The following is a 57,671-nucleotide window of genomic DNA, read 5'->3' as shown; positions in this document are numbered from 1 at the left end:
AGGGAATATCCCTTTTCCAAAAGGTTTTGCACCAGATATTGACCGGATTTTCCCGTACCGCCGATAACGGCAATTTTATAGGTATTCATAATGATTTTTTTTAATATTAAATATCAATAATCAACAGCAAATTAACCGCTAATGACTGTTGATACTACAAATGACGTATTGCCTTTGCTTTTTAGATATGATATAATAAAAGTATTGGGTTCAGAAATTGAACCTAGGATTTTCAGGTTTCCTAATGATTCCTGAATCAGTAATATGTATTACGAGATTTTAATGAATTAAAGTTACCTTTTTTTCATCATTAAAAAATCAAAAAATTTATGATTTTGACAACACTTATTAAAAGAGAAAGTTTATAACTTTGATAACAATCTTATTATCAACACCTTTCAAGACAATCACTTTACACCAATATAATATATTAATATGGAACCATTTACTGTTAACATCCCCGAATCGGTGATAGTCGACCTGAAAAACGTATCCAAAACACCCGATGGCCCGAAGAACCTGAAGGCTCTGGCTGGAATTACGGCACCAACGAAACTTATCTGAAAGAACTTACCAACTACTGGGTAAATGATTACAACTGGAAAATGCATGAGCAGCAATTAAATCAACATCCACAGTATACAACACGTATTGACGGAATTCTGATTCATTTTCAATACATCAGAGGTAAAGGTTCTAATCCCAAACCTTTGATTCTTACCCATGGCTGGCCAGACAGTTATTACCGTTTTCATAAAATTATTCCTTTGCTTACCGAAGGCGAAGAGAGTTTTGATCTGATTATCCCTTCTATTCCAGGGTTTGGCTTTTCTGATAAAACGGCAGTCAGCAGTGAAAGAGTCGCCGATCTTTGGAAAAAACTGATGACTGAAGTGCTTGGATATGAAAAATTCTGTGCTGCCGGAGGTGATATAGGGATGGGAGTTGTAAAAGCATTAATTTCAAAATATCCTGATGTCATGGAAGCGGTTCATCTTACAGATGTTGGATATCCAACCGGACAGGAAGATCCGGCAACAATGAGTGAAGATGAAAAACAATTCGCACAGTTTGTTCAGCACTGGTGGTATAGCGAAGGAGCTTACGCAATGGTGCAGTCTACCAAACCCCAATCTCTTGCTTATGGACTGAACGACTCTCCTGTCGGGCTTGCAGGCTGGATCATAAGCTTTATAAATGCAGGAGCGCCACCAGAATTAGTCGAAACTGCGTTTGGAGGAAGAGATGAGATGCTTACCAATATTATGATTTACTGGGTAACTCAAACGATAGGATCTTCTGCGAGAATGTACAAAGAAGATGCTGCGGCTTTATGGAGCGGAACTCACGTTCATCAAAAAAGCAATGTTCCGGCCGGCGTGCTTGTATTTCCCCGTGAAGCTCAGTTTCCGAAAGAATGGGCAGAACGTTTCGTGAATGTAACCAGCTTTAAAAAGATGAATGAAGGAGGGCATTTTGCCGCATTGGAATTACCTCATATATTTGCAGATGAACTAAGATCATTCTTTTATTCTGTCAAATAAAAACCATCCATGAAATACTTCTTTACTGCCCTTTTTATTATTCCTCTTTTTATAACCAGCTGTGCTGTACAAAATAAAAATACTGAAAGTCATGATTATGAAGTAAAACTGGATACTTTAACCTTTTTTGATCAAAGCAGAAACCGTAAAATTCCTGTTGCCTTTTATCATCCAAAAACTGATAAAAAGATTCCCAACCAGCAGATTGTTATCTTCAATCATGGGTATGGTCTCAATAAAGGCGGCGATTATTTTGTATATTCTTATTTAACAGAAAAACTGGCTTCAAAAGGTTATTTTACGGTAAGCATTCAACATGAACTTACTACGGACAGCTTGTTGCCGACAGATGGTAATTTACAGATGGTAAGAAGACCTTTCTGGCAAAATGGTTCGGATAATATTCTGTTTGTCCTTAATGAACTTAAAAAGACAAAACCGGAACTGGATTATAAACATCTGACATTAATAGGACACTCCAATGGCGGTGATATGGCAGCGTTATTTGGCAATCAGCATCCTAATCTGGTATATAAACTGATCACAATGGACAACCGGAGAATGTTTCTGCCAAGAACTTCTGTTCCTAAGATTTATACTTTACGTTCTAACGATTATCCGGCTGATGAAGGTGTACTTCCTACTGAAGCAGAACAAAAAAAGTATTCTATAACGGTACAAACAACCTCTATCAATCATGGTCATATGGACAATAAAGGCAGTGATGAAGAGAAAAAAATCTTAAATGATTTTGTTTTACAATACCTTTCTGAACAGTAATTGTAAGAAATCATGTGTAAAGTCTAAAATATGTTAATCCTTCTAAACCATTACTAAAATTTGTTAACAGAACATAAATTTGCTGACAAGTTCTTTATTTTAGCCAAAATTAATAACTATGAAAAAATTGACCTACACCATGATAGCAGCCTTTCTGTTCTGCTCAGTGAAAGCTCAAATACAAAATCCAGATTTTGAAAACATGACAGATGGATTACCCAATCACTGGAATATTAAAAAAGCAGATTTATACGAAGGAAAGCTAGATTATTCACAGTATTTTGGAGGAAAAGCCTCGATGCAGCTTATTGGAAAGTCTGATGATACCAAAAACTTTCAATCTTTTTCCCAAAAAGTTCCTCTTGACATTCAGCAATTAGAGAAAATAGAAATCAGTGCATATGTAAAATCTGAAAACACCAATGGAATAATCAATCTATGGACTCAGGTAAAAGATGAAAATGGCCAGATGATTGACTTTGGAAATTCAGATTCACAGCAAAAGTCTATTGCTGTGAATAAAGACTGGACAAAGTATTCTTTAATTTTCACTGTTGATAAAAATGTAAAAAGCCTGCTTCTTGGAGGGGTGTTTACAGGGAACGGAACAGTGTGGTTTGATCATTTTGAACTCAATAAAATTGCATTTTCAAAAGAGGAGCCTTCAAAAGTTTCTGCAAAATACATTCAGGAGTTTAAAGATATTGTAAAAAAGAATTCTATTTTTTCAGATAAATTAGACTGGAAAAATATTGATACAAATCTGAATTATCTTTCAAAAGGAATGAAAACCATTGATGATGCAGATCCCGCTTTACATTATATCATCAAAAACCTGAGAGAGGCTGGTGATAACCATTCTTTTATTGATAGTAAAGAACGTACAGCAAAACAAAAAATTGCCAATACTAATGATGCAAAACCAGATTCCAGACTGATTGATCAGAACATCGGGTATGTTTCAGTTCCGGGGTTTGCTTCTTTAAATACAGAAGTTGGGGATGCATTTGCCCTGCAAATCCATGATATGATTAAAAAACTGGATTCTGAAAATACAATTAAAGGCTGGATTGTAGACCTGAGAACCAATACCGGAGGAAATATGCATCCTATGATCAGTGGACTTGGCAGTCTGATTGGTGAAGGAACACTGGGATATTTTGTTTACAATAGTAAAAAGACCCCATGGATCTATAAAAACAGAAAATTTGGTCCGCATAAAATTAAGGATTCTTATGAGCTTAAAAGCGGCCAGTCAAAAATAGCAGTACTGATCGGCCCGAATACTGCTAGCTCAGGAGAAGCCACCACCATCGCCTTTATTGGGAAGGGTAATGTAAAATTATTTGGACAGCCATCTGCAGGATATACTTCAGCCAACATTCCATATCAGTTAAGTGATGGAAAAAGCCTTGCTCTGGCTGTTTCTTATGAAATGGACCGCAACGGAAAAGTCTATAATGGAAAGATAGATCCGGACATTCCTGTAGAACCTAAAGAAGGACAGGATACGGATATTGAAACGGCAAAAGGCTGGATTTTAAACTAACGAACAAGTTATCCACAAAAAATTGTGGATAACTTGTGAATTTTAACATTAAATTCATATTTCGTATTAAAATTATGACTACATTTACTATGTAATAATAATCGAAGTGGAAACTTTATTTGCTTTTCTTACTACTATTGAAATTGCAATTAAATTTGAAATAAAAATTTAAGCACAGCATTGTCGGCTGTGCTTTTTATTGTTGTCTAATTAAAAAAATGAGATGTATTTATCTACTGGATCTGCCCCTAAAGGGCAGATTCTTTTACCCATATACCCTTTTCCAATAGAGCTTTTTTTAATTTTTCTTCCTCAAATGGCACAAACATATTTGTCCCAATCTCTATTCTTACAATACTCGTTGATCATTAAATAATTTGTATTTTTATAAGCCGGCCTCATAGTTCAATGGATAGAATAAAAGTTTCCTAAACTTTAGATCCAAGTTCGATCCTTGGTGAGGTCACCAGACAGGGATAGGCTCTACTCTCTTCCCTATCTATATTCGTTTCTTAATATAGTTCTTTATCGGAAAATTTAAAATCCTGTATTTTAGGCAGAGGTCTTATTAAAACTCTTTTTTTTCTTACTTTCAATGCTTTGTCTGAACCTGACATTTCATCAGTTTCGGTTCTGATCCCGGTAACCAGATCAAATTTAGTTTCTGTAAATATTGTTTTTTCATCAATATAGCCTTTAGTTGCGTTATTAGTGAGCTTATCAACATAAATTAATTCAAAATTGCCATTGTTATATTTGAAGTCGTATGTAATATTCCCGCCTTTAATTTCACTCCACATTTTTAAGACCCCTTTTTCAATAAAAAAATCAGGAATTTGATATCCATTAAATTTCCCGTGGTTTCCAACCGGATATTGGGGTTCGATGATTTGGGTTGAAGACACGGCCAATGTTAATTTCCCATTCGGTTGAGACAGGAAAATTTGTAATCTTAACGGTCTTGTTTCGTTCACTGTATCCATTTCCACAATTATTCTATCCATCTTACCATCGCTATTTAAATCTCCATGTTCTTCTCTGACCTGGTATGTATAATGCTCTTTACTATTACTATTTTGAGCCAATAAGTTCAATGGGGCCGAAAGTAAAATAAATATAAAATATCTGTAAATGCTTTTCATTATTTTAGTCTTTTTTATGATTATCACAGAAGTTAGAATATATTGCAGTAATCATTTATTCTCAATGGCATGACCAACAATATTTGACATTTTATTAATGAAATAAGTCGGTAACGACTGCTTCCAACTGTTTCTGTAACGATTCTGTCTCAGTCGTTTTGACCTTCCGGTTGATTCTTATATCATTTCTAAGTTTGAGATAATCATCCAATTCATTTTTTGTTGTGACAGGTTTGATCTGATGGAAATTTGAACTTATCCAATAATCTCCTTTACATTTGTCATCATATAATTCTAAAAAGATAAAATCGTCCTTTTTATCTCCATTAATATCTTTAATGACGAATGCAGGTATACTGAGATTACATCCCTTTACAGTCAACACAGACTGAAACTGTGAAATCATTTGATTGGTCTTAGGGCTGATAAAGAAATAGGTCAATGACGATGTTTCTTTATTATTTTTCTCTACCGTGCAAATTGCCAATACAACCTCTTCCTGATCTACTTTTGTAATGTAAGCTTTTTTTAGAGTGATAGGAATCAACTCACCATTTATTTTTTTTGGTATTATTTTCTCCGCATATCCGAAAGGATCATTTCTCCAGTCCAATAGTTTACTTTGAACATCCATTTTACTTTTCTGTGCGTTGATACCTATAAATATCAACAGGAATATGAAAAATAACAGCCTTTTAATTTCTTTCATCTTTAAAATTTATTAAATGACTACTGAATTTTTTAATGATAGAACCATTTGCATTAAAAAGATTTTTTCCAAAATTTATATCCTGCTGAATAGATACCCAGCTCTTCCATCTTCTTAATATAAGACATTTCAAACATCGTCAATCTGATTTCTGTTACTTCTACCGATTTCGATATTTTATTCCCCTGTGAGTCGAAAGAGATCTCCTCTTCTTGATGATCATCTTTAAAAAGATAATAGTAAAAAGATTCATCTTTCCAGTACGAAGCATTTGGATCATCATCGTCAACAGCAATTTTCTTGCATTTTTTACTGATGTAGTCTTTAACTTTACTATAGTCAGCAGGTGTTTTTGAGGTCTTTTCTACTTTAAGATACATTAGTTTGCCTTTCCGGTCTTCTATCATATCCATTTTTGGGAAAGTTACTGTATTCAAAACAGCTATCTTGTCTTTTTCCGGATCGTAGGCGACCGTTTTGTATCCATAGCCAAATATTTCAGTTGGTTTCTTATTTCTCACCATCCAGTCATTGGTTGATTCTAAAGAAAGCTCTGTGGGGAATCTCCCATCGGTTTTAAAATAACCTAAAGTATCTTTTACAAAAAAAGCATTATCTAAAAGATTAAGAGCTTCTTTTTTATCCATACTTTTAGGATCTTTCGAGATGATCTCGTTGGTCTTTTTGATCTTATTGCTGTAAAATTCCGAGACATCAAAATCATTGGATATTTTTGCCAAATCAACAATTTTGTTATCTTGTGAATGACAAAAAGACAGAAGCAATAATACGAAAAGCATGTAAATTTTATTTTGCATAGATCATTTGTTTTTTCTGGATTTTTAATGCTTATAGTTTCAATAATGATATTGTAGTTGGTAAAGTGGTCATTAGGTAATAAAATTTTCTTTTATCTGATAAGGAAGTAAATGACTCTTTGGTATTCAAAAGTGTAAAGAAACATTAATCTTCCTCTGTTTCTGCAGATCTCTGAATTCGCTTCATAATCAATGTCCTTAACCGATCCTCATGCTGATCTCCCCATTGCCCCAATGCTGCTATTACAGGAATTAAACTTTCACCAAATTCTGTCAGGTTATATTCTACTTTTGGAGGTACAACAGGATAGATTTTCTTTGTAACCAATTCGTGGTCTTCCAACTCTTTTAACTGGATATTTAAAACCCTCCGGGATGCATCCGGAATCTTGCGCTGCAATTCGCTCGGTCTTTTATATCCCTGATCAATAAACCAAAGCAAACGTATCTTCCATTTGCCGTACAGCACTTCACCAATTAGATCAAGCCCGCAATTTAAGTTCGGAATTATTTTTCTCTCATACATAATGTAAAAGTAAGCGTATGTTCCGATTGGTACAATAGGGGAATAATTTATCCCTATATGAATCGTAATTCCGTACTTGTTCGAACTGTTTTTATACCTCAATTTTGTCCTATAAATAATTTTTAAAATGGAACAATTTAATTACAACAATGAGTTATCCGGTAAAATAGCATTGGTGACAGGAGGTACAAAAGGCACCGGAAAAGCAATTGCAGAAAGGTTACTACAAGCTGGTGCAACGGTTATTATTACCGCAAGAAATGCACCTGAACAAGAAAACAGCAATCTGCATTTCATTTCAGCAGATTTGAGTACAGCAGAAGGTACTCAAAAAGTGGTCAGCGAAGTGCTTACGAACTACGGAAGGCTGGATATTCTGGTAAACAATCTTGGTGGATCATCTACACCTGCAGGAGGATTTGCCGCGCTTAGTGATGAAGATTGGGAATCAACGCTGCAAGCTAATCTTTTGACTCCGGTTCGGCTGGACAGAGGATTTTTACCCCAGATGATTGATCGAAAAAGTGGTGTTATCATTCACATCGCTTCAATACAGGGTAAATTACCTCTTTATGATTCTACTTTACCTTATGCAGCTGCAAAAGCGGGATTGAGAAACTACAGTAAAAGTTTATCAAACGAAGTTACCCCTAAAGGTGTTCGGGTGCTGACGGTTTCACCCGGCTGGATCAATACAACAGCATCGGAAGCCTGGCTGGGTGAAATTGCAAGAAACTTGAACAGTACTGTAGAAGAAGCACAACAAAGTGTGATGAATGCATTGGGAGGAATCCCTTTCGGAAGACCTGCTGAACCTGCCGAAGTAGCTGAATTTGTTGGCTTTCTTGTTTCACCAAGAGCCAGCTATTTAACAGGAACTGAATATGTAATCGATGGCGGAACAATACCAACAATTTAATAATCGTCAAAAATAAAAAATATGAATTTACCAAAAGTAATCACCGAGTTAATAACAACACAGAACAATTTTGATAGTGCTGCTTATGCGCAATGTTTTACAGAAACAGCCGTAGTCTTTGATGAAGGAAAAACACACAACGGAAAAGCAGAAATTGAACAATGGATTGACAAATCCAATAAAGAATATAAAGCCACTATGGAACCGGTGGACTATGATGAAAAAGAAAATATTCTGTCGGCCAAAATTTCAGGATCATTTCCGGGCAGTCCGATTATTTTAAAATTTAATTTCGATATTGTTGACGGAAAAATTCAGCAATTAAAGGTAACAGAATAAGATATCTGTTTCAAAACCAAATAAGGCAGTTTATCTGAAAACTCTCCCAAACAGAGGAGTTGAGAAAAATTATTAAAAAGCCCGTTTCACGATTTGTGAAACGGGCTTTTTTATTCCAAACTGAAATTATGATAAACGGTATCAGCCTTTCATATTCAGTCTTTCTTCTTGCAAATCCAATAGTCTCAGATGTTTTCTAATGATATTTTCATCCAGCAGCAGTTCTTCACGATTTTTGTTAATAAGCCAGCTTCTTTGAGTGTCGAGAATATCAATATAAATACGTCTGTATTCATCATAGTTTAGAATAATTTCAGAACTACTCAACAGATTTTCATATTTCTGTAACTGATCTTTCAACGCCGGAAAACTATCTATTTTATCAGCATAGTCGCTACTTATTTTATCAATCGCTACTTTTGCCAGACTGTTCTGAATGTCATAATCTATCTCTTTCGTACTTCTTACGAAATCCCGGTCTACCGGAGGAAATTTGTTAAGCAAAAAAGGAAGGGTAAGCCCTTGTAAAAGCAGTGTTACCAGAATCACAATGAATGTAATGAACAGGATCATATTTCTTTGTGGGAACGGAGATCCATCCTCTAAAGTCAAGGGTATGGAAAGTGCCGCTGCCAAAGAAACTACCCCTCTCATTCCGGTCCACCCAATAATTAATGGCGTCTGCCACCCAGGTGACTGAGGATCGGCAACAGTGATAAAATTTCTCATAATTAAGGTCGTCACCAGCGCTCCGTATCCTGCTAAAATCCTGACGATAATCAGCACTGCCGTGACTGCAATTCCGTAACCAATGGCTGTATAAATATCTGTGCCGCCTAAACCTGAAACAATTTCCGGCAAATCTAAACCAATAAGCATAAACACTATTCCATTTAAAAGAAAACAAAAACTTTCCCAAACGGTTACCGTGCGTATTCTTGATGCGCTGCTTAAGAAATCATGACTGCGATAGGAAAGAAATAGTCCGCCTGTTACTACTGCCAGAACTCCGGAAGCATGAACCTGTTCTGCTATCAGATACATGGAGAACGGAGCAATAAAGGTCAGCAGAATATCTATATTTGAATCAGTCGGCAACATTTTGTGCAATTTCAGAAAGATGTATGCAATCGCCAGTCCGATTCCCAAACCTCCGAAACACATCCATACAAAACTTCCGGCCGCTTCATGCCAGACAAACTGTCCGGTTGCCGCAGCAATCATCGCAAACCTGAAAATAATCAGAGAAGAGGCATCATTCAGCAAACTTTCACCCTCCAATATGGAGGCCAGCCTTTTCGGAACTTTTACAAACTTTAAGATGGCTCCGGCACTCACGGCATCCGGCGGTGAAACGATACCTCCCAGCAAAAAGCCAAGAGCCAGAGAAAACCCGGGAATAAAATAATTGGCGAAAACGGCAACTGAAAGCGCAGTAAAGAAAACAACTACGAAAGCAAAGCTGAAAATAATCCTGCGCCATCGCCAGAGCTCTTTCCATGAAGTTGACCAAGCCGCTTCATACAATAAAGGAGGTAAAAAAATGATAAATAGTAATTCGGGTTCTACTTTAATGGCTGGAACACCTGGAATAAAACTTATCAGAAGTCCTGCCAACACCAGTAAAACAGGATATGCAACTTTAATTTTATTCGCCAGCATGATGAGCATGGTAATTAAGAAAACCAAGAAAAGATAAAATTCAAAGTCTTTAAGCATATGAAAATTTTAGATACTTAAATATATATTAAATTCTTAAAAATTTTACTCTTTTACGAAATTTCATTTACAGCAAATTCTTATTTCCCATTCATCTCATCCATCAGAATATTAACGAATTAAAATGCAAAAAAAATGGGACAAATTTAAAAAAGATAGATTTATCCCAATAAGTACTGAGAGGTGCAGTTTTAAAATTCTAAAAAAAGATACCATGAAGGACTATAAAAATGTGCTTATGAATTTTATCCCGACTATTTAAATAATTTATATCTTTATAAGCGAGATCGTCTTATTTATAAATCTCCACAACAAAATTATAACCTGCAAAGCCATCAACAAAACATCATGAAAAACAAGTCAATAAGCGAATACACAAATGAAGAACTCATAAGCAATGAAAAGAAAATTAAGATTATTACTATCATGCTGGGCATTGCAATCCTCTTATTATTCCTGAGCAATATAGTCTTAACATTCAAACGTGGATTTAGTGCAATGAGTGTAATTCCTATAGCTTTGGTTCCAATCCTAATTCTGAATATCAATAATTGGAATCAGTTAAAAAAAGAGAAGGCAAATAGAAATTTATAAAGATAAAAGTGAGATTCTTTGCTGTATAAAAAAATACTACATTATAATCTGCTGGTTTTATTTAAAGGATAAAAGTGAAGAGTAATGTAATCAGCTCCTCACTTTTATATTTTATTTTAATTTAAAATTGGGAGCAATCTTAACACCTAGCCAGGTCCATGTCTGCAAATTTTTAGGATCAGGAACATTTTTAACAAACTTCATGCTTTCGCCTGCGAACATAAATGAATGTCCAAGATTTGCAGTAATCACTTTTCCGAATGTATGGGTAAAAACCATATCTAATTCGCTTCCTAAATAAGATGAATATTTGTCTCCTACATTATTAAAACCTAATTTCCCGTTTGAAGTAAATACATGGAAATTGGTTTGCAACTGAGAATTGGAAGTGATTTTAACATTTGATTTTAAATAGTAATCATTCAATCCAAAGCTGTTGAAATGACTGTTTCCCAAATAGAAATAATCCATAAAACCATTATACAAATGATTGGTACCGTACAAAGGGCTGAAAGACCTGTTCTTGCCGGCTTCAGTATCATAATTTCCTCCTGAAAGCCATTCCGTTCCGGCAATGACATTGAACTTTGGATGAATTATAAAATCCGAATTGACAGAAAACTGGTATGCAGATTTACTTTGGGCCTGAGTATTTTTTCCGGTTTGATAATATGCAGAACCGAAAAAGCCGATGTTTTCGAAATATTTTCTGGCATTTACTCCCAACGTTAGCATATCATAATGGGTACCGGAAGGATTCTGAAGCACATTATTCATCGCAATAGCAGAAAATTGAAATTTATCTTTTCCTGTGTATTGGTAATGGATGATTTGAAGAGATTTTGTGATTTCGCCACTTTCAGCAATGCTGTAGATTTCTTTTTCAGGGAGATCATTGGTGTCATTATCGTCATTATTATACGTTACAACAGCTTCAATCTTTGAATTCGGATTAATTTTGTAAGCCGCTTTCAAAGCATCGAAACTTCTTCCCTGCATCGCCCAATCAAGCGCACCCACTAAACGTTCGTTATCATAAGAAAGAATCTGTCTACCAATTTTCATTGCGAACTTGTCTGAAAACTGATATTTTGCCCAGGCCTCATTAAGGGTGAAATTTTGATTTTTCCCGGCGGTAGTTGTTGTTTCGCCCCATGTTCTTACATCTTGTGCACTGATATAAACTTCCAGTTTTTTGTAATAATAATCGATTCCGAAACGGGCGCGTGAGAGAACCGTAGTTTCAGCTGATTTTCCTCTGGGAATTAAAGTTTTTACACCATTATCCAGTTCTCCTCTAGTTCTCAAATCAAAATTCAATTTTAAACTATCCATTTGTGCATTCGCATGGCTGAAAGCTAACACTAAAACTCCAGCCGCTATTATTTTTTTAAACATCTTTAAACAATTTATATTGCGCTTTTTTAATTATCTACAGGTCTAGCAAGGTCTTTCACAGCCTTTTCTTGTATAGAAATACCAATTCACAAAAGTGGCCATCACACAACCTGCGATAAGAAACCAGAAAAATAAACGGGCATCACCGGAAACAGCCCGGGACTGACTGATCAGTACGTTGAAAACAAATGGACCAAAAGCAGCTACAGCAGCTGTCCATCCTATCACACCAGCCGCTTTTCTGGGAGAATTTGAGAAAATCACAGGATATTGCTTGAAGGTTGCAGCATTTCCGATTCCTGTAAAAAAGAAAACACAAAGAATAATTATTAAAAATCCTTTGAAATCATCTTTGCTCGTTGGAGTTAGATATCCACCAAAAATCAAAGCCAGGAAAAGAAGAATTAAGCATAATCCTGTAAGCTGAGTAAGGAATGCACCTCCTATTTTATCAGCTACCTTACCAAAAATAATTCTGGTGGCAGAACCAATAAGAGGACCATAAAATGCATATTGCAAAGGATCCAGATCTTTATCTAAAGGAACATACAGATTTTTAATCATTAATGGAAAAGAGGCAGATAGCCCTGCAAAGATTCCAAAAGTCATAATGTACGTCATGGTACAATACAGGGTATGCTTATCCTTGAAAATATCCAATTGTTCTCTGAAAGTAGCCATCACCGGAATACTTTTTAAAGAACACCAAGCCCAGATACCTGTTATAAATAAAGGGACAACATAAATAAATGCAATATTTTCAAGATAAATTTTCTTCCCGGTAGCGACAATTGTTTCACCTCCTCCAAGAAACGAGAATATTGTCAAACTCATAATGAGAGGAGAAAGCAACTGTACAAGGCTTACTCCGAAATTTCCAATCCCGGCCTGAATTCCCAATGCTGTTCCCGCCTCTTTTTTGGGAAAGAATAACGAAGTTGAAGGCATATAAGATGAAAAATCTCCACCACCAATTCCCATTAAAAAACCAATAATCATGAAATACTGGAAAGAAGTATTTGGATCCATTACTGCAAACCCAAGCATGAGCAGAGGTATGATTTTAATAAAAGTAGTTATGGAAATTACTTTTTTGGTGCCATAAATAGGAATGAGAAAGGTATTTATAATCCTTAATATACCACCTGCAAGGCCAGGCATTGCAGCAAGCCAGAAAAGCTGATCATCTGAAAATTGATAACCGATCTGTGGAAGTTTAATGACAATAACACTGTATAAAAACCATGTAGCAAAAGAAAAAAGCAATGCTGTAGTAGTAATTGTGAGTGTCTTCCAGGCAATTTTTTTTCCTGTAGAGTTCCAGAACCCTTCGTTTGAAGGATCGTAGTTGGATAACCATTCTGAGTTATTCATCTGTAGTGATATTAAATTAGAAATTTTTGTATTATGATCAATGCTCAATTTTATCTTTGATATGAGGAGCCTCGCGATACGTCATATGTTTGATAACATGATTCATCCAGAAAAGAGAGACGGCCGAAATGATGAATACAAAGATCCACGAGCTGGTCCACAATCCCGAAAAATCAAGGAGATACCCAAAAAGAATAGGTCCGATAAAGCCTCCCAGTCCTCCTATAAGTCCTACCATTCCGCCAACAACGCCTATTTCATTTGGGAAATATTCAGGGATGTATTTATAAACTGCTGCTTTACCAATCCCCCACATAATTCCAAGGAGAATAACGAGAACCGAAAATACCCAGATATGAGCTTCAAATTTGATAAGTGTATTACCTTGGGCCAGCAGTTGTTTTTTGTTTACCTGCTGGTTTTGCTTCACTAAAACTTCCTGCCATGAAAAGGATTCGGGAAGTATGGAAGTATGTTCAGGAATTTCAGGTTTGGATTTTATATTCAGAACTTCTTCTCCTAATACAATTTTATTGGTTGAAACCTCAGTAATTATTCCTGTTTTCTTTGCAGTGATCCCCTTACCTGGTGTCAATATATCCATCTTAGGAAGCATAAGAAAACCGCTCAGAATAAGAGAAGAATAAAGAACCCAATTCATTACTTTCCTTGCTCCAAATTTATCTGACAAATACCCTCCAAAAGCTCTTATAACTCCGCTTGGTAGACTAAAAGCTGAGCTTAAAAGTCCTCCAAGAATCAACGACGTTTTATAAACATTGACATAATAAGGAAGCAGCCATTGAGAAAATGCTACAAACAATCCGAAAACAAGAAAATAATAGAGTCCGAATCTCCATACTCTCAGCTTGGATAGCGGAGCCAGAAGCTCAGACATTGTTTTATCCTGTACTTCAGCCTTTTTATTTTTAACAAAGAATATAAAGATCAATCCGATCAGGATGAGTATAATTCCGTAGATGACAGGAAGCATTCTCCAGCCGTTTTCGGGATCAGTTGCAGACAGATAATTCAGTAAAGCGGGGGCAAAAAATGTAGTTAAGGCAGCACCGGCATTTCCCATTCCGAAAATCCCAAGTGCTCTTCCCTGCCATTCCTTCGGATACCATACAGAGGTAAAGGCTATTCCTACGGCAAATCCGGTTCCTATCATTCCGAATAAAGCGCTTAATAAAAAATAAATCCAGTACGAATTCGCAAAATAAAGTAAGAATAAAGGAATACTGCATAGTAACAGTAAGGTTGAAAATACCGGTTTTCCCCCATACTTATCCGTTAGAATTCCTAAAGGCAACCTCATGATAGAACCTGTAAGAATGGGTATTCCCAGAAGCCAGCCTGTTTCTACTACCGACCAGTTAAAAATACCATTATCAACCAGATACGTCACCAATACCCCATTCATTGTCCAGCAGGCAAAGCAGACTATGAATGCCAGGGTATTCAGAAAAAGTATTTTGTGTGCAGAGGCTAAAGAATTTTCTATCATCAATCTATATTTTGAATTTCAAAATTACTTTTTAAATCAGATAAAAACATCCTATTTAAAATTATTTTTCTTATTTCTGTCAAAAATCATAATCATGATCTTTAACAATAATATTTCACAATTGTTAGAAAAAAGGGGTTATGAAATGTAAATCTGAGAGAATCACATCGGAAAAAAACTTATAATGAGTAGAATACCTTAAACCTCACTTTATTTTATAGTTACCTTATTTTAGGCAGGATTTTGTATTTTTGTACTTTAGATATTCTTCTTAGCTTTAATAATTATATATAAGGAATGCTGATATTTTCATATACATGTCAATACGCCATCAAAGCCTGTATCGTGCTGGCGTCCGAGAGAAAAAAAATAGGAATCATTGATATCTCTGAACAGATTGGTACGCCTACTCATTTCACCTCGAAAATTCTGCAGCAGCTTACCAAGAAACAACTGATTTCTTCAGGAAGAGGAAAAGGAGGAGGATTTTACCTTAATGATGAGCAGTTTGAAAAACTAACCATTCAGGATATATACGAAAGCCTTGAAAGAAAAGGAGTTCTAAATTCATGTCTTTTAGGCCTTAAGATCTGCAGCAGCGAAAATCCCTGCCCTATTCATGATATGGCTGTAGTAGTGAAAGAAAAAGTTAAAATAATTTTTGATTATAAAATTAAAGATTTAAAAGATCTTGGAAGTGTAATGAAAATGATGGAGTATCCCGGTTAAACCAGTTGATTAAAAAATCATCTGATAACCAGTTTTTTATGGGTATAATCTTCAAACTCATCTTCGTTATGACTGATCACAAAAAAAGTTACTCCCTGATTGATAGAGGTTTTCACGATCTCCTCTTTCATTACCTTTCTCATTGAAGGATCAACGGCTGAAAAAGGTTCGTCTAAGAGCGCAATTCTGGCATTCTGAACCAGTGTTCTTGCCAGTGCAACTCTTTGCTGCTGGCCACCGGAAAGCCTGGAAGGGGCTGCATTTTTCAGATTTTCCAGATTAAATATTTTTAAAAGGTGATTAATGATCTCTTCATCCTTTTTTTTCTGTGCAAATTCAATATTCTTTTTCACAGTCATATTGGGAAACAAAGCATAATGTTGAAACATCAATGCAATATCACGCTTTTGAGGTGACAGAAAGGTTTTGCTTTTTGTATCCGTTAAAACTGTATTATTTACTGTAATGAGTCCGGAATCTGGAGCAATTAATCCTGATATAATTTTAAAAAAAGTAGTTTTTCCAATTCCCGAATCTCCGGAAACATGGATAATACTTCCTTCTTCAAACTGCTCATTAATCTCAAGAAACTGATTTCCCGAGGAGGTAAAGATCTGGTGTTTTATATTGATCTCAATCATCGAAATGTTGTCATATTAACTTTACGGTTGATACTATAAATCAGCACTAAAGTAAGAAATGAAAGAATAAAAAGTACAAATGCATATCGGTTTGCGGCTTCAAAATTAAGAGCCTGAACCTGGTCGTATATTGCAACGGATGCAATTCTGGTTTCTTTAGGAATGTTTCCGCCCACCATAATGACAATACCAAATTCGCCGATACAATGTGCAAACGTAAGAGCAATTCCGGTAATAACGGAAGTTTTTATGTTGGGAAGAAGAACTTTAATCAGCGTAACGATTTTGGATTTACCCATCGTATAGGAAGCCTGCCTCAACTCATCGGACAATGAGGAGAAACCGTTCTGAAGGGGCTGAATCATAAAAGGTAAATTGGCGATAATGCTTGCAATAACAATTCCGTTAAATGAAAAAGCAAGCCGGACATCAAAATACTGCTCTAAAAATTGTCCAAAAGCATTATCAGGACTGAAGGCCACCAAAAGGTAATACCCCATCACCGTTGGCGGCAAAACCATAGGCATACAAATGAGCGCTTCTACGATAAATTTCAGTTTAAATCGTGAATAGGTAATCCAGTAAGCCACCGGGATTCCAATGATGATCAGAATAGTAGTGGTCACCAGTGCCAATTTTCCGGTGAGAAGTAAGGTGTAAACAAAATCCTGATCCAGCATTAGAATTTAATTACGGGTTTATAGCCATATTTTTTCCAGATTTTTATTGCTTTTTCACTTTTAATAAAATCGAAAAAAAGCTGTGCTTCCGTTGTATTTTTCCCTTTCAGAATAATACCGCTTTGTGGAATTGGAGATGACTCCTGTTCTGAAAGCTCATAAAATTTCCCTTTTCCTGTCATTTCTTTACCTATCACATTGGAAAGAGCAACAAAGGCAATATCAGCATTACCAGAAGAAGCAAATTGTGCTGCCTGATTAATATTTTCTGCCCAGACAATTTTATGTTCAATCACCGTATATAAACCGGATTTTTTCAAAGCTTCAACAGTATTTTTCCCGTAAGGAGCAAGTTTCGGGTTGGCAATGGCTATTTTTTTAACTTTTGGGTTTAATACAAGCTTCAAACCTTCCGAAACGTCTAAATTCGAGCTCCACAGAGCAATCCTTCCATAGGTGTAGACTGAAGAATTCCCGAAAGCTTTATGGGTATCTTTAATCTTTTCAGGAAATGAAGAATCTGCTGAAAGAAACAGATCGAAAGGTGCTCCGTTTATTATTTGCTGAACCAGCAATCCTGAAGACGCATAGCTAACTTCAACTTTTCTATCAGGATTTTCTTTTACATAAACTTCCTTGAATTCTTCTAAAACATCTCTGAGATTGGCTGCCGCTGCCACAGAAATTACAGAACTTTGACCGTTTTGTGCATGCTCTGAAGGATTTTTTGTACAGCTAAGAATGAGAAGTGAAATAAAAAAAACACTCTGTAAAAATTTTAATGGGATCAATTTATTCATAGTACGAATCGTATAAAAAGAAAGATTTATAATACAACATCATAGACTGCTCAAAAAACATGATAAACAGAAGAATTACTTCAGTTTTTCCAATGTTTTGCATTTTTCTTTATCACCGGTTTTTATCACAGAAATATCAATGTATTTAACAGTTCCGCCACTTGATGATTCAAATTGTTTTGCCTTTTTATCAGCATATTCAAGGGTATAGCCAATTCCCATAACGACTTTATGTCCGTTACATTCTCCCATGGCTAAAAACAGATATTCTCCTAATGCAGATTGGATATTGGTACTCATTTTTAACTATTTAGATTATTTTATTGTATTGATTTTGTTCCGTTTTTAATGCTGGGCTCCCGCCACTATTTTATAGATATGAAGAATTCCCGGAAATAGGGCGTCCATTGATTCCTCTGCTCCTTTTGTAGAACCTGGAAGGGCAATGACAAGGGTATCGCCAATCATACCCGCCAGACTTCTGGAAAGCATTGAATAAGGGGTTCGCAGCTGTCCATAGCTTCTTATAGCTTCTGCAACACCGGGAATTTCCCGCTCCAGAAGAGGGCGAACAGCTTCAGGTGTTACATCCCGTTTTGACAGTCCGGTTCCTCCCGTGATCATGATAAGTCTGGTTCCCTGCTCCACATCTGATTTTATTTTGTCTTGAATTTCCTTGATTTCATCAGGAATAACAACATAATCATTAATATCTACATGATGTTTTTCCAGAGCTGCAATAATTGCTTTTCCAGCTTTATCTTCTTTTTTCCCTGCAAAAATGCTATCTGAACAAACAATTACGGATGCATCAATACCTTCTCCAGAATCTTTATTATCTGATTTTCCTCCTTTTTTCTCCAGCAGTTTAATATTTTTGATTTCAATATTCTTATCAATAGGCTTGAGCATATCATACATTGTGAGTGCTACTACAGATGCCGAATGCATGGCCTCCACTTCTACCCCGGTTTTGTAAATGGTATGAATTTCTGAGGTGACATGAATATCGAGATTCCTGATTTCAAACTGAATTGAGGTATATTCTATCGGAAGCGGATGGCAGTCCGGAATAACATCGCTTGTTTTTTTGGCAGCAAATAAACCTGCAGTCTTTGACATTTCAAATACATTTCCTTTCGGAACTTTATGATTTACAATGGCATCGATAGTATCCTGTGAACTTACGCTCACTATTGCCTCGGCAATAGCTTTTCTAAGTGTACTGTATTTGTGGGTGATATTGACCATATTTCTGTAATTAATTTTGTTATTAAAACCTTATTTTTTGCTTATCTGTTTTCTTTCCAGGTATGGGATTGATCTTCTAAAATCTCTTTTCCCCACAAAGGAATTTCTTTCTTAATTCTATCTACCATTTCGTCACAGGCATTGATGGCTTCTTTTCTATGCTCAGCAGAAGTAAAGACAAATAAACAGATCTCTCCAACCTTGATATTTCCTAATGAATGGTAGATATGTGCACATATCAGCTTATATTTTGAGATGATTTCTTCCCGGATATCATGGGCTTTTTCCAATGCCATTTCCTGATAAGCAGTAAATTCCATGGATTGAATTTTTTTATCATTAATCGCGTCTTCACGAATCTGTCCCAGAAAAATACTGTGTCCGCCAATATTGGTTTTAACGGTATGTTTGGCAATACTTTCAGCGACAAATGATGGACTGATAGGGCCTTCAATAAATATATTTTTTATTTTTTTCATGATAATATTGATTTTGCTCCAGCTGGAAAATGTTTGATTTCTTTTTCCGGAAAATATGTTTGGGTAAGTTCTAATGCTTTTCTGCTTCTCTTTCCTGAGGCACAGATAAAGCATAGATTTTCGTAGTTTTCTAATGTTTTCAAATTTTGTCCGAGGGAAGCTAACGGAATTTCCAAAGCCTGGAATGAGTTTAATCTCGGCAGCTCATCTGTTTCCCGAACATCAATCAGAATGCTGTTTTTCTGATTCAGGAATGTTTGTAAATCTGCAGTTGACCGAATTTCATTTTCTTTCCTGATATTACAGAATTCTTCGTAGTTGAAATTTTTAAATTGTTCAATTGTTTCGGGTCCTGATTTTTCTTTGCATGGATTAAAATTAACAATCATTGATTGGTAATTTCTGGTATTGAAAGACAACAGTTTATGAATCAGCACATCTTCCGAACCAATTAACAGCTTGATTACTTCATTGGCCTGAAAAGTACCTATCACAGCCGAATGCGCTGGTAAAACTCCTGCTTCATTACAATCAGGGACTTCATTCTGATTGGGTGATACCGGAAAAAGATCACGATAATTGGTTACCTTATTGTCCTTTTCTACATTGAAAACAGAAATCTGGCCTTCATGCCTGAAAATAGATGCATACACCAATGGTTTCCTCAACAGAGCGCAGGCATCATTCAGTAAATACCGGGTTGTAAAATTATCCGTACAGTCTACAATGACATCGAAATTATGAATAATGGAAAATACATTATCTGATGTGAGCATCTCCTGAAATGCTGCAATCTCAGTATCTGTATTCATCTTATTCAAATGTTCAACTGCTGCAATGACTTTTGGTGTTCCCACATCCTGTTCATCATACAGAAACTGCCTGTGGAGATTATCCATCTCTACCATATCAAAATCAACGATTCCTATTGCTCCTATTCCGGAAGAAACCAGAATCTGAAGAACGGGACATCCCAAACCTCCTGCACCGACAACCAAAACTGAAGATTCAGCGAGTTTTTCCTGTGCGGTGATTCCAAAGTCCGGGAGTATCATTTGTCTGTTGTATCTTTTTAAATCCATTCTTAAAGAAGTTTTTATTTGCAACATAAGGTTAGCCAATTGTTTACTCAAAGGCTTTCATTCCTTCTAATTATCAAATCATTAAAATCAACCTCCTGAATAAGGCGGCAGCAAAGCGATTTCTGCATCACCGGAAATAGATTGCTCCTCTTCAGCCTTTACCCCGTTCACGACAATTAAAAATGTAAGTTCTTTTAAAGCCGGAAATTTTTCATACAACAGGTTTTTTAAATCAGAAACATTATTGATGTTTTCCGTGTCTAAATCATATTGACCGTTCTTGAAGATGTCTGTAAGTTTTCCAAATATTTTAAGTGTCATTATTTCATTTTTTAAAAGTGATAGTTTAATGCAGTTATGAATGATCTTCCTTCTTTCGGATAGCCATAAGACAGATAATAATTTCTATCTAACAGGTTTCTTACACCGAAGTCAAAGTTTACCCCTTTTACAATATTTACAGAGAGTTTGGCATTCACCAAAGTAAATTCAGGTGCCTGATCTCCTGTACTGGTTATATATCTTTTTCCATAAAATTCTACATTGACATTAAGGACAGAGCGAAGCGACGGAGCTTCTAATTTTGTGTAAGCCATCATTTTATGGTTAGGAACATCGGTGAATTTCTCGTTACTTCCATCCGTCATATCTTTCATATCAATATAACTGTAATTGGCTCCCAACGTGATATTCTTAACCGGGATATAATTCAGGGCCAATTCATATCCCTGAAATATTGCCTTACCGATATTTACATTCTGGATAATGGGATTTCCATTGTCCTGATATCCCACTGTTCTTGCAAAAATGGCATCCCGTATCGTATTGATAAATCCTGAAACTTCATAGTTGAACTTATTCCCCAATTTTGCTGAATAAGTAAGGTCGTAAGCCCATGTATATTCTGATTTTAAATCCGGATTGGGAACCTGATTTCCAAAACGGCTGGAATATCTTTCTTTCTGAGAAGCAAATCTTGATCTTTTGGATGCAGATGCTGTAATGGTATGATTTTTAAAAGGTTGTATAATAATTCCTCCTTTGTAATCAAATGCATGATCAGATCCTTTCGGGAAGTCATATAAAACATTCTTTTCTCCTGTCTCATAATGAGTTCCGTATTCCTGAGCTTTGATATTGTTTCTCGAATTAAAAGATGCCCCAATAATTGCTTTTAAAAAGGAATTGATAGTCACAACATCCTCTAAACCAACATACAAAGTGTTGTCTTTATAGTTTTGTTCCGGTTCTCCGGCTTTGAACTTTTGCCCAGAAGTGCTGTCAGCTAAAATTTCTTCGTTGTATTCTGTATGTGAATCATATTTGTTATTCACTGAAAGCGTAATGACATTGTTTTTAACCGCTTCAGTGGTCAGATTGAGGATCGCACCTAATGAATAGTCATCATACACGCTCGAAAAAGAGGAATTCTTGTTGAGCAAAGTATAGGTATTATTGTCATACTGTTTCATTTTATTGTAATAGGTATCGTAATATCCAGTAAAATTCAGGAACGTTTTGGGAGCAACTAAGGTCTTTGTTTTAATGTATATACTTTTCTTATCATATACCGGGTAATCGCGCCAATTGCTGTTTCCTTTATTATAGGCATTGGGTGAGATATTCTTTTCAGCATTTTGTGAAAGAATACTCAATGAGTATTCATCTGTTTTGTTAGGTGTATACCCAAATTTTGCACTTAATCTGGCATCAATAGATCCCGAATTTTCTCTTTCTAATGATGGCTGTAGTTCTGTACGGTCAAACTTTCTGGAAATTAAATAATTATCAATTTTCAATATGGAAGCGGATCCCATCAGGTAATATTTATTTTGTCTTGTCCCGATGTTGAGCGACGTAAAGTAAGAGTTAATACCGGTTCCGTCAGCAAAACCTACGCCTGACTGACCGTCAATATCCAAAGCCTTTACTGGTTTTCTGGATACAATGTTCACAGCACCACCCATCGTATTGGGACCATATTGAACGGAAACCAATCCTTTTTCCACGGAAATACTGTTGATATCAAAAGTGGTGAAACGACTCAAATCAAAATTACCGTCATAAGGGGTATAAATAGGAATTCCGTCATAAAAAACCGGTGTTCTGAGGGAGTTAAATCCTCGTACCAGAATGCTTCCTTCATTCCTTGCTCCCATCTGCGTGATGCCTACACCCGGCAGTAGATTGACTGCATCTACCACATTCATTTTGTTGAAATCCTGCATCAGCTTAGCATCAATTCGGGTAATGGGTCCTTCATTTTTTTCTTTTCCATGGATATTAACCTCTTGAATTTCATACAACTTCTGTAAGGTATCAGTCTTTATCTGCTCTTGTGCAAACATATTCAGTGACAACAAAATTGCACCTGCAATCACATAATTCTTTTTCATGATCTTAACTCTTTGATTAAAATTTCAGCATTCTTAAAACATTCCGGTGTATTGATATTCAAAAACTGATGTTCAAAATCACCACTCAACTTTATATAATTGGCATTTTGCTGCTGAAGAAAATGCATCATTTTCAGATTTTCTTTTTCTATTGATTTTGTGAAGGCATCCAGAAAGCGATAAGGGTAAATACCCACAACCGGATACACTTTTTCTTGATACTGCGCTATATTTATCCTGTTTTCCTCTTTTCTTTGAAGTATATTCTTTATTAATTCTGATGAAAAGAAAGGCATATCACAGCTGCAGACAAAAATATCGTCTTTACAGTATTCTAAGGCCGAACGAATGCCGCCCATCGGGCCTTTATGAGCAATAACATCTTTAATAATTTCTTTAGAATCAGGATAATCTGAATGATTACCAGAAATATAAACCTCATCAAAAACCTGCGACAGATTATCTATTACATATTCTATTACAGTTTTTTGACCCAGCTTCATCAGGGCTTTGTTCTGACCCATTCTGGAGCTTTGACCTCCTGCTAAAACAACTGCTTTCATAGTATTTAAATGGTTTCTTTTGAGAATTTCAAAAAAAACTCTTCTGCTGTTTTAAATTTTTCAACGATGAGTTTTCCGTAATCAGTGAGCTGACTTTGCCCACCGGATTTTCCTCCCACTTCTTTTGTAACAATTTCACAGGAGGCATTAGAATTAATATCACGCACGATTCCCCAGGCTTTCCGATAGGGTATTTTCAGTGCTTTTGCTGCTTCTGCTATACTTCCCAACTGATGAATATGTTCTAAAAGTCTGGCTCTTCCAATACCAATCTTCAGACCGGATCCGGTTTCTATCCATATCCTTCCTTTGATTTTCAGATTTTCCATATTTTCACTTTTTCACCAATATTTATTTCGGTAGCCGTTTCAGAAAATTCTACCAGACAATTGGCCTGAGCTGCCGAATTCATTTTATAGGATTCCTGACCGCTGAGAATACGAACATTTCCTTTGGAATAGAATGCCTTCAGAAACTGAGTCTGCTCATTGCTTTTTTTTCTTACGTAAGATTCTGAAATAGCAAAATCCACTTCTTCTTCAAAGTTCTGACGACCGAAACATCCAAGCAGGAATGGCTTCACATACTGATGGTAACAGGAAAAAACAGAAGCCGGATTTCCGGGTAATGCAAAAACAAATTTCTCATTTTGCTTTCCGAAGAACAGCGGTTTTCCAGGTTTTTGTCTGATCTTGTAGAATAATTCTTTAACGTCCAGTTTTTCCAGAGCAGGTTTCACATAGTCATAATCCCCGACCGAAATTCCCCCTGTTATGAGTACAATATCATTATGATCTAAAGCTTCTTTGATCGCATGAAACGTCGCATCTTCTGTATCTTCAGCATGCTTTATACACGAGAACTGATGATTGATTTCTGCTAAAGCTGCCTGCAGAGTATATCTGTTGGAATTGTAAATTTCACCTTCTGCCAAAGAATTTCCCAGTTCAACCAATTCATTTCCAGTGAAAACAAGTCCTATTTTCAGGCGCTGATACACCGTAATTTTTTCAATTCCAAATCCTGCCAGAAATCCGATCAATGCGTGATTGATATATGTATTTTTTTCAACAATCACAGTTCCTGACTGTGTCTGTGAAGCTTTCAGTCGAATATTTTCACCCTTTTGAATTTCATTAGTAAAATGAATAAGATGTTCATTCTGCTTCACCTTTTCCTGCATCACCACGGTATCAACACCGTCCGGAATTTTAGCGCCTGTAAAAATGCGAACAGCTTCTCCCCTGCCTAAAACAAAGTCATTTTTTGAAATTCCTGCGGGAATGATTTGGGTAACCTTCAATTCTGTATAATATGCCAGGTCTTCAAAACGGAAACCATACCCATCCATTGCTGAGTTATCGAAAGAGGGAACATCTAAAATTGCCCGTATTTCTTCTGCAGCATAAAACCCCTGTGCTTCTAAAAGTGAGAGCTCTGTTTTTTCAGTTATGAAAATTTGATTCTGAATGATTTTTCTGGCTTCGGAAACGGATATAAAATGGTTCATCTTTTTTCGTTTGAAATTTTCAATTTGATTATTTTACTCTGGTCACTTCTATGCTTTTCAGCCATTTTACGTGACGCGGGCCTGTTTTGGTGTCAGAAAGGCTTACCACAATCATTTCCCCTTTTTTCTTGAGTGGTTCTCCATTTTGTTCAAACACCACATATACTTTTTCCCCTGCCGGATTGTTGAATAATTCTGCCCAGGAAAATGTAGCCTTATAATCATCTGAAGCGCGGGCAACAATGTAAAAATTACGGTCTTTGTGATCCTTTTGGGCAATTTTTGCTTTATCTAAAATATCAGTAAGAAGAACAGCTTTTGTAGATTCTATGCTGTCTTTGGTTAAACCGCTCTGACAGACAATTTTGAAGTCATTGAGTTCCTTCACATTCATTTTTTTCAAAGAATCTACGGTTAAGGTAAGCGGATTGACTACATCTCCTTTTACCTGTACTTCCCGGCTTACATATTTCAGATCATCTTTATCATCGTGCTTATGGTTTTCTTTTTCAGAAGCGGCTTGTGAAGTTTCTGCATATTTTTCAGCCTGAGCCGTTTCCGATTTTGTACATTGCGTCATTGTGAGTGTTATCATGACAACAGCAATGAATTTAATTAATCCTTTCATTGTTAATAAGTTATTGAGTTTAGTACAGTTCGTTATGTCTTTTTTATCCTATCGGTTGATAAAAAAATTATCCTCCTATTTTGATCATACTCCGGTTAATCATTGATTGGTTCCTGACACTTTCCATTTCAGAAAATTGTCCGCCTTTTTCTTTGTGTTTTTTGATTATACCGAGTTGTATGAGTTCTGTTATTTCTTCTTTATTTCTGAAAGCTTTAAGCAAATCAAACTCATCGGCACCGAAAAGGCAGTTTTTCATTTTTCCATCGGATGTTATTCTGATCCGGTTACACCCTGCACAAAATGAATTACTCATGGTAGAAATCAAACCAAAAACACCTTTACTTTCTTCGTTGACTCTATATTTTCTGGAAGTATCATTTTTATGATCTTCCATCTTTTCATACTTGAAATGCTGAGAAATCAGACTGAGCATCTCCGCAATGGGGATAACTTTTTCTTTTTCCCAGGAGTTTCCGCTGAAGGGCATAAATTCTATAAACCTCAGCTCAATCGGGTAATGATGTGATAAGGCAATGAATTCAGGAATTTCATCTTCATTGAAACCCCGCATGATAACCACATTCAGCTTAACATTAAATCCTCTTTTGATACTTTCTTTGATATTCTCCCAGACTTTTTGAAACAGATCTCTTTTGGTAATATATTTGAACTTATCCCGATCTAAAGAATCAATACTGATATTGAGGTTTTTAACCCCACATTCCTGAAATAATTCAAAATATTTGTGAAGCAAAACACCATTGGTCGTTATTCCTATACTTGTCCCTAATGTTGAAATCTGGCGGATAATTGTTTCAAAATCATTTCTTACCAAAGGTTCTCCACCCGTAATCCGGATTTTATTGATATTAAATTCATTAACAAAAATTTTTGCAATTTCAAAGATCTCCTGACTGTTCATCAACTCGATGGAAGGAGTACTTTTAAAAGGCTCATCCGGCATACAGTACAGACATCTGAAATTACAGCTGTCGGTAACCGAAAGTCTGAGATAATCATGTTTTCTGCCAAAAGCATCAAGCAGATTAGTAGGCGTGGTCATTCTCATCTTCCTGTTTTTTATTTTGACCAGTCGGGATATCGGGTACGTATCTTAAAAAGAAAACTGTACATAGAAATATGATGACTGAAGCAATGGCTGAATAAGTTGAAAAGTCCAGATGCTCTTTGTCTAAAGCTTTATTGATGGTTCCAAACAGAAGCCACATCTGCAGACTTACCAGTAAAATATAAACACTGATAATGGCTACAAGCATTTCATTGACTCTGAAGGTTACTTTTTTTATGGGTTTCTTTCGTACTGACATCTTTATTTATTTTTGGGGGTGAATCTATCCGTGAGATTCTGCGGTTTGTTTTACGAAATCTGTTACGAATATTTTATCTTCTTTGATGACAACTGTAAGTTGCGGAAGTGGTCTGGGTGGTGGTCCTTGTATAACAGAACCATCCTCCGGATTGAAAAAGCCGTGGTGGCAAGGACATTCTATGACTTTTTCATTATGATTGTATAAAACAGAACAGGAAAGGTGGGTGCATTTCTGCTCGAAGACTTTCCATTTATCTTCCGCCAAACGAATCAGCATATAAGGCGTTCTATGGTCTTCATTGATGTAGAAAGTCCGCATTCCCCCTACATTGAGATCTGTAGTTAATCCAACAAAATATTGCCCTATTTCCTTTTCTTCTTTAAAAAAATTGAATGCAGGAACTGCAACATTGGCCAAAGCTAAAGTCCCTGAGAAAAAGGTAATCAATTTGATGAATTCTTTTCGGGAAACATAGGCTGCTTCACGTTTTTTAATCGGAAAATCGGCTTTCCAGGCGGGTATTTTTTTATTATCTTCTGACATTGTAATTAGTTTTAAAAGACTTTTAATTCTTCACTGCCTTTCGGCATCATTATATTTACTTTTGTGTTTACTATTTCTTTTCCGAAAATAAAGCGGTTTACCGGTGTACTGTTCGGTCTTTTTTTAGCTACGTTTTCTCTGGTATCAAAGGTTAATGCCCCACTTGGGCAAACTGTGGCACACATAGGCTTCAGTCCCGTACTGGTTCTGTCGTAGCACATGTTGCATTTCATCATCAGCATTGCGCTCTGATCCGGAATTTGCGGAACTCCGAACGGACAGCCGATAACACAGTTGGCACAGCCGATACATTTGGAAGTGTCTGCTGTGTGAACAATTCCGTATTCATCTTTTGTGATGGCATCTGCCGGACAAACATTGGCACATATAGGATCTTCACAGTGCATACATACCTGAACGGTAGTCTGAATTGTTTCTGCTCTGTCCACATAATGAATATGAATCATTGAAGTTTCTCCATTGGTTTCGCACTCTGCACAAGCCATCTCACACGAGTGACACCCTATACATCGCTGCATGTCAACGAAAAACTCCATATCATTAAATCTTTCAAATTGCTCTGCCATAATTTTTTTACTTAATATTGAATGTCTCTGCTTTGATTGGCAAATTCTTTTGAATGCTCTCCTTTTTTCCTTCCTGTTTTTTCTATTTTGCAGGCACAGACCTTAAACTCAGGAATTTTTGAAACAGGATCCAAAGCATCAATCGTTAATTGATTGGCTGAGTTTACGCCGCCCCAATGGTAAGGGATAAATACCGTGTCCTGTCTGATTGTTTCCACCACATTTGCAGGAAACAAAGCATTTCCTCTTCGGGTAGAAACTTTGATCAGATCATTTTCTTCAATACCATATTTTGCGGCAAGATTGGGATGAATTTCCAGTAAAGGTTCCGGATACAGGTCTACTAATTTTCCAATTCTTCTCGTTTGTGAACCACTTAAATATTGGCTTACCACTCTTCCTGTAGTTAGAACAATCGGATACTCTTCATCCGGTTCTTCGGTTGGCTTTCTGTAAGGGGTAGGATTGAAATGTGCTTTTTTATCGTTGGTATTAAATTGTTTGTCTTCCCAAAGCCTTGGTGTTCCAGGATGATCTTCAGTAGGACAAGGCCAGAAAATACCTAAATTCTTTTCTACTCTTTCATAAGTAATGCCGTAATAGTCTGCTGCACTGCCTTTTGAAGCGACTCTTAATTCATTAAAAGTTTCCTCACTATTTTTATAATTGAATTTATCGCCTTCGCCTAATCTTCTTGCCAATTCCATCAGAATTTCACTATCTCTCTTGGCTTTCCCCGGTGGTTCTACTACACCCCGGATTCTTATTACACGGCCTTCTGCTGAGGTAGTTGTTCCTTCTTCTTCTTCCTGCAATGAACCTGCAAGAATGATGTTGGCATGACGCAGGGTTTCGGATAAAAAGAAATCAATTCCGGCATAAAATTCCAGTTTTTCTAATGCTGCACGAACATTGTTATTATTGGGTAATGAAACCAGCGGGTTAAAACAAATTGATAAAAGCCCTTTGATCTCACCGCGGTTGATGGCTTCGATAATCTCGTAAGCACTCAATCCTTTTCGCGGCATATCTTCTTCTTTGATTCCCCATACATCGGCAACAAATTTTCTGTGTTCCGGGTTTTCAATATCTCTGTTTCCGGGAAGCTGATCGCATTTGTGACCATGTTCTCTTCCACCCTGGCCATTCCCCTGTCCGGTAATTGTTCCGTAACCGCAATAAGGTTTACCGATTCTGCCTGTTGCCAGCACCAAATTGATACAGCTTGAAACATTCTGAACTCCTTTGGAATGATGTTCTATTCCTCGGGCATGCATCAGGAAGCTGGTTTTTGCTTTCCCCCACATTTCTGCGGCTTTAAAAATCAATTCTTTTGGAATGCCTGTAACGGCTTCACCCCATTCTAATGTACATTCTTTTACTGCCTCGGCTGTTTCTTCAAATCCTGAGGTATAATTGTTAATGAAATCATTATCCAGCCAGTTATTATCAATCAGAACTTTAAGCATCGTATTCGTTAATGCAGAATCGGTTCCCGGTCTAAGGGGTAAATGAATATCTGCAGTTCTTGCAATGGGTATCTGACGTGGGTCAATCACAATTAATTTCGCGCCATTATCGCGGGCTTCCCAAATCTTGTGTGTAAGAACCGGAAAACATTCACTTACATTGGCTCCGGTAATGATAATGACTTCTGCATGTGCTAAATCTGCCCAGCTGTTGGAAGAGCGGTCCATCCCGAATGCTTTTTTATTTCCTGCCCCAGCACTTACCATACAAAGACGGCCGTTGTAATCAAGATTAGCAGTTTTTAAAGCAACACGGGCGAATTTTCCTACCATATAACTTTTTTCGTTGGTCAGTGAAACACCGGAAAGCATTGCAAAAGCGTTTTTCCCATACTGGTCCTGTATTCTTCTGATTTCTTTAATGACTGCATCATATGCCTCATCCCATTCTATAGGTACAAAGCCTTTTCCTTCTACTCTTTTATAAGGTGAAAGTAAACGATCCGGATGATTGTCCTGCATATACCGCTGAACTCCTTTGGGACATAGTCTTCCTTCATTAAAGGGAAAGTCGTTCCAAGGCTCAAAGCCTACCACTTTTTTGTCTTTTACTTTTAGCTGAATTCCACACTGCAGACCACAAAAGCAGCAATGTGTTTTTATTAAGGCATCAGGATTCTGAGGATTAGATCTTACTGTTCCTTTATTCGGATAGTGTTGATGTGGTCCGAATACACTGATGATTTCGTCGGCTGATACGGGTAATTTTGCCATTGTATTTTATTTTAACCAAAATAAGTTCCTGATTCCTGTCTTGCTTTAAAGTGTGCTTTTGCAAGCATTGCTCTTTTTCCTTCCGGGCTATAGTCTAAATAGCTTTTACCGTCTTCACGCTCAAGATCAAATCCCATTTCTTTTGTAATTTCTTTTAAGTCTTCGATATGCATTGTTGTAGTGTACTCGTCTCCGGTATGTGGGCAAACCTGCATTCCTCTGCGTTTTCCCTCAATTTTATAAATATTGGCTCCTACCTGCGCAGGTCTTTGGAAAATGTGAAAGAACTTTCCAAAAGGAATCCACATCAGAAACAGCGCTACGGTAATGGCATGGGTAATTGCCATAAACTGGCTCATCTTCCCTTCCAGAAAGGAATAGTCAAACCAAATTCCCAACCCTGTAACAGAAACCGCTACAAGTAAGATCAATGGCAGCCAGTCTCTTTCAAACCATTGGGTTGCTATTTGTCCTTCATCCACAAATCTTCTGTGCATCATAATCAGACATCCGATAATAACCATAATGGCGGTCCAGACCAGGATATGAAATAATATGAGAGCCATTATTGTATTGAGTGGGAAAGTCATCACTGTAAAACCCATCATATGGGTTTCGTACATATCAGTAGTTCCTTCCTTTAAGGTAAAATGCATCCACCCGAATGTCAATCCAAATGTTACTGCAAAAGAGATAAGACATCCTGTGGCTAAAAGAAAATGCCCAAACCATCTCGCCTTACCTCTTGGAAGAATAAACCGTTGAAATAAAATATTACGAACCGATAAACGGATCACTTCTTTGAGGTATACGGGATAATCTTTACTGAAAATAAATTCCCATGTACGTTTCCAATATTTCTGTGTTGCCGGACGCTGTTTCCATACCGAATGGTGATAGACCACTCCAAAAGTCATACTGATTGTTCCGAAGAAATAAATAATTAACGCTGCATCAAAGTTTTGAAGATTAACGGACCCTATTACTGTCATAGCGATGACCACTAAGGTTGCAATAATGGCATTAATGAATGCTTTCCTGTTGATATTTGTAAAAATGCTGAACATCTTTTATGTTTTAATAGTCACTCATCAATAATCAGAGGTAGACTATATTATTCTTCAGCAAAGATACAGCAACAAAATTTTAAATAAGACTATTTTGTCTTATTTAAAATTATTCAAAATAAATTCTATGAATTATAAAGTATAAAATATTAATAATCAGAACATTAAATCAATTATGATTTACATCATATAATAACTTATCCCATTTATTAAAAATATTCGAAATGTCTTAAGCTCATTATATACAGTCAAAATTAAGTACATTCAATAAGGGGCGATTGCTGAACTTGTCTATTTATTGATGAAAAAGATCTTTGTCAATAATACCGCTATGGTCTGTATCAATCTGGCTGATAAGATTAAAGGGAAATTTTACCTATAATCATATTTTATAAAAATAATATTTATATAAATTTTGGAATAAAACCGGATTATCTCCCGAATCAAAATATTCATATATACTTTCCATTCGCAATAAATCTTCTTTAAAAAAATTCGAGAAATCATCTGTTGGGCTACCTATTCAGACTTATATATTTAAGCCTTTCCCAACAAAAAACCTCCCTTGAATTGGGAGGTAAAAGTGCAAAATGAATTATAAGTTATAATGATGTGGTGTTAAATAAAGTCTCTCTTAAAAACTCTTTTTATCACGAACAATGCATATGCCATAAGCTTCACTGTTTAATGAAATCGTTCTTTTTGTGGTACATTTTCTTTTAACGCAAAAATCCCCGGCAAACCGAGGACATTAAAAAAACTTTGACTTGTACTTTTAGTTTATACAAACTCCGTAAATATACGGAGAGACTGTAGTTATAACTCTACGGGAAACCGTAAGGATTGATTTTGAATTGTTTGTAGATTAGGTGCTTAAAAAATATAATAATTATGACAATCGAATTCACAATTGATCAATGGCAAGAACTAGCACCAGGTGTTTATATTATTTTATTACAAACCAATGAAACATTGGAAACTCCATTAATGCAAGCGTTCAGATATTTAGACCCAGAAGCAAAAACAGTAATGGGATTAATTACACCAAATATGTTAAACTACACAAGCATGAATAATACTATAATAATGCAAAGTCATGAGCCATTTGCAGGATATATAGCGATTAGATAGCAAAACAATCTCCACTAATAGGTGGGGATTATTTTTTTTATATATCTCTTATTTCTAACAATTCATATTCTGTCTTCTCATTCCCTGTAGTATATTTTATTTTGTATGTTTTCAAGTGAATCAGGCATTCTCTATTAAGAAATAATCTATCATATTCAACCAAAGATTCTTCATCAAGTTCACTACTGATTGTCCCTGATATTGAATTTGACGCTTCATCTAAAATTTCAAATCTATTGGAATCTAAAAGTAAACCTCTAAATATTCCTTTCAGAAAAAGTTCGTCTTCATCTTCTACAGCAGAAGAAACTCTTTTTGCAGCCGCATCTACTTGTTCACTTGTTAGTTCTACATGCAATTCACCACTATCCATTTTAAGAATTGACTTTTCATTTGAAATTTCTTGCAAAAGCTTTTTAAGGTAACTTAAATTTCTTTTAGGAGTATTTTCAACAACTGATTGAAAAGAATCATCACTTTCGGCTGTATTTTTAATCATTTCTATAACATCCTTCATCGCCTCTGATGTTTCTATCTGATCATACAAATCATTTTCATCGTAATCCATTTTTGTCAATTCTATTCCAAAAGACCCCGTGGGTAGAGCAGTCAAGTAAAGATCATTATTAGCTTTTTTCTTTGCACGTCCTCTACTTCCTGTCTTTCCATATTTCTTAATTGCTAATTGTGTCTTTACTAGTCCTTGAATGGGTGATATAATCTTACTGACAAATGTTGATTTTATCCCTTCAGAACCTGACACAGCATTTCCACTAAATAAAAATTCTATTACTGGATCATAAGATATAGTAGGCATTTCTTCGAGTTCCAGCCTCAACATATCTATTTTTTCTTTAAGACCAATAGACATAAATGGATGATCCCTTACCATATCTAGTAATCTTTCAGTATCAGCAATCTGCGCGTTAATATATTGTATTTTGCTAAAGATACTCATGATTAAAGTGAATTTAAGTAAAGTAATGCTTTATCATCTTCATACATTGTATTTAAAGGTATTTTCAATATTCCTTTCCAAACTCCATTTCGTTTATGTGTAAATAATTGTATCCAATATCTTGCCGATTCTACTGTAAAACCTGGATCATAGTCATAATGAACCGGATAATGATCCACTTTATATGTGCTTTTAGCTAATAAAGGACTGAAGAACTCAGGAAATATGGTATTGACTGTACGCTGTTCAGGAATTGTTAAATTTCCAAAAAATGTAACAACATCTATATCTTTGGGATCTCTACTTTCTGATTTTTCAATATTCTCCAGAAAACTACCATCAATCCACTGAAAACCAAAATTCAAACCCACATCACGCATTCTTGATCTAAACTCAATAAATTTCTTTAATAAATCAATGCGCACAGCAGATGTGGAAAACTTCTCACATAATTCTAATGTTGTACATTCATATGGAGAAACATTTAATCTAATTCTGGGATCACCTAAGTGGGGAGGCAACACATGATTATGGTCAAAGTCTGGAATTGGCATTTTTTATCTGATGGTTATTGTATTAAAACAAATATACAATTATTTACAAAATGCAATATTACGGTAAACCATAATGCTATTTAAAAACGGTCTTATAGTACTTCAGCTTATTTCGCAAAAAAACAGCTCAGCTTCAGCCTTTCTTCTCCGGATCAAACCATTTAAAATTTTTCCTCCGGAAGTAATATATCGTTTTGTAAACCAATTTCTGATTGCCTGCTCTTCTGCTTTTTTATTAATTAAAGAAAACAAAGTTTCAGATCCTCCGGTATTATAAGCATGAGAAACCAAAGCATCAAACTGATTCTGATTAAGTTCTATTTTCACTTTTGAGTTCACGATCTTTTCATAAGTTGGCAGGACTTCAGCGAATAGCTCTACTCCTTGTTCTTTTGTAATTGCTGGATCTTTCATGGTCACTTTCTTTCCTTCAGGATAATAAGTGTTACCATACCCAATTGTTGGAATTCCTGCAGCATCCAGATAAGGCTTAGCGCTGAAGCCTTCAAATGATACAATCAGACTGATTCCTTTTTGTGATGTTTTCATGTATTTAGTTTTATGTATTGCTCAGCAAAATTAAAATTGTAAATCCCAAAACTGTGAGGAAAAACACCTGTTTTTATCCAGTGTTATTATTGTTTTCCTTTTATGTACTGACTTTCTTATTATCTGCTAAGATCTCTGTATTTTACGGTTGTTGCTTATCTTCGGCTTGTTAGCGCATGTTTGCTGAATTTGCTCAATCTCTAGATTTATTGAGGCTGTAACTTATAAACTTAATATAAAACAAAAACCTCCCGAATCATCGGAAGGTTATACTGTAATTTGTCAGAAATATGAAATTTCAATGGGCCAAATATAATAAGTGTTTATATCACAAAATATGATCTGGATCATACTGCTATGGAAAATATTTCATGGGCCCTACGGAAGATAAAATCATTAGGTTCGAAATCATAGCTTGAAAAATATCTGTTACTTTTTCTTCATCATCCCATTTTTATCAAATTAAATTGTACTTTTGTTTTTCTATTATGCAAAAATTTCTCAGAGTCTTTTTTGTTTTCTCTTTACTTCTGATATTTGTTTCTAATGTCAGCGGTGTAAGCACATGTCTTGATCATGCTAAGCACGCAAAGAGTAAAGTGATCTATAAAAAAGGTTCCAAAGAAGAGAAAATTCCTACCTTTTCACAGGACGACGAATGTCAGTGTGTGCTTCATATGCATATGAGCAATGTTCTCCTTCCTGAACCTTTGGACATGGATTTTGCCATCAATAGTACAAATGACAGCGAAATGCCTCAACCGAAAGCCATTTGGTACCGTTGTCTTCTCGACTTCTTCAGCTCCCGAGCTCCCCCATCCTCATTTTTCGCGGCAGCTTAATCTATAATACTGCCCCTATTTTTTGTATACAGATTTCTTAGTCTGTACTGTGATTCCGTGGATACCTGTGTTTTCACACAAGTAAAGATATCCTTTTATTAATGGGCGTTTTCACTGCCCGTACATTCCTATTCATGATTACCAGTAATTTTAATTATTCGGGAATAATTCATTGTATTTCCCCAAATTCTGTGAAACTTTTAAGTTTAAGTTTCCTCACCGCCTCCTCATTTCTGTATGCTCAGTCCCGTTCTGAAGATTCCTTATCTACAGTGGTACAAACAGTTGAGATCATCGGAAGAAAGTCTAAAGATTATACATCCGACTACTCTTTTGCTGCTACCAAGATTGCTATGAAAAACAAAGAGCTTCCTTTAACCCTTAATACGGTCACCAAGGAGCTAATCACCGACCGCCAGGCCTTTCAGCTTGGAGATGTTATGAAAAATGTGAACGGAGTCTCTCCTTCCAGCTATTACAACCAATACAACATCCGTGGAATCAGTCAAAATGAAGAAGGACAGATTATCAATGGAATGCGGACAAGACAGTATTATTTTCTACAGCCTATGACTTCCAATATCGAACGTGTGGAAATTTTCAAAGGTCCGGCAAGCATTACAATGTCCAGTGTAGATCCCGGAGGAACAATTAATATGGTTACTAAAAAACCATTGTCAACTTCCCGCCACGAGATCAGTTCATCGGGAGGAAGTTTCGATACTTACCGTGTTACTACAGATCTTACAGGCCCTTTAAATAAGAGTAAAACCCTGCTGTATCGTTTTAATGGCGCTTACCAAAATGCTCATTCGTTCAGGGATCACGTCAAAAACAGCGGGATCCTGATTTCTCCTTCCATCACCTTTGTTCCCAATGAAAAGACCTCTGTGAATGTAGAAATGATTTTCAATGATCTTTATGGAAACCTGGACAGAGGACAACCCATTTTCGGTGCTGTTGCAGGAAAAACAGATTTGTATAGTACTCCAAGATCTTTGAACCTTGGAGCTCCTGATGATTTTTTTAAAACCAGGGAATTGATTTTAATGGGAAGTGTTGCCCATCATTTTAACCAATCCATCAGTTTTAATGCCTCCTATATGAAACAATACTGGAGAGAAAACCTGCAGGAACACCGAACAACCAATTCTTTTGTCCCTGATATGGATAACAAACCGATTTCCAGTCTTGCAATGATGCAGTTTGTACAAAGAAAACAAAACTGGGCAACAGACAATATCAATGCTTATTTTAATTTTAAATTCAAAACCGGAGCTGTTCAGCATCAGGCTTTAATAGGCTATGACAGTCAGATCTGGGAAAAACGTAAAGGCGGACAGCAAAATGCCGCAAGAGGTTTTCTTTTAAAGAATGGTTCTGTAGCTCCTTCTTACAAACCAGCCAATGCTGCTGATTATCAGACTTTCAATTACAACGGAATACTCATTCCTAAGCCCAACGTCACTCCGTTTGATCTGAATCAGGGTGCAGATAATTATCAGGGTAATGATTTTAATACTTTGAATGTCATAGCTCCCCTGCCTTCTGCTCTTACCACTACACACGCTGCCTATATTCAGCATTTTTTCACGTGGAAAAAGTTTAAAATTTTATCTGGAATACGTCAGGAATGGTTTCAGGACATTACCAATTTCAAAGAATCCAATGAGTCTTCATTCCGGAATAATAAACTTCTGTACAGATTCGGGATCACTTATAGTCTTACGGATAACATTAATTTTTACGGAACTTACCTTACGGGGTTCCAGCCACAATCCAATACGGTGACATTAATGCCCAATACCTCCAGCCTTACAGGATCTGCTGCCAGATTTAAACCTTTGACATCCGATCTTAAAGAACTGGGAATGAAAGCACAGCTTTTTGGAAAAATCTCATTGAATCTTGCTGTGTATGAGATCAATCAGAGAAATATTTTAATCAATGCCAACAATCCTTCGGAACCGGATGAACTTGTACAGCGAGGGGCCGACCGGAGCCGTGGATTTGAAGCTGAGATTTCGGGACATATTCTTCCTCAATGGCATATTTACGGAGGTTACAGCTATATTGATGCTAAAATACTGGATGATACGAATCCTGATCTTGTGGGGAAAAGGAAAGAAAATACTTCTAAAAATTCTTTCAATATCTGGACGCGCTACAATTTTTCAACCATAGAGTTTATAAAAGACTTTGGAATTGGAGCGGGAATGCTTTATCAAAGTTCAAAAGTACCATGGTTTACAAGAAGTTTTGAGCTTCCGGCATATACCACCATAGACGCTGCATTGTATTATACTCCAGCAAAATCTATTCAGCTGGCTTTTAACCTGAATAATATTACCAATAAGGTCTACTGGATCGGCGCTCAGAATTACTTAAGACTCTTTCCAGGTACCCCAAGAAACTATTTACTAACTGCTACTTATAAATTTTAAATTATGGCTATTTCAAACTTACAACTGATTGTGAGAAAGACCTGGCAGGACCTGTTTAAAGGGAAACAGAACCTGCTCATCACCATCACTGTACTCCTCTTCTGTATGCTGAGCATCGGCATTGGGTTTACAAAATACACCGATTCTTTTTCAAAAATAAAGGAATACCGGGAAGAAGTCCGGGAACACTGGGAACACAGGCCTGATAAACATCCGCACCGTATGGCTCATTACGGCTATCTGGTTTTCAGAATCGGGCATCCACTGAATATTTTTGACAACGGATTAGATGACTATCTTGGAAATGTGATATTCCTGGAAGCGCATAAACAGAATACAGCCAATCTTTCGGAAGCAGGAAGTTCAGGTACTTTGGTAAGATTCGGAGCTTTCAGCAGTGCTTTTATTCTGCAGAGTATTGTACCTCTGATTATTCTTTTTTTAGGGTTTGGATTAATAGTACAGGAACGTGAGAACGCTACCTTAAAAATCATCAGTGTACAAGGGGCATCGGGAAGAGATATTATCTGGGGAAAAGTTCTGGGACTCTGGCTGTTTTCTTTATGTTTCCTGATTCCGGTAATTCCTGTTGTATTTGTGGCTGCATTAATGTCACAAACTACAGATTTGGCTGATATCCTGATGCGTTTATCATTGCTGATGCCCGCTTATATGATCTATTATTTTTTCATCAGCGCCTTAACGGTTATCGTTTCTGCGAACAGTAAAAGTACCTCTTCAGCACTGATCGGTCTTATCGGGTTCTGGCTTCTTTTCATTATTGTTTTGCCAAAAGGAGTTCAATTTGCAGCGCAGAATTTATATCCGGCTCCTTCCCGTATTGCTTTTGAGACCAATCTGGAAAAGGATATTTTAAAATCGGGAGACAGCCACAACCCCGACGATCCCCATTTTAAGAAAATTAAAGATTCTCTACTCGCTCATTATAAAGTAAGTACGACTAATGAACTTCCCTTCAACTACGGCGGGTTTGTCATGAAGGAAGGGGAAAAGATAAGTTCCCGGATCTATATCAGGCATCAGAAAGAATTGCAGACCATTTACCACAAACAACAAAACCTCACAGACATTTCGGGATTAATCAATCCTGCCATTGCTGTTAAAAATTTTTCAATGATTGCAACAGGTACTGATTTCTTCTCTTATACCCAGTTTCAAAAGCAGGCTGAAGAATACCGTTATCAGATGGCTCAACACTTAAATGATCTGCAGATAAAGCATATCAGTAATATAAAACCGGAAAAAGGAGGACCGCCTGCTGTGATTGATAAAGATAACTGGAAGAAATTCCCGGACTTTAATTATCAGTATACGAATGTTTTGGACAGCTTGAAAGAGCAGTCAATACCTGCTGTTGCTTTACTTCTTTGGTTAGCAATAGGTATCGCTGCCATTGAAATAAGTGGAAGAAAATTAAAATTAATCTAGATGAATCGTTATTTATACATACAATTTTACCGTAACAAAGCATATATCATTGCGTTGTTATTCTTATTCATGGCCGGGATGATGGCTATTTATACCGGGAAGAAATTTCTGGACCGGAATGAAGATATTATTTCTAAAAGCGGAGCATTCCAGAAAGAAAGCATAGAAAGGAATACGAAGTTTCATAAAGATGATCTGGGATTGGTTCTTTATTATATTAAGTTTAATCTGGTGAATGAAACTCCCAGACTGGCTGCCTTGAATATCGGAATGCGTGATTTAAATCCTTCTATACAGGGAGTCACCATCCGGAATCTTGAAGAACAGCGTTATAATTCTGATTTTTATAATCCAGCCAATGCTGCTGTAGGAAACTTTGATTTCAGTTTTGTGGTTGTATTCCTTTTCCCGTTGGTGATTGTCGCTTTTTGTTATAATCTGATTTCTGAGGAAGAAGAAAGAGGAACCTGGAAGCTGCTGTCAGTTCAAAGTGGCAATTTACAAAAGCTTCTGGATCATAAAATGCTCATACGACTGGGTGCTGTAACAGCAGTGTATCTGGCATTAATGATTATCGCTTCGGTATGGATAAACATACCTTTAGACCTTTATTATTTTGCGTTTGTCATCAGTGGATGGCTTTATATTCTGTTTTGGTTTGCGCTGTGCAGATGGGTTATCTCTTTCCGGAAATCATCAGCTCAGAATGCATTGATTCTTCTCATTGTATGGGTCAGCATCAATTTTATCATTCCGATGAGTGGTAATATCCTGATCCAGAAGATCTATCCTGTACATGAATCCCTTAAAGCGGTTATGGAACAGAGAGAAGGCTATCACAACAAATGGGATGAAGCCAAACACCCGACTATGGAAAAGTTTTACAAAGTATATCCTCAATACAGAAATTTTACGGTAGAAGAAAATGATACATTTACCTGGACCTGGTACTACGCTATGCAGCATATGGGTGATCTTGAGTCTGCGAAATCTGCAGAACTGTACACTGAAAAAATGCAGAAACGAAATCAGGCAGCAACTTATTTAGGCTATCTTCTTCCGAATCTCCATACGCAGCTTACAGAGAGTCATCTGGCAAAAACTGATATGAGTAATCAGCTGCAGTATGCTTCTTCTCTCCAAAAGTTCCATGAGAAAAAACGGTTGTTCTTCTACCCGCTTATTTTCTCAGGAAAAAATGCAGAATCTATCAACTGGGCACAGCAAACCATAGAGGTATTCAGCTTGTCTGAACATTTGAAGTGGTTTCAGCTATTGCTGCCCTACCTCATCTTTATTGCTTTATTCATCATCCTTTCACAAAACAAATATAGAAAACTATGTTAAAAACAATCAACTTACATAAAAAATACAACGATTTTACAGCCCTTCATTCTCTTAATCTTGAAGTAAAGAAAGGGGAAATTTTCGCTCTTTTAGGACAAAACGGAGCTGGAAAAAGTACAACAATCAATATTCTTCTGGGGCTCATTAGAGCCACTTCCGGAGATGCTTTCATTAATGAGATTTCTGTAAAAGATGAACCTCAAAAGATAAAAAAACATCTCGCTTATATTCCTGAAACTGTTCTTTTATACCCTCATCTCACTGGAATAGAAAATCTGGATTTTTTCTCTAAGATCGCAGGATTTGATTATCAAAAAGATGAGTTATCTGCATTACTTAAGCGTACTGGCTTACAGGAAACCGCTCACCAGAAAGCATTAGGTGGCTATTCTAAAGGTATGCGTCAGAAAGTAGGAATTGCTATTGCGTTGGCAAAAGATGCAAAAGTCCTGCTTTTAGATGAACCCACCAGCGGACTGGATCCGATAGCTACAGCAGAATTTACAGAGATTGTACGCCAACTCGGTAAGGAAGGCAGAACGGTTCTAATGGCTACCCATGATATTTTCAATGCGGTAAGTGTAGCCACTAATATCGGTATTATGAAGCAGGGAGAACTGGTGCAGAATTTACCTTCCAAAGCCTTTACTGCACAAGAAGTACAGGAGTTGTATCTGAAAACAATCTGATGTTTCGTTTACTTCAATAAGTAACTTTTCATATTTAATTTGGTTGATGCCCAGTGACTTTTATAGTCATTGGGCATTTTTTGATCCCTGTTATTTATGCCAATCCTTTTTTATATTCTGCTAAAGCTCTTTCACGGGCAAAGGCATGTTCTACTATCGGAGCGGGATATGCTGGTGTATTCCATTCCGGAAGCCATTTTTTTATATAAAGCATATCTTTATCAAATTTCTCAACCTGAGCCGTTGGATTGAAAACCCTGAAATAAGGAGCCGCATCACAGCCGCTTCCTGCCGCCCACTGCCAGTTCCCATTGTTGGCAGAAAGGTCATAATCATTCAGCTTTAAGGCAAAATAAGCTTCTCCCCAACGCCAATCAATCAGTAAATGCTTACATAAGAAGCTCGCCACAATCATTCTTACACGGTTATGCATATAGCCTGTCTGATTAAGCTGTCTCATTCCGGCATCTACAATAGGATATCCTGTAGTTCCTTCACACCAGTGTTTAAATTCTTCTTCATTGTTCCGCCAGTTGATATTATCATACTGCTTTTTGAAAGATTGATGAACTACCTGTGGGAAATGATATAAAATCTGCATAAAAAACTCACGCCAGATCAATTCTGAAAGCCATGTTGCATTATGATTCAATGCAAAAGCCACACATTTCCTGATACTGACTGTTCCAAACCGTAAAGCAATTCCGAGTTGTGTGGTATGCTGTAAGGCCGGATAATCGCGGTGTTTATCGTAATCATCAATAATGGAAGCATCCAGAGTCGGTTTTGTAAAATCAAAATCTGTTTTTCTGAAACCGATCTCTTGTAAGGTAAGGATATCAGAATGTTCCTGTGAAAAGAGATTTTTAAAGGATAATTCAACAGATGTATAATGTTCAGGAGTTAATGCTTCCCTCCATTTCTTGGCAAAAGGGGTGTAAACGGTATAAGGCAGTCCATCTTTTTTTACAATCTGATCTTTGTCAAAAATCACCTGATCTTTAAAAGCTTTAAAAGGAATATTCTTTTCCGTAAAGAAATAATAAACCTCCTTGTCTCTTTCAATCGCCTGAGGCTCATAATCCCGATTGCAGAAAACACCCTGAATATCATACTCTTCTGATAATTCCCTGAATATCTCTATGGGTTTACCATAATAAGTATTGACTTTTGAATGGTATTTTTTCAATGAAATATTGATATCCGTCAAAGCCTGATGGATATAATCTACCCTTCTGTCTTCCTTATCTTCCAGTTTCCCGAGAATATCGCTGTCAAATATAAAAACAGCTAATACCGGAGTGTCAGATTGCAGAGCGTGGTGCAGACCCATATTATCTTCCAGTCTCAAATCACGTCTGAACCAGAATAGGGTGACTTTATTTTTCATATTCAAAGGTACTTTGTTTATCTAATTTAATCTAACATCCTTTAAAGATAAACAGAATTCAATAGGTCCTATTTCCCGGTGTTCAGAAACTTATTAAGTCTTACCGCAAATTCCCACTGCTTACAGCCTGCCATAAAATAAACAAGTCCTATTTTCTGATCTTTATAAATCTGAAACAGAGAATTATAGCAGTTGCCATTGCTTCCTCCATGATAATATTTGGCTCCGTACGGTGTTTTTTCTACGAATACACCCAGTCCCATCGCAATTTTCAAATTCGGATCCATATCCGGTTCATGAATTTCTATCTGAGGAACAGCCATCTCCTGAAAAATACTTTTTGAGTCTGCACTTTCTTTCATGAGCCGAATGACAAATTTTGCATATTCTCTGGGCTCCGTATATAAACTTGAGGATACCCGGGCTTCCCGGTAAGGCTGATTTCTGGCTCTTTCTCCGGTATCTGTAATGCCATCCGTTATATGTTTCGCTACATAATCATTATAAGTGAGATAAGAGTTTTTAACAGACATGGGTTTAAATATATACTGCTGAAAAAGGTCCTCCATTTTCCTACCTGTGAGATGTTCTGCCACACGGGCAAGATATTCGTATCCTTCTCCTGAATAATCAAATTTTGTCCCGGGAGTGAAGTTAATGGTCAGCTTATTATCTCCCCGCCAGTTGGGAAATCCTGTGGTATGATCCAAAACCATTCTTGCCGTTATTAAGGTATAGCGTTTATCATAAGCAATATCATTATTAGGCAGATAGGTATACAGCGGAGTATCCAGATTAAGTTTTTTTTCTTTAGCAAGCTGAAGAACAATATAGGCAAACATCGGTTTTGTCATGGATGCTGCCTCAAAAACAGTATGTTCATCAACAGGTTGAAGCTGAGTATTTTTAGTACCTGCAGCTTTAAAATAGACTATTTTATTATCCTTTATAAGAGCCATTGATAATGCCCGGATCTGAAGAGAATCCATCTGAACAGCAATAAATCGATCAATTTCTTTTGGAGATAGACTGGCTCCTTTCAATTCTTTTATCTGGGCCGTCATATTCTGGCTTATGAAAAAGCCTGTCAATAATAAATATACTTTTACATTTTTCATAGGTCTGTATTAAAGTTCTGTTATTCATAAGCTAGACAAATATAACAGTCATAAGGTTACATGTTTGAATATTTTCACAATAATTATAATAATTTTCCGACCTTTGGCCGGATTTTAAATGAGTAGAAAAGTATAATAATGGAAGAATTTGAAGTACCCGTTTTCTATAAAGGGAAAGAGCTGTTTTTCAACGGAAAACTGGCTACATTCTCTTATGGATATAAGCTTTATGTAGATGTGGATGGAACTGAAGTGGTTATTGAGCGTGATGATCATGGTGACTTAAGAGCTCTTTTACCAGATGCGGCTTCGGAAAAAACTATAGATAAAGGGCTTATTGAAGCCATTATTGAGGTTTTTAAAGAACTTCAGGTTTTATAATTCATTTTCTGAAGGTTACAATTAAAAAAAGAGATCCTGAAAGATCTCTTTAAATTCAAATATTGTAATTTCATTTACTCGAAGACTACATAATTTACCTTATCTACGCCCGTATTTCCTGTTTTCTCATGATATGCATACAGAACAAGTTCATAGTTTCCCGGAGAACTGATGAGGTGACTTCCTTCAAACAGATTGGTTGAAACCAAAGATATATCTATATTCTTCACAAATTTGCCGTCTTTTTTCAGAATGCCCTTCACTTCAATTTCGTCGGAATTCCATACGCCTCCTTTATCAATGACACATCCGCACATCATGACAATATTAGCCTGAAAGAGGAAAGGTTTATCTTTAATGCTGCTCAAAGCAATATACTGATGGGTTCTGGGTTTCAGAATATCAATAATATATCCCGGGATCTCAAGAATAACTCCTTCCCCCAGAATATGTTTTCCGGGAATCAACCATAATTCTGTACTTACCACCGCCTGGGCCTGTTTGCTGTTCAGAGGAGAAATGACTTCTATATTCACAAATGTGGGTTCATCAATATCTACTGCTGCCACAAATCCCCCGGTTTGATCATCTGCAATTGAGTTTCCTCTTACTTTTGGAGTTTTCATGATCAGATCTGTGTTTCCAGTACTTCCGGTGGTATTTCCTTCGGCCAGAATCCTTTGATTAAGTTTATTTCTGATGATGATATGAGCTCCTCCTAGTGAAGTTCCGATAAATTTGGCATCTCTAGCTTTTGCGCGTACCATTATTTTTGTTTCCGTTGCCGAAATCATAAGATTGGAAAAAAGAAATGCTGTGATGAGAATTAATGCTTTCATGATTGGGTTGATTTTAAATATTCCTGTTTAAACCTGTGATGGAAAGATTCATCTTTTAATTCCTGATCAATATGATCCAGATACGTGAAAATCGTCAGATCTTCTGATAATACTTTCAGGATTGCTTTTTCACAACTATCCCAGATCTGCTCCAGCTGTGGAAGCATTTCAATGGCTTTGGGAGACAATGAAATAATCTGTTTCCGTTTATCCACACTGTCTTTTTTGATGATGAGATAACCGTTTTCATTCATTTTTTTGACAATAACCACAACAGATGGATGTGAATATCCCAGTGGTTCAGCAATATTGGTAATTGAAATTTCCCCTTTTTTCTTCAACAGCATAAACACTAGATACCAATTAGGTTCAACATCAATCCCGAATTCTTTATAAAATTTACGAACATCATGAGACATCCTGTCGCTGATTCTTTTCAGTCTGCTATCCAAAGCTTTATATCCTAATTCTTTAATAAAATCAAAATCCATCTGAACTATATTTGCTGTAAATATATAAAAATACAAAGTCAACTATATAGTTAACTTTGTATTTTTTTGAATTAAGAATTTAAGATAAAAGTTATTTGAAATTCTTTCTGTATTCACCGGGCGTCACTCCCCTATATTTTTTAAAAAGCTTGGAAAGATGGCTTTCATCACTGAACTGGAGCTCATAAGCGATTTCACTTAAGCGTACACTGCTGTATTTTAAATAGGTTTCAACCAGCTTCAGTCTATAATCCAGCAGATAATCCTGATAGGAAACTCCTGTCTGCTGTTTGAAATACTCTCCGAAATAATTCCCTGAAATCCCGAAATGTTCAGCAATAACCTGAATTCCACTTTTCTCACGGTCTTTTATATGCTGCTGAATATAAGCTATGATCTTCATAATGGAAAAAGCCTTCCGGTTTTCCTGAAGGTCTGAAGTTTCACTCTGAATGATATTTCTGGCAATCAGATTGAGAAGGATCGACATGCAATTGCGGATGATAAGATAATCCTCAGCTTTGTTTTTGAACTCATTCGCGATCTGTAGAATTAGGGTTTCCGCAAATTGTTCATCATTTTTATTCCTGAAGACACAGCCAGCCCTCGCATGATAATTATGGCTGATGTACTGGAGTTTATACAAATTCTCACAGCTTTCAATACGGTCTGCCTCTAGTCTGATTTTATCAATAAACTCAACCGGACACTGAATACTGATAAGCTGAGCAATTTCACTCTCAAAACGGTACTCTTCCTGTTGAGGAATAATGAAAAGCTTACCCTGAGAAAAGTTAATACTGCGATCATCATAGGTAAGCGTACCTTTTCCTTTGACAATATAAACGAATGAGAGAAAAGCTTTTGTTTTAAATATGATCTCTTCTTCTTTCAGTTGTATTTCTCTTACCTCAATCTCTTCAAGTGGCAGTCCTTTCATTATACACTGTATTTTCCTCCAAAAGTACAATTTTAACAGAGCACAAAGCGGGTATTTTTGTATAAAAAAACATGAACACATATCCGAAACGATGGCAGGCACTCAATTTTCTGATTGCAGGTGCATTTCTCTCTCCGCTGGATTACTTTATTGTCAATATGGCTTTGCCTTCTATCAAAAAAGCATTCAGTGCCAGCGATCATCAGCTTCAGATGGTCATTGCCATCTATGGACTTACGTATGCAGCACTTGTTGTTTGTGGAGGAAGATTAGGTGATATTTACGGCCGTAAAAAAGTATTTATATCAGGATTATATACTTTCCTGTTCTCATCTCTGGCCTGTGCCTTCTCTCCTGATGTTACATGGCTGATTATTTTCAGACTGTTTCAAGGTGTTGGTGCATCATTGCTTGCCCCTCAGGTGTTGGCTTCTATAAAAGGTCTTTTCAGCAGTCAGGAGCAGCCTAAAGCTGTGAGTCTTTTCAGTTCAGTATTTGGGCTTGCTTCAGTGGCTGGACAATTGCTTGGCGGAGTTCTTCTAAGTATGCATTGGGGAAATTTTTCCTGGGAAATGGTTTTTCTTGTGAATGTACCTATTACTGTGATTTGTATTCTGGGAATCCATTTTACCATGAGTGACGGCAATAAGAAAGAACAGACAGGCATTGACTTTACAGGAGCTTTATTATTAATCCTGGCTTTACTTATGCTCATCTGTCCTCTTATTTTCGGACAAAAATTTGAATGGGCCTGGTGGATTTTCGGAATTCTTTTTTCCGGAATCTTACTCATAATCATGTTTCTAAAATATGAGAAAAAACAGCTTCAAAAAAACCGTCCGATACTTATAGATCCGGCACTGCTGCTGCATAAACCTTTTGCATTAAGCCTTCTTATTATTTTCTTTTACAATTTCACGGCAGGGTTATTCATTTGCTATCCTTATTACCTCCAGCAGTTTCTTCATCAAAACTCAATGCAGACAGGATTGGCTATCGTTCCTTATGGGCTTGCATTTTTTCTGGCACCATTGATTACTTCACGGACAAAACTGGCTACTGACAAAATGATTTACGTAGGATTAGGATTGTTGTTGACCGGATTTTTACTCAGTGCGGCTGCTTTCTATTTTCAGCAAAAACCATCTTTTATCACTCATACTACCCTTTTTATTGCCGGATTTGGGCACGGTACTATTATGCCCGTTATGATGCGCACAGCTATTTCTCTGGTTGCTAAAGATAAAGCTGGTCAGGCTTCTGGTCTGGTAAGCATAGGCATTCAAATCGGAAGTGTGACCGGCGGAGCTGTTATTGGGACTTTATTTTTTAATCTGATCTCAATTCTGGGATTCAAAGAAGCATTTGTGATAGCTGTGGGAATGATTGGTATTTTTCAACTTATTGGAATAAGGGCAGGAAATAAATTGAGGAAATTCATTGATTAAAAGACATTTAAATAACAAAAAAATTATACATTTAAATATGAGCAATACAGAAAAAATTATTCAGGAAATAGAAGAATTTCACAGGAATATTGAAAAATGGTTTCAGGGTAAAACAGACAATCGGGAAAGTCTTTACAACGAATTATTATCCGGATTCTCTCCGGACTTCAGAATGATAAATGGAAACGGAGATACTGTTACACTATCCATGCTTGGAGATTGGCTTCCCACCGTATTTGGAAAATTTCCGGAACGAAATATTCAGGTTGAAAATATACAAGTACATTATTCCGATCATCATGGTCTTGCTACTTATATCGAGACTCAGATCACAGGAGAAACTACAAACAAAAGACAATCGTCAGCTGTTTTTCTGTTAAATGAAGAAAAAGCGTTGTGGTTTCATCTTATTGAAAACTGGATATAAACGTATAATAGCCCTGATCATCTGAGAATGTCCAGGGCTGTGTAATTGTAAGCATAAATTTCTTTTGCTTATTCAGACCACGGCGAATGCAAAATACAGTCACAGAAGTTTTTCCTTTGGAAATTCGGGATCATTAAGGCGCAAACATCCGCCTTAATATTTCCAAAAGTGGTTTCTGTCTTATGTTCAAAACCACCGAAAAAAGTAGGAATAATCTTCTTTTTAAAATCATTTCTCGGAAAAGCTTTGATAATTTCCTCCCGATGCTCTGCACTCAGGTTTTCATATCCTTCTCCCATCACATCCAATCCTACTCCTGAATACATTAAGGCTACTTCATTCTCTTTATGTTCTGCAATTCCAATAGTAGTGTGAAGTGCAATGGTATCCCAAACCAGCTGAAGTTTATCCTGAGCAATCCCATGCCCTTTCAAAAAGTCTCTTGCCGCATTGGCTCCGTCTACCTCAAATCTCAGGTCAGAACTGCTGTAATGAGAAACAAGCCCAAGATCATGAAATACTGATGCCACATATAACAGTTCTGTATCATGAGCCTTGTTTTCCCGTTGGGCATTCAATGATGAGAATAAAAAAACACGCAGGGAATGATTGTAGATAAATTCTGTTCCGTGTTCCAATAGAAGCTCTGTGGCTTCTGTTGCGATTTTACTGTCCGGAATGATGATTCCGGCAACTTCTTTCATACGATTTACTGACATAGCTTTATGTAATTTTATCCAAAGGTATTCTGATTACAAATGCCTGAGAATATCAATAAATACAGATAACATGTCAAAATTTCCTTCTGTATTATATTCCGATATGAATGAAATTACTCCGATAATTTGCCGGAGATATTTCCGTATTTTTTTTGAAAAAGTGACTGAACTGCTCCGAGGTTCCGAAATTAAGTTGATAAGCAATCTCTTTTACGGTATAAGAGCTAAACTGAAGAAGTCTTTTCGCTTCCGCAACAATCTGTCCGTTAATGATCTCTTTTGCGCTTTTATTACTGCATCGTTTACACAGTTCACTCAATCTTCTGGGTGTTATATTCAACATTTCCGAATAATCATTCACAGCATGAAGACTTCGGTACTGACCACTCAACTGCTCCATAAATTTGCGGTAAATGATATAATCCTGACTGTCAAAAGTTTCTTCCTTTACGATTTTTATGTTAGCTAATTTGATCATAATGATCTTTAAATAAGCTGCCAACACATCCATCTGATTGGGATAAGACTCTGTTTTGTATTCTGTCAGTAAAATTTTAAACAAACTTAAGAATTCGTCTGTTTCAGTCTGATCCGGTAACAGCTGTTGATTCGCAGCAGCATTATTAAACAAAACCGCTTTACAATTACTGGCACTGGAAGGCACTCTTTCCCAAAAACAGTCTCCAAAAGAAATATGATAGCCACAGACATCAGAATGATTTTCAGACTTACAGATCTGGCCTTTAGAGAGTAAAAAGATTTTCTGGCCTGCAATATCAAAAGAATGTTCATCTACACTCAGTACCCCTCTGCCGTTCTCAACCATTAAAATATGGTGATAATTGAGTCTTACAAAGCTTCCGGAATAGAGAATATCATCCTCCAAACGCTTGACAGAAAAAGAATGATCAATAACAGATTCTGTTAAAATTCCTAAGAGCTGTTTCATAGAAGGAAATTTTTAATAAAGATAGAAAGATTTTGAAATGCAAGATTAACAAGGAATAATGAACCAGAAAATGTCAAAAAAAACCTAACGGATGTCAAAATTCCCTGAAAAGTTATGATTTTCTGAAAACCTTCATCTGTCCGGCCATAATCGCCAGTAAAATTCCAAAACAGGCAAAAAGTCCGTATGAATAGCGAAGATCAAAACTTTCAGCAATATATCCGATTAGTGGCGGCCCCATCAGGAATCCTAAAAATGAAATACTGGATACAAACGATAGTGCAATACTTGGCGCTACCGTACTCACCTTTCCCACTGTGCTGTAAACTGACGGCACACTCAGCGAACTTCCAAGACCAATGATCATAAAGGCGAGGATACAGATCCATAATTCCGGGAAGAAAACGCTTAAAAAAAGTCCTCCGCTCATCAGGATACCGCAACATTGCAAAACGATCTTTTTCCCATACCTTTCTATGATTCTGTTCCCAATAAACCTACCTAAAGTCATCATTAAAATAAAACTTGTATAACCCAGTATCACAAGGTTTTCAGGTGCTTTAACTATAGTTTGAAAATAAACCCCGCTCCAGTCGAACATCGCTCCTTCAATCGCCATACTCAGAAATCCTATGATTCCCAAACCAAACAGTGTAGGATTCACAGATTTAAAAATTGACCGGGTTTGCGGCTCTGCTTTATGAATAATATTGGTCAGATTTCTTTTACTGTAGAACCAAAGTACTCCTACCAGAATAAAAATAGTGACAAAATGATAGAAAGTTCCCACATGAAGGTTAATCATCAATAAACCCACAATAGCTCCCGTAAGACCTGCAAAACACCAGGCTCCGTGATAAGAAGAGAGAAGGGATCTCTTGGTAATAGATTCTATTTCAATCGCCTGCGTATTGATCGCTATATTGCACATATTTCCGGAAACTCCAAAGAAGAACAGAACAATTGCCAATGTCCAGTAAGAAGGTGATAAGCCAATTAACAGAAGGAAAAAAGGATACAGCATAAAGCATCTTTTAATAATCCCGCTGCTTCCGTAGATACTAATCAGTTTTCCCGCCAAAACCATTGTTGAAAGTTGTCCTATCGGCATGAGAAGTAAGAGGGTTCCTAATTGTGCCTCATTGATGGATAGAGCGGTTTTAATAATAGGAATCCGGCTGGCCCAGGAAGAAAAAACAAGTCCATGGGCAAAGAAAAGTAAAAAACAGGCTGTCGGCATTTTTGCATTAAAAGATTCTCTCTCGTTCATTATAACAGGGTAATAAAAATTCCTTTTGCAAAGGTAGACACGCCCCCCTATTAAAATCTAGTCCGTTTTTGTCATTTTTATGTTCCATTTTAACCAATAACAAAAAACACCCGGTAATTGAACCGGGTGATATATCTAATTGAATGATTGTCTGTAACTCAGAGGGGTTTTGTCTGTCTTCTTTTTAAACAGTTTATTGAATGACTGTGGATGTTCAAATCCTAACGCATAGGCGACTTCAGATACCGAGAAGCCTGTTGTGGTAAGATATTCCTTCGCTTTTTCAATCAATTTCTCGTGAATGTGCTGCTGGGCATTCAGCCCTGTAAGATTACGGAGCATATCGCTCAGATAATGAGGCGACAAATTAAGAGTGGAAGCAAGGAATTCTACCGTAGGAAGCCCTTTATTCAAGGTTTCCTGCTGATTAAAATAATTTTCCAGCACAACATCCATTTTGGTCAACAGATCGCTGTTTACCGCCTTTCTTGTGATAAACTGCCTTTTATAAAAACGGTTGCTGTAATTGAGAAGAACATCCATATAAGAAATGATAACATCCTGGCTTACTTCATCAATCGTTGTATTCAATTCATTTTCAATAGTATCCAGCAGCCCTGTTATCGTTGTTTTTTCCTGATCAGACAAGTGCAGCGCCTCATTGGTATCGTAAGAAAAGAAACCGAAGTTTTTGATATTCTTTGCTAAAGGGTAATTTCTGATAAAATCAGGATGTACCATTAATGTATAGCCATAATATTCTGCATTTTCATCGGTGGAAAGAACCTGTCCGGGCGCGGTGAACATCATACCTCCTTCATTGAAATCATAATATCCCTGACCATAGCCCATTTTCCCGGTGGTAGAATATTTATACGAAATTTTATAAAAATCCAGGATAAAACTTCTTTTCAGCGTATCCTTTTTAATACTCATTTTCGTATTATCCACAAGGCTTACCAACGGATGAAGCGGTTTTGGGAGCTGCAACATATCGTGCAGTTCTGATATGGATGATATTTTCAGAGGAATGTTATCTTTCTTTTCCATGATATAAAATTATAAATTATTTGATTGAAAAGACAGCATAAATGTGATTTACTTTATACTGTCTTCCAAAAAGCTGATTAAATAAACTGTTTACCAAACTGCTCTCTGAATGCTTCATCACCTAATTCAAGGCGCTGTGCATAGATTGCTTTAGCATCTTCTCCTGCTACATATCTCAGCTGTTTTTTGCCATCTGTAGCAGCCTCGTACACCACTGCTGCAATCTGCTCAGGAGTAGAAGCAGCCTCCATCATTCCTTCCATTTTAGAAAACAGAGAATTCGTCATGTCTTCATACGCCGGACTGGATGCTGAGTCCAGAGAGCGGCTTACAAAATCGGTCTTAATTCCTCCTGGAGAAACTGTTTTAATATCAATTCCAAACTGATTAAGTTCAAAAGCCATACTTTCGCTCCATCCTTCTAATGCCCATTTTGTAGCATGATAAATAGAGTTTAAAGGGAAAGCAATTAAGCCTCCAATGGAAGTAGTGGAAATAAACATTCCGCTCTTTTTCTCTCTGAAATAAGGAATAAATGCCTGCGTTACGCGGATAACTCCTAATAAATTGGTATTCAATTGTCTTGCAATCTGGTCATCAGCCAAAGCTTCCAAAGGTCCCATAAGACCATATCCTGCATTATTAAAAACCACATCTATGTCAGTCAGCTCTAATGTTTGTTTTACGGTAGACTGTATTTGGTCAAAATTTGTCACATCAAGCGGAAGCACGGTTACATTCTCCAAAGCAGCAAGATCGGCTGCAGCTTCTGGATTTCTCATTGTAGCGATTACTTTCCATCCTTTGTTTTGAAATAATTGGGCAGTTGCTTTTCCTAATCCTGTAGAAGCACCTGTTATAAAAATTGTTTTCATTTTTCTTGGTTTAAAATTATAGGACAAAGGTCAGCATTAGAACAAACCTGTGAGTTGCCAAAATGGGGTAAGCTGTAGCCAAAACGGATTCTCAAATACATTTGTTTTTTGTAAGTTTGCCTTCATCAATTTTTATGGCAGAATATATTCTTGACAACATTAATATCAGTACACTTTCCGTATATGACCTGCTGAAACATACCTCAGACAGTGCATTCATCGGAATCAAGGATTTCCGCGAAATCTACCCTGCTGCTATTGAAAACAATACAGGAATATTTACAAAGCAATCTTCATTACAGGATTTCCCAATGGTCAGCATCAGCAAGATCGGCAGTTCACTACTCTGCTCTTGTACTTGTGATAGCCAGAAAGACCTGCTTTGTTCTCATCAGGCAGAAATCATCCATTGCATCATTGAGGATAAAAATTACCGCCTGTTTTTTGATGACACTCTCCGTAAAAAAGCTTTTCTCCCTAAAGCAAAAGCCTATGGTCTTGAAAATGAACCGGATCTGGATCAATATTTCCAGCTGGAATACAGAGATGGGAAAATTGAAATCCATCCTAAGATCAAGGAAATGCTTCCTGTAGAGGATGTGATGTTTCAGAGAGATCTTCTTCCACAGCTTCCGTCCAAACTGGAGGAACTGGCTGTATTGGAAACAGGTAAGAAGCAAATATTGGTTATTGGTAAGCACCGCTATTATAACCATATGACCTTCTCTCTGATGGAAGCGGAAATAACGCAGACAGGTAAGCTTAAAAATCCGGTGACTCCTGTGGATGCCATGCAGCTGATTTGGAAAGCCGAGAAACCGGCAGACATAAAATTTTATACAGCCATCATCTCTTTTCAGAATAATTATAATGAAGATTACAATCCTTCAGAGCTGGAAGCTTTAAAACTTATTGTACAGAATCCTTTGGAACTGGATGTCTATTATCACGACCGGGAAATTGCAGAAACGGTGTCTGCAAAATCACTTTCTCAAGTTGAATTAAATACTTTAGATGCCGAGGTTCAATTATCTGTATTTAAGAAAGATCCGTTTTACGAAATAACGGGAAAATTGTTATTTAATGATATCTCTGTTCCTTTCAAAAATATTGTTCTCAGAAATGAATATTTTGTATATAACCGAAACATTTTCAGTTTTGTAGAGCATCCCGACATGCTCAGAATCATCAGGTTTTTTAAGGCTAATAATGAAATTTTACTGATTCATTCCTCAAAATATGAGGCGTTCATGAAGGACATTCTCTCTACTATAGAAGAACGTATTCATATAAATTACAATTACATACAAGTCGCAACGAAAGTACAGCTTGAAGATAAGAATTATCACACGGAAAGAGTGATTTATCTTCGTCAGCAGGAAAATTATATAGGAATCACACCGGTAATGAAATACGGAGATGTTGAAGTTCCCGTCTATTCACGGAAGCAGCTTTTTGATACAGATCAGAATGGTAATCCGTTTAAAATAGATAGAAATGAATCGGCAGAAGCCCGCTTTACATCTTTGATCATGCAGCAGCATCCTGATTTTGAAGAGCAGATGGACGGCTATCAGTATTTTTATCTTCACAGAGATAAGTTTCTGGATAACAACTGGTTTCTTGAAGCATTTGACACCTGGAGAAATGAAGGAGTAACGATACTGGGCTTTAACGAATTAAAAAACAATAAATTAAATTCCCACCGCGCTAAAATCAATATTCAGATCACCAGTGGGCTGGATTGGTTTAATGCTAAATTAAAAGTAGGTTTTGGCCCTAAAGAAGCCTCTTTAAAACAACTTCACCGCTCGATTCGCAATAAAAGTAAATTCGTTCAGCTGGATGATGGCAGCATGGGAATTCTTCCTGAAGAATGGATGGAAAAGATAGCCGCTTATTTTCATGCAGGAGAAATTGACGAAGAACTTTTAAAGATTCCGAAAATCAATTTCACGGAAGTCACCTCTTTATTTGAAAAAGAAGTACTGAGCCAAGAGATTCAGGAAGAACTCACCACTTATTCCACCAAGTTCTCAAAAGTAAAAAACATTCCCCAAGTCAATATTCCGGCAGCGCTGAATGCTGAACTTAGGGATTATCAGCATGACGGACTGAACTGGCTTAATTTTCTTGATGGATTCAACTTCGGAGGGTGTCTTGCCGATGATATGGGACTTGGAAAAACCATTCAGATCATTGCTTTTATTCTGTCACAGAGGGAAAAACGGGGACACACCACGAATCTTATTGTGGTTCCTACCTCCCTGCTTTTCAACTGGCAGGAAGAGCTCAGCAGATTTGCACCTTCTATAAAAGTTCTGCTTCATTATGGTGCAGACAGGCCCAAAACAACTGCTCATATGCAAGACTATGAAGTCGTTCTTACCACTTATGGAATGATGCTTTCGGATGTCCGTTTTCTGAAAAATTTTAATTTCAATTACGTATTTCTGGATGAATCACAAACTATTAAAAATCCAAATTCGGAAAGATACAAAGCCGCGCGACTGCTTCAATCGAGAAACAGGATTGTATTGACTGGTACACCTGTTGAAAACAGTACTTTTGATCTTTACAGCCAGCTTTCTTTCGCTTGTCCGGGGCTTTTGGGAAGTAAGCAGTATTTTAAGGATATTTATGCTATTCCTATTGATAAATTTGAATACAGTAAACGGGCGTTAGAACTTCAGCAAAAGATAAAGCCCTTTATTCTCAGAAGAACCAAGAAACAGGTTGCAAAAGAGCTGCCTGAGAAAACAGAAACGGTTATCTACTGTGAAATGAATACGGAACAGCGCAAGATTTATGATGCTTATGAAAAGGAACTTCGTGAGTTTATTGCAGCCAATGACGACGATGATCTGAACAAAAACAGCATGCACGTCCTGACAGGGCTTACAAGGCTCAGACAGATCTGTAACTCTCCTGTTCTGATGAAAGAGGGATATTCCGGTGCAAATGCCGTTAAAATCGAGATTTTGATGGAACAGATCCTTGGGAAATCAAAAGACCATAAAATTCTGGTCTTCTCACAGTTTGTCGGAATGCTAGATTTGATAAAGACAGAGCTGGAACGTCACAAAATTCAGTTTGAATATCTTACAGGACAGACTAAAGACAGAGGAGAAAAGGTAGCCAATTTCCAGAAAAACAATGATATCCGTGTATTCCTGATCAGCTTAAAGGCTGGTGGCGTTGGTCTCAACCTAACGCAGGCTGATTATATTTATCTGGTAGACCCATGGTGGAATCCTGCTGCTGAAAACCAAGCTATTGACCGAAGCTACCGTATCGGACAAACCAAAAATGTAATTGCCGTCCGAATGATTTGTTCTAATACGGTGGAAGAAAAAATTCTTACGCTACAAAAAAAGAAAAAGCAGCTGGCCGAAAATCTGCTTACGACCGATGGAAAAAAATTCCAGGGACTTTCCAAACAGGATCTATTGGATCTATTGGAATCAGGTTCGTAAAGTACTTAATGATTTCCACCTATTACATTTACGGCAGAACCAACCTGTTAGTTTTGAAAGTCTGCAGCATATTATATCTGATGTCTGATTCCAAACTGTATGATTTGATTAATTACCGGAAGCAGCTCTTTTCCTGTATCTGTTAATGTATATTCTACTTTTGGGGGAATTTCAGCGAAAGACTTTTTATGAACGATACCTTTTTCACAAAGAAATTTTAATTGGCTGATCAGCATTTTTTCGCTGATGCCCACAATACAACGTTTCAGCTCACCATAACGGATTGTTCTTTCATTAATCTGAAAAATTATCAGCATTGTCCATTTTCCGCCTATAATTTCCAGCGTCTTTCTTAACGGACAGTTTTCATCAGAGATATTTAAATTCATTTTTTATAGTATTGATAATCAATGTTTACAAACCAAAACACTGTACTATACCTAAAGGTAAGTACTTGTACAATTGAAAGCAAAATTAGACATTTGTAGATATTTATCAACCAAAAAAAATAATATGTCAAAAAACATTGAAATCGTTCAGTCATATTTTAATGCTGTCGCAAGAGGAGATTTTGAAACAGTAGATCGTCTGTTTGCAGATGATATTGTATGGCACCAGCCTGGAACAGGTGTACAGTCGGGAATTTATAAGGGTAAAGCTGAGGTGTTTGCCCATCTTGGAAATTTTGCACAATGGAGCAATGGTACTTTTGCAATAGACACTATTGAGTATTTAACAGACAATCGTGATCTTGTTTCTGCTTCTATTCATTTCAAAGCTGAGAAGAATGATCAGTCAATAGCTATGAAAGGGATAGATCTGTTAAGGATGGAAAACGGACAGGTTAAAGAAGTCTGGTTATTTTCAGAGCATATTGAAGA

At 36.7% G+C, this 57,671-nt stretch carries 60 protein-coding genes and 1 tRNA gene (2 of these 61 only partly in view); 19 read left to right on the top strand and 42 right to left on the bottom strand.

The genetic code is table 11. The annotated features are described in order from the left end of the window. Nucleotides 1-89, bottom strand: partial view of an NAD(P)-dependent oxidoreductase gene (locus AC57AW_RS12780; RefSeq protein WP_496352185.1) — the beginning only. The gene continues 553 nt to the left of window position 1, outside the view; the window shows 89 of its 642 coding nt (coding positions 1-89); it begins with the start codon at nt 87-89; its stop codon lies off the left edge, out of view. Nucleotides 90-464: 375 nt separating this feature from the next. Between AC57AW_RS12780 and AC57AW_RS12775 the strand changes: the two genes are divergently transcribed. From AC57AW_RS12775 to AC57AW_RS12760, 4 genes are all read left to right on the top strand, one after another. After that, nucleotides 465-1,544, top strand: coding sequence for an epoxide hydrolase family protein (locus AC57AW_RS12775; RefSeq protein ID WP_496353884.1), 1,080 nt, complete (start codon nt 465-467; stop codon nt 1,542-1,544). 9 nt (nt 1,545-1,553) lie between these two features. Continuing rightward, nucleotides 1,554-2,324, top strand: a complete 771-nt coding sequence (locus tag AC57AW_RS12770) for an alpha/beta hydrolase (RefSeq protein ID WP_496352184.1) — start codon at nt 1,554-1,556, stop codon at nt 2,322-2,324. 118 nt (nt 2,325-2,442) lie between these two features. Further along, entirely contained in the window at nt 2,443-3,873 is a 1,431-nt protein-coding gene (locus AC57AW_RS12765; protein WP_496352183.1) for a S41 family peptidase, read from the top strand. 394 nt (nt 3,874-4,267) lie between these two features. Further along, nucleotides 4,268-4,342 (top strand) — tRNA-Arg (locus AC57AW_RS12760). Between the two features lie 43 nt (nt 4,343-4,385). Here AC57AW_RS12760 and AC57AW_RS12755 read toward each other — a convergent pair. The 4 genes from AC57AW_RS12755 to AC57AW_RS12740 form a co-directional block, all read right to left on the bottom strand. Then, nucleotides 4,386-5,015 carry a hypothetical protein gene (locus tag AC57AW_RS12755; protein ID WP_496352182.1) on the bottom strand — a complete coding sequence of 210 codons (630 nt, stop codon included), beginning with the start codon at nt 5,013-5,015 and terminating at the stop codon, nt 4,386-4,388. A gap of 94 nt (nt 5,016-5,109) precedes the next feature. Further along, nucleotides 5,110-5,724: a hypothetical protein gene (locus AC57AW_RS12750; protein ID WP_496352181.1), complete on the bottom strand. Its 615-nt coding sequence runs from the start codon at nt 5,722-5,724 to the stop codon at nt 5,110-5,112. 53 nt (nt 5,725-5,777) lie between these two features. Then, nucleotides 5,778-6,542: a hypothetical protein gene (locus AC57AW_RS12745; RefSeq protein WP_496352180.1), complete on the bottom strand. Its 765-nt coding sequence runs from the start codon at nt 6,540-6,542 to the stop codon at nt 5,778-5,780. Nucleotides 6,543-6,687: 145 nt separating this feature from the next. Continuing rightward, nucleotides 6,688-7,068 (bottom strand): winged helix-turn-helix transcriptional regulator, encoded by a 381-nt coding sequence (locus tag AC57AW_RS12740; protein ID WP_496352179.1) that lies wholly within the window; start codon nt 7,066-7,068, stop codon nt 6,688-6,690. Between the two features lie 127 nt (nt 7,069-7,195). On the opposite strand from AC57AW_RS12740, the gene AC57AW_RS12735 reads away from it, so the two are divergent. Continuing rightward, nucleotides 7,196-7,987 carry an SDR family oxidoreductase gene (locus AC57AW_RS12735; RefSeq protein ID WP_496352178.1) on the top strand — a complete coding sequence of 264 codons (792 nt, stop codon included), beginning with the start codon at nt 7,196-7,198 and terminating at the stop codon, nt 7,985-7,987. 21 nt (nt 7,988-8,008) lie between these two features. Then, a complete protein-coding gene (locus AC57AW_RS12730) occupies nt 8,009-8,326 on the top strand; it encodes a nuclear transport factor 2 family protein (RefSeq protein ID WP_496352177.1) in 318 nt (105 codons plus the stop codon). A gap of 141 nt (nt 8,327-8,467) precedes the next feature. Here AC57AW_RS12730 and AC57AW_RS12725 read toward each other — a convergent pair whose 3' ends face one another. Further along, nucleotides 8,468-10,045: a Na+/H+ antiporter gene (locus AC57AW_RS12725; protein ID WP_496352176.1), complete on the bottom strand. Its 1,578-nt coding sequence runs from the start codon at nt 10,043-10,045 to the stop codon at nt 8,468-8,470. A 348-nt stretch (nt 10,046-10,393) separates the two neighbouring features. Between AC57AW_RS12725 and AC57AW_RS12720 the strand changes: the two genes are divergently transcribed. Further along, complete coding sequence (locus AC57AW_RS12720; protein ID WP_223598839.1) at nt 10,394-10,639, top strand: redox-active disulfide protein 2; 246 nt, start codon at nt 10,394-10,396, stop codon at nt 10,637-10,639. Between the two features lie 111 nt (nt 10,640-10,750). Here the strand turns inward: AC57AW_RS12720 and AC57AW_RS12715 are convergent, their stop codons facing one another. Genes AC57AW_RS12715 through AC57AW_RS12705 form a run of 3 tightly spaced genes read right to left on the bottom strand, consistent with a single transcriptional unit; the run spans nt 10,751 to nt 14,921 of the window. Next, nucleotides 10,751-12,037, bottom strand: a complete 1,287-nt coding sequence (locus AC57AW_RS12715; protein WP_496352175.1) for an alginate export family protein — start codon at nt 12,035-12,037, stop codon at nt 10,751-10,753. 42 nt (nt 12,038-12,079) lie between these two features. Next, complete coding sequence (locus tag AC57AW_RS12710) at nt 12,080-13,411, bottom strand: MFS transporter (RefSeq protein ID WP_496352174.1); 1,332 nt, start codon at nt 13,409-13,411, stop codon at nt 12,080-12,082. A gap of 37 nt (nt 13,412-13,448) precedes the next feature. After that, the gene (locus AC57AW_RS12705) at nt 13,449-14,921 is read right to left on the bottom strand and encodes an MFS transporter (protein ID WP_496352173.1); all 1,473 of its coding nucleotides are present in this window, start codon (nt 14,919-14,921) and stop codon (nt 13,449-13,451) included. A 297-nt stretch (nt 14,922-15,218) separates the two neighbouring features. Here AC57AW_RS12705 and AC57AW_RS12700 point away from each other — a divergent pair, with 297 nt between their 5' ends. Continuing rightward, the gene (locus AC57AW_RS12700; RefSeq protein ID WP_496352172.1) at nt 15,219-15,650 is read left to right on the top strand and encodes an RrF2 family transcriptional regulator; all 432 of its coding nucleotides are present in this window, start codon (nt 15,219-15,221) and stop codon (nt 15,648-15,650) included. Between the two features lie 17 nt (nt 15,651-15,667). Here AC57AW_RS12700 and AC57AW_RS12695 read toward each other — a convergent pair whose 3' ends face one another. The 19 genes from AC57AW_RS12695 to AC57AW_RS12605 form a co-directional block, all read right to left on the bottom strand. Next, nucleotides 15,668-16,291 carry an ATP-binding cassette domain-containing protein gene (locus tag AC57AW_RS12695; RefSeq protein ID WP_496352171.1) on the bottom strand — a complete coding sequence of 208 codons (624 nt, stop codon included), beginning with the start codon at nt 16,289-16,291 and terminating at the stop codon, nt 15,668-15,670. Continuing rightward, nucleotides 16,288-16,971 (bottom strand): molybdate ABC transporter permease subunit, encoded by a 684-nt coding sequence (modB, locus tag AC57AW_RS12690; RefSeq protein WP_496352170.1) that lies wholly within the window; start codon nt 16,969-16,971, stop codon nt 16,288-16,290. Before modB ends, AC57AW_RS12695 begins: the two co-directional genes overlap by 4 nt. Then, a complete protein-coding gene (modA, locus tag AC57AW_RS12685) occupies nt 16,971-17,771 on the bottom strand; it encodes a molybdate ABC transporter substrate-binding protein (protein ID WP_496352169.1) in 801 nt (266 codons plus the stop codon). The genes modB and modA overlap by 1 nt, the downstream gene beginning before the upstream one ends. A 75-nt stretch (nt 17,772-17,846) precedes the next feature. Continuing rightward, entirely contained in the window at nt 17,847-18,071 is a 225-nt protein-coding gene (locus AC57AW_RS12680; protein WP_496352168.1) for a hypothetical protein, read from the bottom strand. Between the two features lie 45 nt (nt 18,072-18,116). Beyond that, entirely contained in the window at nt 18,117-19,022 is a 906-nt protein-coding gene (moaCB, locus tag AC57AW_RS12675; protein WP_496352167.1) for a bifunctional molybdenum cofactor biosynthesis protein MoaC/MoaB, read from the bottom strand. A 41-nt stretch (nt 19,023-19,063) separates the two neighbouring features. Next, nucleotides 19,064-19,501, bottom strand: a complete 438-nt coding sequence (locus AC57AW_RS12670) for a molybdenum cofactor biosynthesis protein MoaE (protein ID WP_496352166.1) — start codon at nt 19,499-19,501, stop codon at nt 19,064-19,066. Continuing rightward, the gene (locus tag AC57AW_RS12665) at nt 19,498-20,583 is read right to left on the bottom strand and encodes a ThiF family adenylyltransferase (protein ID WP_496352165.1); all 1,086 of its coding nucleotides are present in this window, start codon (nt 20,581-20,583) and stop codon (nt 19,498-19,500) included. Before AC57AW_RS12665 ends, AC57AW_RS12670 begins: the two co-directional genes overlap by 4 nt. Nucleotides 20,584-20,670: 87 nt before the next feature. After that, the gene (locus AC57AW_RS12660) at nt 20,671-20,904 is read right to left on the bottom strand and encodes a MoaD/ThiS family protein (RefSeq protein WP_496352164.1); all 234 of its coding nucleotides are present in this window, start codon (nt 20,902-20,904) and stop codon (nt 20,671-20,673) included. A gap of 11 nt (nt 20,905-20,915) precedes the next feature. Then, nucleotides 20,916-22,979, bottom strand: coding sequence for a TonB-dependent receptor plug domain-containing protein (locus AC57AW_RS12655; RefSeq protein WP_496352163.1), 2,064 nt, complete (start codon nt 22,977-22,979; stop codon nt 20,916-20,918). Continuing rightward, entirely contained in the window at nt 22,976-23,542 is a 567-nt protein-coding gene (locus tag AC57AW_RS12650) for a molybdenum cofactor guanylyltransferase (protein WP_496352162.1), read from the bottom strand. The genes AC57AW_RS12655 and AC57AW_RS12650 overlap by 4 nt, the downstream gene beginning before the upstream one ends. A 5-nt stretch (nt 23,543-23,547) precedes the next feature. Next, on the bottom strand, nt 23,548-23,871 hold the full coding sequence (locus tag AC57AW_RS12645) for a winged helix-turn-helix domain-containing protein (RefSeq protein ID WP_496352161.1): 324 nt from the start codon (nt 23,869-23,871) through the stop codon (nt 23,548-23,550). Further along, nucleotides 23,859-25,052, bottom strand: a complete 1,194-nt coding sequence (locus tag AC57AW_RS12640) for a molybdopterin molybdotransferase MoeA (RefSeq protein WP_496352160.1) — start codon at nt 25,050-25,052, stop codon at nt 23,859-23,861. The genes AC57AW_RS12645 and AC57AW_RS12640 overlap by 13 nt, the downstream gene beginning before the upstream one ends. 28 nt (nt 25,053-25,080) lie before the next feature. Next, a complete protein-coding gene (locus AC57AW_RS12635; RefSeq protein ID WP_496352159.1) occupies nt 25,081-25,680 on the bottom strand; it encodes a molybdopterin-dependent oxidoreductase in 600 nt (199 codons plus the stop codon). A gap of 67 nt (nt 25,681-25,747) precedes the next feature. Next, nucleotides 25,748-26,752, bottom strand: a complete 1,005-nt coding sequence (moaA, locus tag AC57AW_RS12630; protein WP_496352158.1) for a GTP 3',8-cyclase MoaA — start codon at nt 26,750-26,752, stop codon at nt 25,748-25,750. Beyond that, entirely contained in the window at nt 26,730-27,011 is a 282-nt protein-coding gene (locus AC57AW_RS12625) for a DUF6755 family protein (protein ID WP_318846065.1), read from the bottom strand. Before AC57AW_RS12625 ends, moaA begins: the two co-directional genes overlap by 23 nt. 24 nt (nt 27,012-27,035) lie before the next feature. Further along, nucleotides 27,036-27,557 (bottom strand): QcrA and Rieske domain-containing protein, encoded by a 522-nt coding sequence (locus AC57AW_RS12620; protein ID WP_318846066.1) that lies wholly within the window; start codon nt 27,555-27,557, stop codon nt 27,036-27,038. Between the two features lie 11 nt (nt 27,558-27,568). After that, nucleotides 27,569-28,144, bottom strand: a complete 576-nt coding sequence (locus tag AC57AW_RS12615) for a 4Fe-4S dicluster domain-containing protein (protein WP_149832750.1) — start codon at nt 28,142-28,144, stop codon at nt 27,569-27,571. Between the two features lie 11 nt (nt 28,145-28,155). After that, nucleotides 28,156-30,387, bottom strand: a complete 2,232-nt coding sequence (locus AC57AW_RS12610; protein WP_496352157.1) for a molybdopterin oxidoreductase family protein — start codon at nt 30,385-30,387, stop codon at nt 28,156-28,158. A gap of 11 nt (nt 30,388-30,398) precedes the next feature. Continuing rightward, a complete protein-coding gene (locus tag AC57AW_RS12605; RefSeq protein WP_496352156.1) occupies nt 30,399-31,454 on the bottom strand; it encodes an MFS transporter in 1,056 nt (351 codons plus the stop codon). Between the two features lie 891 nt (nt 31,455-32,345). Here AC57AW_RS12605 and AC57AW_RS12600 point away from each other — a divergent pair. Continuing rightward, nucleotides 32,346-32,585, top strand: coding sequence for a hypothetical protein (locus tag AC57AW_RS12600; protein ID WP_496352155.1), 240 nt, complete (start codon nt 32,346-32,348; stop codon nt 32,583-32,585). A 37-nt stretch (nt 32,586-32,622) separates the two neighbouring features. Here AC57AW_RS12600 and AC57AW_RS12595 read toward each other — a convergent pair whose 3' ends face one another. From AC57AW_RS12595 to AC57AW_RS12585, 3 genes are all read right to left on the bottom strand, one after another. Beyond that, entirely contained in the window at nt 32,623-33,543 is a 921-nt protein-coding gene (locus AC57AW_RS12595; RefSeq protein WP_496352154.1) for a hypothetical protein, read from the bottom strand. A gap of 2 nt (nt 33,544-33,545) precedes the next feature. Next, nucleotides 33,546-34,097: a DUF6932 family protein gene (locus tag AC57AW_RS12590; protein ID WP_496352153.1), complete on the bottom strand. Its 552-nt coding sequence runs from the start codon at nt 34,095-34,097 to the stop codon at nt 33,546-33,548. 102 nt (nt 34,098-34,199) lie between these two features. After that, nucleotides 34,200-34,646 (bottom strand): lysozyme, encoded by a 447-nt coding sequence (locus AC57AW_RS12585; protein ID WP_496352152.1) that lies wholly within the window; start codon nt 34,644-34,646, stop codon nt 34,200-34,202. Between the two features lie 488 nt (nt 34,647-35,134). On the opposite strand from AC57AW_RS12585, the gene AC57AW_RS12580 reads away from it, so the two are divergent. The 5 genes from AC57AW_RS12580 to AC57AW_RS12560 all read left to right on the top strand — a co-directional run bounded on the left by AC57AW_RS12580 (nt 35,135) and on the right by AC57AW_RS12560 (nt 41,417). After that, on the top strand, nt 35,135-35,488 hold the full coding sequence (locus AC57AW_RS12580) for a hypothetical protein (protein ID WP_496352151.1): 354 nt from the start codon (nt 35,135-35,137) through the stop codon (nt 35,486-35,488). Between the two features lie 191 nt (nt 35,489-35,679). Beyond that, entirely contained in the window at nt 35,680-37,932 is a 2,253-nt protein-coding gene (locus tag AC57AW_RS12575) for a TonB-dependent siderophore receptor (protein WP_496352150.1), read from the top strand. Between the two features lie 3 nt (nt 37,933-37,935). Further along, nucleotides 37,936-39,381, top strand: coding sequence for an ABC transporter permease (locus AC57AW_RS12570; RefSeq protein ID WP_496352149.1), 1,446 nt, complete (start codon nt 37,936-37,938; stop codon nt 39,379-39,381). Next, nucleotides 39,382-40,728 carry a DUF3526 domain-containing protein gene (locus tag AC57AW_RS12565; RefSeq protein WP_496352148.1) on the top strand — a complete coding sequence of 449 codons (1,347 nt, stop codon included), beginning with the start codon at nt 39,382-39,384 and terminating at the stop codon, nt 40,726-40,728. After that, complete coding sequence (locus AC57AW_RS12560) at nt 40,722-41,417, top strand: ABC transporter ATP-binding protein (protein ID WP_496352147.1); 696 nt, start codon at nt 40,722-40,724, stop codon at nt 41,415-41,417. The genes AC57AW_RS12565 and AC57AW_RS12560 overlap by 7 nt, the downstream gene beginning before the upstream one ends. A gap of 94 nt (nt 41,418-41,511) precedes the next feature. Here AC57AW_RS12560 and AC57AW_RS12555 read toward each other — a convergent pair whose 3' ends face one another. Both AC57AW_RS12555 and AC57AW_RS12550 read right to left on the bottom strand, forming a co-directional pair. Continuing rightward, nucleotides 41,512-42,807, bottom strand: a complete 1,296-nt coding sequence (locus tag AC57AW_RS12555; RefSeq protein ID WP_496352146.1) for a cryptochrome/photolyase family protein — start codon at nt 42,805-42,807, stop codon at nt 41,512-41,514. 68 nt (nt 42,808-42,875) lie between these two features. After that, nucleotides 42,876-43,925 carry a serine hydrolase domain-containing protein gene (locus AC57AW_RS12550; protein ID WP_496352145.1) on the bottom strand — a complete coding sequence of 350 codons (1,050 nt, stop codon included), beginning with the start codon at nt 43,923-43,925 and terminating at the stop codon, nt 42,876-42,878. Between the two features lie 138 nt (nt 43,926-44,063). On the opposite strand from AC57AW_RS12550, the gene AC57AW_RS12545 reads away from it, so the two are divergent. Then, entirely contained in the window at nt 44,064-44,306 is a 243-nt protein-coding gene (locus AC57AW_RS12545; RefSeq protein WP_496352144.1) for a hypothetical protein, read from the top strand. A gap of 74 nt (nt 44,307-44,380) precedes the next feature. On the opposite strand, the gene AC57AW_RS12540 is transcribed toward AC57AW_RS12545, so the two are convergent. From AC57AW_RS12540 to AC57AW_RS12530, 3 genes are all read right to left on the bottom strand, one after another. Further along, nucleotides 44,381-45,145 (bottom strand): hypothetical protein, encoded by a 765-nt coding sequence (locus AC57AW_RS12540; protein ID WP_496352143.1) that lies wholly within the window; start codon nt 45,143-45,145, stop codon nt 44,381-44,383. After that, a complete protein-coding gene (locus AC57AW_RS12535; protein ID WP_496352142.1) occupies nt 45,142-45,636 on the bottom strand; it encodes a MarR family winged helix-turn-helix transcriptional regulator in 495 nt (164 codons plus the stop codon). Before AC57AW_RS12535 ends, AC57AW_RS12540 begins: the two co-directional genes overlap by 4 nt. Nucleotides 45,637-45,727: 91 nt before the next feature. Continuing rightward, nucleotides 45,728-46,576 (bottom strand): helix-turn-helix domain-containing protein, encoded by an 849-nt coding sequence (locus AC57AW_RS12530; protein ID WP_496352141.1) that lies wholly within the window; start codon nt 46,574-46,576, stop codon nt 45,728-45,730. A gap of 71 nt (nt 46,577-46,647) precedes the next feature. Here AC57AW_RS12530 and AC57AW_RS12525 point away from each other — a divergent pair, with 71 nt between their 5' ends. Further along, a complete protein-coding gene (locus tag AC57AW_RS12525; protein ID WP_496352140.1) occupies nt 46,648-48,024 on the top strand; it encodes an MFS transporter in 1,377 nt (458 codons plus the stop codon). A 37-nt stretch (nt 48,025-48,061) separates the two neighbouring features. Beyond that, nucleotides 48,062-48,451: a hypothetical protein gene (locus AC57AW_RS12520; protein ID WP_496352139.1), complete on the top strand. Its 390-nt coding sequence runs from the start codon at nt 48,062-48,064 to the stop codon at nt 48,449-48,451. Nucleotides 48,452-48,519: 68 nt separating this feature from the next. Here the strand turns inward: AC57AW_RS12520 and AC57AW_RS12515 are convergent, their stop codons facing one another. From AC57AW_RS12515 to AC57AW_RS12495, 5 genes are all read right to left on the bottom strand, one after another. Beyond that, entirely contained in the window at nt 48,520-49,170 is a 651-nt protein-coding gene (locus AC57AW_RS12515; RefSeq protein ID WP_496352138.1) for an HD domain-containing protein, read from the bottom strand. A 91-nt stretch (nt 49,171-49,261) separates the two neighbouring features. Next, on the bottom strand, nt 49,262-50,119 hold the full coding sequence (locus AC57AW_RS12510; RefSeq protein ID WP_496352137.1) for a helix-turn-helix domain-containing protein: 858 nt from the start codon (nt 50,117-50,119) through the stop codon (nt 49,262-49,264). A gap of 112 nt (nt 50,120-50,231) precedes the next feature. Continuing rightward, nucleotides 50,232-51,389 carry an MFS transporter gene (locus tag AC57AW_RS12505; protein WP_496352136.1) on the bottom strand — a complete coding sequence of 386 codons (1,158 nt, stop codon included), beginning with the start codon at nt 51,387-51,389 and terminating at the stop codon, nt 50,232-50,234. 135 nt (nt 51,390-51,524) lie between these two features. Beyond that, nucleotides 51,525-52,439, bottom strand: coding sequence for a helix-turn-helix domain-containing protein (locus AC57AW_RS12500; RefSeq protein WP_496352135.1), 915 nt, complete (start codon nt 52,437-52,439; stop codon nt 51,525-51,527). A 77-nt stretch (nt 52,440-52,516) separates the two neighbouring features. Continuing rightward, complete coding sequence (locus AC57AW_RS12495) at nt 52,517-53,314, bottom strand: SDR family oxidoreductase (protein WP_496352134.1); 798 nt, start codon at nt 53,312-53,314, stop codon at nt 52,517-52,519. Nucleotides 53,315-53,448: 134 nt separating this feature from the next. On the opposite strand from AC57AW_RS12495, the gene AC57AW_RS12490 reads away from it, so the two are divergent. After that, complete coding sequence (locus tag AC57AW_RS12490) at nt 53,449-56,790, top strand: DEAD/DEAH box helicase (protein ID WP_496352133.1); 3,342 nt, start codon at nt 53,449-53,451, stop codon at nt 56,788-56,790. Between the two features lie 71 nt (nt 56,791-56,861). Here AC57AW_RS12490 and AC57AW_RS12485 read toward each other — a convergent pair whose 3' ends face one another. Further along, nucleotides 56,862-57,179, bottom strand: coding sequence for a winged helix-turn-helix transcriptional regulator (locus AC57AW_RS12485; protein WP_496352132.1), 318 nt, complete (start codon nt 57,177-57,179; stop codon nt 56,862-56,864). 124 nt (nt 57,180-57,303) lie between these two features. Here AC57AW_RS12485 and AC57AW_RS12480 point away from each other — a divergent pair, with 124 nt between their 5' ends. Further along, nucleotides 57,304-57,671, top strand: the 5' portion of a protein-coding gene (locus AC57AW_RS12480; RefSeq protein ID WP_496352131.1) for a nuclear transport factor 2 family protein. It continues 37 nt past the right edge of the window; the window shows 368 of its 405 coding nt (coding positions 1-368); the start codon lies at nt 57,304-57,306; its stop codon lies off the right edge, out of view.

The sequence above is a fragment of the Chryseobacterium sp. BGA-UO-ETr-SB22 genome, from assembly GCF_059567885.1.
This window is presented reverse-complemented; position numbering and strand designations above follow the sequence as displayed.

What these genes read in the sequence shown, in the direction of transcription:
- AC57AW_RS12510 (WP_496352137.1), bottom strand. Translation starts at nt 50,119, where the DNA reads ATGAAACAGCTCTTAGGAATTTTAACAGAATCTGTTATTGATCATTCT.
- AC57AW_RS12570 (WP_496352149.1), top strand. Translation starts at nt 37,936, where the DNA reads ATGGCTATTTCAAACTTACAACTGATTGTGAGAAAGACCTGGCAGGAC.
- AC57AW_RS12755 (WP_496352182.1), bottom strand. Translation starts at nt 5,015, where the DNA reads ATGAAAAGCATTTACAGATATTTTATATTTATTTTACTTTCGGCCCCA.
- AC57AW_RS12765 (WP_496352183.1), top strand. Translation starts at nt 2,443, where the DNA reads ATGAAAAAATTGACCTACACCATGATAGCAGCCTTTCTGTTCTGCTCA.
- AC57AW_RS12515 (WP_496352138.1), bottom strand. Translation starts at nt 49,170, where the DNA reads ATGTCAGTAAATCGTATGAAAGAAGTTGCCGGAATCATCATTCCGGAC.
- AC57AW_RS12680 (WP_496352168.1), bottom strand. Translation starts at nt 18,071, where the DNA reads ATGAGTACCAATATCCAATCTGCATTAGGAGAATATCTGTTTTTAGCC.
- AC57AW_RS12715 (WP_496352175.1), bottom strand. Translation starts at nt 12,037, where the DNA reads ATGTTTAAAAAAATAATAGCGGCTGGAGTTTTAGTGTTAGCTTTCAGC.
- moaA (WP_496352158.1), bottom strand. Translation starts at nt 26,752, where the DNA reads ATGAGAATGACCACGCCTACTAATCTGCTTGATGCTTTTGGCAGAAAA.
- AC57AW_RS12585 (WP_496352152.1), bottom strand. Translation starts at nt 34,646, where the DNA reads ATGAAAACATCACAAAAAGGAATCAGTCTGATTGTATCATTTGAAGGC.
- AC57AW_RS12740 (WP_496352179.1), bottom strand. Translation starts at nt 7,068, where the DNA reads ATGTATGAGAGAAAAATAATTCCGAACTTAAATTGCGGGCTTGATCTA.
- modA (WP_496352169.1), bottom strand. Translation starts at nt 17,771, where the DNA reads ATGAATAAATTGATCCCATTAAAATTTTTACAGAGTGTTTTTTTTATT.
- AC57AW_RS12640 (WP_496352160.1), bottom strand. Translation starts at nt 25,052, where the DNA reads ATGAACCATTTTATATCCGTTTCCGAAGCCAGAAAAATCATTCAGAAT.
- AC57AW_RS12595 (WP_496352154.1), bottom strand. Translation starts at nt 33,543, where the DNA reads ATGAGTATCTTTAGCAAAATACAATATATTAACGCGCAGATTGCTGAT.
- AC57AW_RS12700 (WP_496352172.1), top strand. Translation starts at nt 15,219, where the DNA reads ATGCTGATATTTTCATATACATGTCAATACGCCATCAAAGCCTGTATC.
- AC57AW_RS12710 (WP_496352174.1), bottom strand. Translation starts at nt 13,411, where the DNA reads ATGAATAACTCAGAATGGTTATCCAACTACGATCCTTCAAACGAAGGG.
- AC57AW_RS12670 (WP_496352166.1), bottom strand. Translation starts at nt 19,501, where the DNA reads ATGAAAAAAATAAAAAATATATTTATTGAAGGCCCTATCAGTCCATCA.
- AC57AW_RS12655 (WP_496352163.1), bottom strand. Translation starts at nt 22,979, where the DNA reads ATGAAAAAGAATTATGTGATTGCAGGTGCAATTTTGTTGTCACTGAAT.
- AC57AW_RS12605 (WP_496352156.1), bottom strand. Translation starts at nt 31,454, where the DNA reads ATGTTCAGCATTTTTACAAATATCAACAGGAAAGCATTCATTAATGCC.
- AC57AW_RS12610 (WP_496352157.1), bottom strand. Translation starts at nt 30,387, where the DNA reads ATGGCAAAATTACCCGTATCAGCCGACGAAATCATCAGTGTATTCGGA.
- AC57AW_RS12535 (WP_496352142.1), bottom strand. Translation starts at nt 45,636, where the DNA reads ATGGATTTTGATTTTATTAAAGAATTAGGATATAAAGCTTTGGATAGC.
- AC57AW_RS12500 (WP_496352135.1), bottom strand. Translation starts at nt 52,439, where the DNA reads ATGGAAAAGAAAGATAACATTCCTCTGAAAATATCATCCATATCAGAA.
- AC57AW_RS12485 (WP_496352132.1), bottom strand. Translation starts at nt 57,179, where the DNA reads ATGAATTTAAATATCTCTGATGAAAACTGTCCGTTAAGAAAGACGCTG.
- AC57AW_RS12565 (WP_496352148.1), top strand. Translation starts at nt 39,382, where the DNA reads ATGAATCGTTATTTATACATACAATTTTACCGTAACAAAGCATATATC.
- AC57AW_RS12525 (WP_496352140.1), top strand. Translation starts at nt 46,648, where the DNA reads ATGAACACATATCCGAAACGATGGCAGGCACTCAATTTTCTGATTGCA.
- AC57AW_RS12745 (WP_496352180.1), bottom strand. Translation starts at nt 6,542, where the DNA reads ATGCAAAATAAAATTTACATGCTTTTCGTATTATTGCTTCTGTCTTTT.
- AC57AW_RS12645 (WP_496352161.1), bottom strand. Translation starts at nt 23,871, where the DNA reads ATGGAAAATCTGAAAATCAAAGGAAGGATATGGATAGAAACCGGATCC.
- AC57AW_RS12580 (WP_496352151.1), top strand. Translation starts at nt 35,135, where the DNA reads ATGCAAAAATTTCTCAGAGTCTTTTTTGTTTTCTCTTTACTTCTGATA.
- AC57AW_RS12600 (WP_496352155.1), top strand. Translation starts at nt 32,346, where the DNA reads ATGACAATCGAATTCACAATTGATCAATGGCAAGAACTAGCACCAGGT.
- AC57AW_RS12505 (WP_496352136.1), bottom strand. Translation starts at nt 51,389, where the DNA reads ATGAACGAGAGAGAATCTTTTAATGCAAAAATGCCGACAGCCTGTTTT.
- AC57AW_RS12620 (WP_318846066.1), bottom strand. Translation starts at nt 27,557, where the DNA reads ATGTCAGAAGATAATAAAAAAATACCCGCCTGGAAAGCCGATTTTCCG.
- AC57AW_RS12750 (WP_496352181.1), bottom strand. Translation starts at nt 5,724, where the DNA reads ATGAAAGAAATTAAAAGGCTGTTATTTTTCATATTCCTGTTGATATTT.
- AC57AW_RS12545 (WP_496352144.1), top strand. Translation starts at nt 44,064, where the DNA reads ATGGAAGAATTTGAAGTACCCGTTTTCTATAAAGGGAAAGAGCTGTTT.
- AC57AW_RS12615 (WP_149832750.1), bottom strand. Translation starts at nt 28,144, where the DNA reads ATGGCAGAGCAATTTGAAAGATTTAATGATATGGAGTTTTTCGTTGAC.
- AC57AW_RS12495 (WP_496352134.1), bottom strand. Translation starts at nt 53,314, where the DNA reads ATGAAAACAATTTTTATAACAGGTGCTTCTACAGGATTAGGAAAAGCA.
- AC57AW_RS12520 (WP_496352139.1), top strand. Translation starts at nt 48,062, where the DNA reads ATGAGCAATACAGAAAAAATTATTCAGGAAATAGAAGAATTTCACAGG.
- AC57AW_RS12770 (WP_496352184.1), top strand. Translation starts at nt 1,554, where the DNA reads ATGAAATACTTCTTTACTGCCCTTTTTATTATTCCTCTTTTTATAACC.
- AC57AW_RS12490 (WP_496352133.1), top strand. Translation starts at nt 53,449, where the DNA reads ATGGCAGAATATATTCTTGACAACATTAATATCAGTACACTTTCCGTA.
- AC57AW_RS12720 (WP_223598839.1), top strand. Translation starts at nt 10,394, where the DNA reads ATGAAAAACAAGTCAATAAGCGAATACACAAATGAAGAACTCATAAGC.
- AC57AW_RS12560 (WP_496352147.1), top strand. Translation starts at nt 40,722, where the DNA reads ATGTTAAAAACAATCAACTTACATAAAAAATACAACGATTTTACAGCC.
- AC57AW_RS12625 (WP_318846065.1), bottom strand. Translation starts at nt 27,011, where the DNA reads ATGTCAGTACGAAAGAAACCCATAAAAAAAGTAACCTTCAGAGTCAAT.
- AC57AW_RS12695 (WP_496352171.1), bottom strand. Translation starts at nt 16,291, where the DNA reads ATGATTGAGATCAATATAAAACACCAGATCTTTACCTCCTCGGGAAAT.
- AC57AW_RS12550 (WP_496352145.1), bottom strand. Translation starts at nt 43,925, where the DNA reads ATGAAAAATGTAAAAGTATATTTATTATTGACAGGCTTTTTCATAAGC.
- AC57AW_RS12730 (WP_496352177.1), top strand. Translation starts at nt 8,009, where the DNA reads ATGAATTTACCAAAAGTAATCACCGAGTTAATAACAACACAGAACAAT.
- AC57AW_RS12705 (WP_496352173.1), bottom strand. Translation starts at nt 14,921, where the DNA reads ATGATAGAAAATTCTTTAGCCTCTGCACACAAAATACTTTTTCTGAAT.
- AC57AW_RS12650 (WP_496352162.1), bottom strand. Translation starts at nt 23,542, where the DNA reads ATGAAAGCAGTTGTTTTAGCAGGAGGTCAAAGCTCCAGAATGGGTCAG.
- AC57AW_RS12635 (WP_496352159.1), bottom strand. Translation starts at nt 25,680, where the DNA reads ATGAAAGGATTAATTAAATTCATTGCTGTTGTCATGATAACACTCACA.
- modB (WP_496352170.1), bottom strand. Translation starts at nt 16,971, where the DNA reads ATGCTGGATCAGGATTTTGTTTACACCTTACTTCTCACCGGAAAATTG.
- AC57AW_RS12590 (WP_496352153.1), bottom strand. Translation starts at nt 34,097, where the DNA reads ATGCCAATTCCAGACTTTGACCATAATCATGTGTTGCCTCCCCACTTA.
- AC57AW_RS12735 (WP_496352178.1), top strand. Translation starts at nt 7,196, where the DNA reads ATGGAACAATTTAATTACAACAATGAGTTATCCGGTAAAATAGCATTG.
- AC57AW_RS12665 (WP_496352165.1), bottom strand. Translation starts at nt 20,583, where the DNA reads ATGGATTTAAAAAGATACAACAGACAAATGATACTCCCGGACTTTGGA.
- AC57AW_RS12540 (WP_496352143.1), bottom strand. Translation starts at nt 45,145, where the DNA reads ATGAAAGCATTAATTCTCATCACAGCATTTCTTTTTTCCAATCTTATG.
- AC57AW_RS12725 (WP_496352176.1), bottom strand. Translation starts at nt 10,045, where the DNA reads ATGCTTAAAGACTTTGAATTTTATCTTTTCTTGGTTTTCTTAATTACC.
- AC57AW_RS12660 (WP_496352164.1), bottom strand. Translation starts at nt 20,904, where the DNA reads ATGACACTTAAAATATTTGGAAAACTTACAGACATCTTCAAGAACGGT.
- moaCB (WP_496352167.1), bottom strand. Translation starts at nt 19,022, where the DNA reads ATGGTCAATATCACCCACAAATACAGTACACTTAGAAAAGCTATTGCC.
- AC57AW_RS12555 (WP_496352146.1), bottom strand. Translation starts at nt 42,807, where the DNA reads ATGAAAAATAAAGTCACCCTATTCTGGTTCAGACGTGATTTGAGACTG.
- AC57AW_RS12530 (WP_496352141.1), bottom strand. Translation starts at nt 46,576, where the DNA reads ATGAAAGGACTGCCACTTGAAGAGATTGAGGTAAGAGAAATACAACTG.